This is a genomic window from bacterium (assembly GCA_035307765.1).
Taxonomy (GTDB): Bacteria; Sysuimicrobiota; Sysuimicrobiia; order Sysuimicrobiales; family Segetimicrobiaceae; genus Segetimicrobium.
On the sequence record DATGHU010000005.1, the window covers coordinates 56,480 to 114,150 of the forward strand.

General features: G+C 68.7%; 43 protein-coding genes, 2 tRNA genes and 1 pseudogene (1 of these 46 cut by a window edge). 14 read left to right on the forward strand and 32 right to left on the reverse strand.

From position 1 onward, the window contains the following. Positions 1-425 precede the first annotated feature (425 nt). Together VKV57_00805 and VKV57_00810 are read right to left on the reverse strand one after the other, a co-directional pair. Positions 426-1,667 carry a hypothetical protein gene (locus VKV57_00805; GenBank protein HLW58444.1) on the reverse strand — a complete coding sequence of 414 codons (1,242 nt, stop codon included), beginning with the start codon at positions 1,665-1,667 and terminating at the stop codon, positions 426-428. 479 nt (positions 1,668-2,146) lie between these two features. Then, positions 2,147-2,222: transfer RNA gene (locus VKV57_00810), tRNA-Phe, on the reverse strand. Between the two features lie 166 nt (positions 2,223-2,388). On the opposite strand from VKV57_00810, the gene VKV57_00815 reads away from it, so the two are divergent. Further along, positions 2,389-2,736: a hypothetical protein gene (locus VKV57_00815; GenBank protein ID HLW58445.1), complete on the forward strand. Its 348-nt coding sequence runs from the start codon at positions 2,389-2,391 to the stop codon at positions 2,734-2,736. Positions 2,737-2,815: 79 nt separating this feature from the next. On the opposite strand, the gene VKV57_00820 is transcribed toward VKV57_00815, so the two are convergent. The 3 genes from VKV57_00820 to VKV57_00830 form a co-directional block, all read right to left on the reverse strand. Continuing rightward, positions 2,816-11,311, reverse strand: a complete 8,496-nt coding sequence (locus tag VKV57_00820; GenBank protein ID HLW58446.1) for a glucoamylase family protein — start codon at positions 11,309-11,311, stop codon at positions 2,816-2,818. Between the two features lie 582 nt (positions 11,312-11,893). Further along, the gene (locus VKV57_00825; protein HLW58447.1) at positions 11,894-15,088 is read right to left on the reverse strand and encodes an efflux RND transporter permease subunit; all 3,195 of its coding nucleotides are present in this window, start codon (positions 15,086-15,088) and stop codon (positions 11,894-11,896) included. Next, positions 15,082-16,521: an efflux RND transporter periplasmic adaptor subunit gene (locus tag VKV57_00830; GenBank protein ID HLW58448.1), complete on the reverse strand. Its 1,440-nt coding sequence runs from the start codon at positions 16,519-16,521 to the stop codon at positions 15,082-15,084. The genes VKV57_00825 and VKV57_00830 overlap by 7 nt, the downstream gene beginning before the upstream one ends. A gap of 453 nt (positions 16,522-16,974) precedes the next feature. Here VKV57_00830 and VKV57_00835 point away from each other — a divergent pair, with 453 nt between their 5' ends. Together VKV57_00835 and VKV57_00840 are read left to right on the forward strand one after the other, a co-directional pair. Further along, the gene (locus tag VKV57_00835; protein ID HLW58449.1) at positions 16,975-17,187 is read left to right on the forward strand and encodes a hypothetical protein; all 213 of its coding nucleotides are present in this window, start codon (positions 16,975-16,977) and stop codon (positions 17,185-17,187) included. Positions 17,188-17,324: 137 nt separating this feature from the next. Then, entirely contained in the window at positions 17,325-18,356 is a 1,032-nt protein-coding gene (locus tag VKV57_00840; GenBank protein HLW58450.1) for a murein transglycosylase A, read from the forward strand. 184 nt (positions 18,357-18,540) lie between these two features. Here VKV57_00840 and VKV57_00845 read toward each other — a convergent pair whose 3' ends face one another. The 7 genes from VKV57_00845 to VKV57_00875 all read right to left on the reverse strand — a co-directional run bounded on the left by VKV57_00845 (position 18,541) and on the right by VKV57_00875 (position 25,549). Then, positions 18,541-19,185 (reverse strand): NAD(P)-binding domain-containing protein, encoded by a 645-nt coding sequence (locus VKV57_00845; GenBank protein ID HLW58451.1) that lies wholly within the window; start codon positions 19,183-19,185, stop codon positions 18,541-18,543. Between the two features lie 266 nt (positions 19,186-19,451). Further along, a tRNA-Asp gene (locus VKV57_00850) sits at positions 19,452-19,530 on the reverse strand. Between the two features lie 146 nt (positions 19,531-19,676). Beyond that, positions 19,677-21,254: a diguanylate cyclase gene (locus VKV57_00855; protein HLW58452.1), complete on the reverse strand. Its 1,578-nt coding sequence runs from the start codon at positions 21,252-21,254 to the stop codon at positions 19,677-19,679. Positions 21,255-21,639: 385 nt separating this feature from the next. After that, complete coding sequence (locus tag VKV57_00860) at positions 21,640-23,403, reverse strand: acyl-CoA dehydrogenase family protein (protein HLW58453.1); 1,764 nt, start codon at positions 23,401-23,403, stop codon at positions 21,640-21,642. A gap of 19 nt (positions 23,404-23,422) precedes the next feature. Continuing rightward, entirely contained in the window at positions 23,423-24,304 is an 882-nt protein-coding gene (locus VKV57_00865) for a 3-hydroxyacyl-CoA dehydrogenase family protein (protein HLW58454.1), read from the reverse strand. A 23-nt stretch (positions 24,305-24,327) separates the two neighbouring features. After that, positions 24,328-25,104, reverse strand: a complete 777-nt coding sequence (locus VKV57_00870) for an SDR family oxidoreductase (GenBank protein ID HLW58455.1) — start codon at positions 25,102-25,104, stop codon at positions 24,328-24,330. After that, entirely contained in the window at positions 25,091-25,549 is a 459-nt protein-coding gene (locus VKV57_00875) for a DUF5652 family protein (GenBank protein HLW58456.1), read from the reverse strand. Before VKV57_00875 ends, VKV57_00870 begins: the two co-directional genes overlap by 14 nt. Before the next feature lie 38 nt (positions 25,550-25,587). Here VKV57_00875 and VKV57_00880 point away from each other — a divergent pair, with 38 nt between their 5' ends. Next, the gene (locus tag VKV57_00880) at positions 25,588-26,814 is read left to right on the forward strand and encodes an MFS transporter (protein HLW58457.1); all 1,227 of its coding nucleotides are present in this window, start codon (positions 25,588-25,590) and stop codon (positions 26,812-26,814) included. A 9-nt stretch (positions 26,815-26,823) separates the two neighbouring features. Here VKV57_00880 and larC read toward each other — a convergent pair whose 3' ends face one another. The 5 genes from larC to VKV57_00905 are packed head-to-tail and all read right to left on the reverse strand — an operon-like array spanning position 26,824 to position 31,568. Then, on the reverse strand, positions 26,824-28,056 hold the full coding sequence (larC, locus tag VKV57_00885) for a nickel pincer cofactor biosynthesis protein LarC (protein HLW58458.1): 1,233 nt from the start codon (positions 28,054-28,056) through the stop codon (positions 26,824-26,826). Then, the gene (gene larB / locus VKV57_00890) at positions 28,037-28,852 is read right to left on the reverse strand and encodes a nickel pincer cofactor biosynthesis protein LarB (protein ID HLW58459.1); all 816 of its coding nucleotides are present in this window, start codon (positions 28,850-28,852) and stop codon (positions 28,037-28,039) included. Before larB ends, larC begins: the two co-directional genes overlap by 20 nt. Then, positions 28,849-29,724: an ATP-dependent sacrificial sulfur transferase LarE gene (gene larE / locus VKV57_00895; GenBank protein ID HLW58460.1), complete on the reverse strand. Its 876-nt coding sequence runs from the start codon at positions 29,722-29,724 to the stop codon at positions 28,849-28,851. The genes larB and larE overlap by 4 nt, the downstream gene beginning before the upstream one ends. A gap of 12 nt (positions 29,725-29,736) precedes the next feature. Next, the gene (locus VKV57_00900; protein HLW58461.1) at positions 29,737-31,065 is read right to left on the reverse strand and encodes a hypothetical protein; all 1,329 of its coding nucleotides are present in this window, start codon (positions 31,063-31,065) and stop codon (positions 29,737-29,739) included. 20 nt (positions 31,066-31,085) lie between these two features. After that, a complete protein-coding gene (locus VKV57_00905; protein HLW58462.1) occupies positions 31,086-31,568 on the reverse strand; it encodes an adenosine-specific kinase in 483 nt (160 codons plus the stop codon). Between the two features lie 131 nt (positions 31,569-31,699). Here VKV57_00905 and VKV57_00910 point away from each other — a divergent pair, with 131 nt between their 5' ends. The 3 genes and pseudogenes from VKV57_00910 to VKV57_00920 all read left to right on the forward strand — a co-directional run bounded on the left by VKV57_00910 (position 31,700) and on the right by VKV57_00920 (position 32,802). Then, positions 31,700-32,149 carry a hypothetical protein gene (locus VKV57_00910; GenBank protein HLW58463.1) on the forward strand — a complete coding sequence of 150 codons (450 nt, stop codon included), beginning with the start codon at positions 31,700-31,702 and terminating at the stop codon, positions 32,147-32,149. Positions 32,150-32,161: 12 nt separating this feature from the next. Beyond that, a pseudogene (locus VKV57_00915) lies at positions 32,162-32,392 on the forward strand (thioredoxin family protein). Beyond that, complete coding sequence (locus VKV57_00920) at positions 32,389-32,802, forward strand: OsmC family protein (GenBank protein ID HLW58464.1); 414 nt, start codon at positions 32,389-32,391, stop codon at positions 32,800-32,802. The pseudogene VKV57_00915 and the gene VKV57_00920 overlap by 4 nt, the downstream one beginning before the upstream one ends. A 43-nt stretch (positions 32,803-32,845) precedes the next feature. Here VKV57_00920 and VKV57_00925 read toward each other — a convergent pair whose 3' ends face one another. From VKV57_00925 to VKV57_00935, 3 genes are read right to left on the reverse strand one after another with little or no spacing between them, the layout of a single operon-like run. Continuing rightward, positions 32,846-33,907 (reverse strand): PilT/PilU family type 4a pilus ATPase, encoded by a 1,062-nt coding sequence (locus VKV57_00925; GenBank protein ID HLW58465.1) that lies wholly within the window; start codon positions 33,905-33,907, stop codon positions 32,846-32,848. 3 nt (positions 33,908-33,910) lie between these two features. Continuing rightward, complete coding sequence (locus tag VKV57_00930) at positions 33,911-35,005, reverse strand: type IV pilus twitching motility protein PilT (protein HLW58466.1); 1,095 nt, start codon at positions 35,003-35,005, stop codon at positions 33,911-33,913. After that, a complete protein-coding gene (locus VKV57_00935) occupies positions 35,005-36,573 on the reverse strand; it encodes a hypothetical protein (protein ID HLW58467.1) in 1,569 nt (522 codons plus the stop codon). The genes VKV57_00930 and VKV57_00935 overlap by 1 nt, the downstream gene beginning before the upstream one ends. A 362-nt stretch (positions 36,574-36,935) precedes the next feature. Between VKV57_00935 and VKV57_00940 the strand changes: the two genes are divergently transcribed. Then, positions 36,936-38,021, forward strand: coding sequence for a tagatose 1,6-diphosphate aldolase (locus VKV57_00940; protein ID HLW58468.1), 1,086 nt, complete (start codon positions 36,936-36,938; stop codon positions 38,019-38,021). Here the strand turns inward: VKV57_00940 and VKV57_00945 are convergent. The 5 genes from VKV57_00945 to VKV57_00965 form a co-directional block, all read right to left on the reverse strand. Continuing rightward, positions 37,960-38,586 (reverse strand): nucleotidyltransferase family protein, encoded by a 627-nt coding sequence (locus tag VKV57_00945; protein HLW58469.1) that lies wholly within the window; start codon positions 38,584-38,586, stop codon positions 37,960-37,962. The two genes, VKV57_00940 and VKV57_00945, sit on opposite strands and share 62 nt — an antisense overlap. Before the next feature lie 3 nt (positions 38,587-38,589). Further along, entirely contained in the window at positions 38,590-39,723 is a 1,134-nt protein-coding gene (locus tag VKV57_00950) for an XdhC/CoxI family protein (protein ID HLW58470.1), read from the reverse strand. Then, positions 39,720-41,012, reverse strand: coding sequence for a VWA domain-containing protein (locus VKV57_00955; protein ID HLW58471.1), 1,293 nt, complete (start codon positions 41,010-41,012; stop codon positions 39,720-39,722). Before VKV57_00955 ends, VKV57_00950 begins: the two co-directional genes overlap by 4 nt. Continuing rightward, positions 40,954-41,931: a MoxR family ATPase gene (locus VKV57_00960; GenBank protein HLW58472.1), complete on the reverse strand. Its 978-nt coding sequence runs from the start codon at positions 41,929-41,931 to the stop codon at positions 40,954-40,956. The genes VKV57_00955 and VKV57_00960 overlap by 59 nt, the downstream gene beginning before the upstream one ends. A gap of 68 nt (positions 41,932-41,999) precedes the next feature. Continuing rightward, complete coding sequence (locus tag VKV57_00965) at positions 42,000-42,353, reverse strand: GIY-YIG nuclease family protein (protein HLW58473.1); 354 nt, start codon at positions 42,351-42,353, stop codon at positions 42,000-42,002. A 95-nt stretch (positions 42,354-42,448) separates the two neighbouring features. On the opposite strand from VKV57_00965, the gene cutA reads away from it, so the two are divergent. The 5 genes from cutA to VKV57_00990 all read left to right on the forward strand — a co-directional run bounded on the left by cutA (position 42,449) and on the right by VKV57_00990 (position 47,779). Further along, positions 42,449-44,782 carry an aerobic carbon-monoxide dehydrogenase large subunit gene (gene cutA, locus VKV57_00970; protein HLW58474.1) on the forward strand — a complete coding sequence of 778 codons (2,334 nt, stop codon included), beginning with the start codon at positions 42,449-42,451 and terminating at the stop codon, positions 44,780-44,782. Next, complete coding sequence (locus tag VKV57_00975) at positions 44,779-45,222, forward strand: carbon monoxide dehydrogenase subunit G (protein ID HLW58475.1); 444 nt, start codon at positions 44,779-44,781, stop codon at positions 45,220-45,222. The genes cutA and VKV57_00975 overlap by 4 nt, the downstream gene beginning before the upstream one ends. Next, on the forward strand, positions 45,219-46,091 hold the full coding sequence (locus VKV57_00980; protein HLW58476.1) for a xanthine dehydrogenase family protein subunit M: 873 nt from the start codon (positions 45,219-45,221) through the stop codon (positions 46,089-46,091). Before VKV57_00975 ends, VKV57_00980 begins: the two co-directional genes overlap by 4 nt. After that, entirely contained in the window at positions 46,092-46,721 is a 630-nt protein-coding gene (locus VKV57_00985; protein ID HLW58477.1) for a (2Fe-2S)-binding protein, read from the forward strand. Positions 46,722-46,816: 95 nt separating this feature from the next. Further along, positions 46,817-47,779: a DUF2877 domain-containing protein gene (locus VKV57_00990; protein HLW58478.1), complete on the forward strand. Its 963-nt coding sequence runs from the start codon at positions 46,817-46,819 to the stop codon at positions 47,777-47,779. Between the two features lie 49 nt (positions 47,780-47,828). On the opposite strand, the gene VKV57_00995 is transcribed toward VKV57_00990, so the two are convergent. The 6 genes from VKV57_00995 to VKV57_01020 all read right to left on the reverse strand — a co-directional run bounded on the left by VKV57_00995 (position 47,829) and on the right by VKV57_01020 (position 55,522). Beyond that, complete coding sequence (locus tag VKV57_00995; GenBank protein ID HLW58479.1) at positions 47,829-49,595, reverse strand: acetyl-CoA carboxylase carboxyltransferase subunit alpha/beta; 1,767 nt, start codon at positions 49,593-49,595, stop codon at positions 47,829-47,831. Between the two features lies 1 nt (position 49,596). Beyond that, entirely contained in the window at positions 49,597-50,778 is a 1,182-nt protein-coding gene (locus VKV57_01000; GenBank protein ID HLW58480.1) for a CaiB/BaiF CoA-transferase family protein, read from the reverse strand. Between the two features lie 56 nt (positions 50,779-50,834). Further along, a complete protein-coding gene (locus VKV57_01005) occupies positions 50,835-51,659 on the reverse strand; it encodes a cyclase family protein (GenBank protein ID HLW58481.1) in 825 nt (274 codons plus the stop codon). 88 nt (positions 51,660-51,747) lie between these two features. Next, positions 51,748-53,571, reverse strand: coding sequence for an acyl-CoA synthetase FdrA (gene fdrA, locus VKV57_01010; GenBank protein ID HLW58482.1), 1,824 nt, complete (start codon positions 53,569-53,571; stop codon positions 51,748-51,750). A gap of 38 nt (positions 53,572-53,609) precedes the next feature. Continuing rightward, complete coding sequence (locus tag VKV57_01015) at positions 53,610-54,749, reverse strand: hypothetical protein (protein HLW58483.1); 1,140 nt, start codon at positions 54,747-54,749, stop codon at positions 53,610-53,612. Between the two features lie 362 nt (positions 54,750-55,111). Next, positions 55,112-55,522: a cupin domain-containing protein gene (locus tag VKV57_01020; GenBank protein ID HLW58484.1), complete on the reverse strand. Its 411-nt coding sequence runs from the start codon at positions 55,520-55,522 to the stop codon at positions 55,112-55,114. Positions 55,523-55,824: 302 nt separating this feature from the next. On the opposite strand from VKV57_01020, the gene VKV57_01025 reads away from it, so the two are divergent. Then, positions 55,825-56,268: a VOC family protein gene (locus VKV57_01025; GenBank protein HLW58485.1), complete on the forward strand. Its 444-nt coding sequence runs from the start codon at positions 55,825-55,827 to the stop codon at positions 56,266-56,268. A 54-nt stretch (positions 56,269-56,322) separates the two neighbouring features. Here the strand turns inward: VKV57_01025 and VKV57_01030 are convergent, their stop codons facing one another. After that, on the reverse strand, positions 56,323-57,671 hold the 3' portion of the coding sequence (locus VKV57_01030; GenBank protein ID HLW58486.1) for an ATP-binding protein. 94 nt of this gene lie beyond the right edge of the window; 1,349 of the gene's 1,443 nt are visible here — the last part of the coding sequence; the start codon falls outside the window, past its right edge; it ends in the stop codon at positions 56,323-56,325.

Genomic DNA, 57,671 nt, shown 5'->3' on the forward strand with positions numbered 1-57,671 from the left:
CCCCCGATGCGCCCACGACTCGGGCCCCAAAGTCCCCTTACAATCCACACCGCCCGACGACGCTTCACCCTCGCGGGGCGTTTACGTGGCTCGAGCGGGACTACCGCAGACGGCGATTCGCTGGCAGTTCGACCGCCCGATAGTAGTACCCGCACCCCCTCTTCCGCTCGCGATGATCAACTGCAATCGATCCCGCTTCTTGAACCCCCGATGTCGACCGACTCCTCCGGGGGGCCGGGACTCAACAGCGGCAGGTTTATTGATCCCGCTGCTCGATCAGGCGCGGGACACGGCCCTGATGAACGCCGTATCGGCGGGCGATGTCCCCGCGACCGTGAAGGGAACCAGAGCCAACTCCTCCTCCTCGAGTATTCGCGCCACGCACATCGCACCATCGGCATTCGGACGAAGGCAGGGTCCCTCCGTCACGGCGGCCCGACGGTGAAGAGCACTGGGTAGTTCGCTCCCCCTTCGCTCATCGTGGATATGCGCAGATGCCCGTTCGCCGTTGGGGGCAGGTGGACCGTCGTCACCGTCCGGGGGGGGCCAGGCCCCACCGACGGAATATCGAGCAGGGCCCCGTTCACCAGCAGGGTCGCGCCTGCCAATCCGCTGTTGGCATGGATGGCCAGTGCCACGGTGGTAGGGTGCGCGGTTGGGTTGGTCAGTTGAACGTCAAACGTGTAAATCACGCCGTAATTCCCATGCAGCGGCTCCCCGCTCACCTCGTCCCGCAGGAGGTCTTCGTTCGCACCCACCCACATCATTGGTTCCGGGCCGCCGACCGCGTACGAGAAGCTCCGGGCGACGACGGGGGGCCCGACCACTCCTCGTTGATGCTGTGTATCGAGCGGCAGGATCCGGCTGAACACCGGAGGCTCCCCCCTCCGTGGGAATTGGGCGGCCAGCTGCACTTCCACCCCCGAGCCCTCAAGCACCGCGATCTGCGCGAGACCGCTGGCCACATCGTTGGGAGGCACGCGGGTGGCCAGCAGCGGGATGATCCCGTTCGGCGGGAGTTGGAGGAACACCCCGGCCCGCGCCCAGTACTGCTCCAGGAATCCCCTGGCCGCCGTGTGCCCGGCCCGAAGCTCGTCGGGGTGCGGCCCCCCCGTCGCGCCCACGATCAAGAGCCGCACGGGCGAGGGGGTAGGATTGACGAGGGTGAGGATCAGCCACATGTTGCGATCGGTTCTGCCATTTTGATGGTGGTACAGGATGCGAGCGGTCTGCGAGGCACCGAGGGTTCCGGCATCTAAGATGCCGTCGTCGCTAACGGTCTCCGGACTATCGCTCACCAGCAGTCGCTGCGCATCCCGCCCAACCGCCGGCGTGTTCGTGAGCGTCACCGGGACGACCCAAATGAGGGGGGCTCCTTCGGAGGTGGTGATGTCGAGCTTCGTCAGGACCGTAACAGACCGTCCCGGGGAAAGCGGACTCAGAACCGGCTGCGTGCCGGCCAACACAATCTCCGCATCCTCGAGCTGCGGGAACGCGATGTGAGCGGCCATTTCAATGGCCAGACGGAGCGTGTGGACAGGCGTCGGGGCCCCGGCCACCTCGACGTGAAATGGCGAACTGAGCCGAACCACCGCACCACGACTGTGCGCCAGGGGATAAAAAACGGAGATGAGGACGGCGGCCACAACCGCCAGGAGGGGAAGCACCCCCCCAACTTGGCGTCGGCAGTTGATGTGAGTGTGGTCTTGCCTGACCAATACCCCCATACCCTCTTACGGCATCCGATGCGATGTGTTCTTCGACTCTCGGCTCCTTTCCTACCGCAAAAGAGTGAAGAGGCTCCGCGATACCGGCGTCACTCGAACACCTCAGCCCAGGTCGCCACGCGTTTCAGAGCCGGGCGACGCAGGCACTGATTGCCATGCTCGCCGCTTCGCCGAAAACAGCCTCCTGAAAAGAGGATGGCATGCGCCGAGGGGGAGAATGGCGCCGGTCGCGGGCGCTTGTCGGAAATCGAGACGGCTGGGAGCGGTGGTCACCGAACGCCGGCGTCCGCGACGTCGGCCCGGCGCCTTGCGCCGCCAACGCCTTCGGACGGGGGTGAGTCACGATCCCTTCTATGAGGCACCCGTGGGTTAGCTCGCTTCGTGGTTCTGGCAACATCAACGCAAACCCATGATACGTATGGTGCCGGGGGACGGAGTTGAACCGCCGACACGGGGATTTTCAGTCCCCTGCTCTACCACCTGAGCTACCCCGGCGCCGAGAACCGGTTTGAGTATAGCCGACGGTCCCGCCCGCGAGCAAGGGCACGTGCCGGCCCAGTAGAAGCCGTGTGAGGCGATTCACAGCGTGCGCGGTCCCCCCCCGCTATGCTGGGCCGTGGAAAGCCCAGAGCTTTTACGCATACGGGAGGAGGTCGCGGTGGTGAATCTTCCGACGCAGCAACCAATCGGGGAGCACCTTGATGAGGGGAGAACGACACGGGTGACCTTCGCCCACACCCTGCGCATTGAGACCGGCGACGAGGGGACCGACGGCACCGCAGCACACGAGGCCCCGGACGCCGAATCGATGCTGTGGCAATGGTCGCTGAAACAACGGGACGACGGGAAACCGTCTGCGGAGACCCTGAGCCGGTTCGATCGAGTATGGGAGGCGTTTGTGGCGGGCGAGACGCGCCCCCGTGTGGATGCCCAGCCGGAGAGGAAACGCAGAACAAAAGCGCGGCCGTCATACCCGATGTCGATCTTGCCCGGGAGCATCGACCGCTAAGCCGATCGATCGGAAACACCATCTGGCGAGGGGCTGCGCGTGATTACGATCGTCCACTCGTCGCTCCGCGACGGCATGCTCAGGCTAGTGGGGCGGTCTTAGGCGTCTGTGGCGTGAGGGCGTCCCTTGGATTCCCCATCACGGCGTGGACCACGTGAAGCCGCTCATCGTCCATAAGCTGAATAGCGGATGGGTCGACGGCGTTGCCGTCAAGGGTCGCCTCCGCGATCCCGCGACATTGCCGACCCGCGTTCACCACGGTAATCTGGTAGCGGCTACGACCGATGTGCCAGGTGATCGAGTAGCCTGGCCAGGAAGCCGGAATACACGGGTCGAGCGCGAACGTGGAACCGTGGCGCGTGAGCCCTAGGATACTCTCGAGGCCCAGGCGATACAACCATCCGGCGGATCCCGTATACCACGTCCACCCTCCCCGGCCCATGTGAAGGGGATGGGCATAGACGTCCGCCGCGACCACGTAGGGCTCCACTTTGTATCGCTCTACGTCTTGCCGGGACCGCGCATGGTTGATGGGGTTCAGCATGTGAAAGAGCTCAACCGCTTCGTCCCCGTTCCCGAGCTTCGCGATCGCCATGGCGGTCCAGACGGCGGCATGCGTGTACTGGCCCCCGTTCTCCCGGATGCCCGGCACGTAGCTCTTGATGTAGCCCGGGTCGAGCGCTGACTTGTCGAACGGTGGAGTCAAAAGCAGAATGACGCGCGCCGGCCGGTTGATGAGCAGGGTGCGCACGGCGTCCATCGCACGCTCGGCGTGCTGAGCCGGAGCCGCGCCGGACAGGACCGCCCAGGACTGGGCGATCGCGTCGATCTTGCACTCGTCGCTTTGTGCCGATCCCAGGGGCGTTCCGTCGTCGAAGTAGCCCCGCAGGTACCAGTTACCGTCCCAGGCGAGTTCGAGGACCTGCGCCAGCCGGGCGGCTTCGCTTTGATACCTGGCGGCCCTGACGTTATCGGTGCGCGCTTCACACAGTGGCGCGAAACGGCTCAGGACCGCGTACAGGAACCAGCCCAGCCACGTACTCTCGCCCTTCCCCAGATGCCCGACGCGATTCATTCCATCGTTCCAGTCGCCGGAACCGATCAGCGGCAGTCCGTGCGCGCCGGCCGTGAGCGCACGATCGATCGCCCGCACACAGTGCTCATACAGTGTCCCATTCTCGGTGGATACCCGCGGGCTCTCGTAGGCCTCGAGTTGCCCCGACGCAAGGGCCGGCGCCTCCAGGAACGGCGCCGGGGCATCAAGCACGGCCTGATCTCCGCTGGTCTCCACATAGTGCGCGACCGCATAGGGGAGCCAGAGAAGATCATCCGAGCATCGGGTCCGCACGCCGACGCCGGTCTCCTGGTGCCACCAGTGTTGAACGTCCCCTTCGGTAAACTGCCGACTGGCCGCCCGGAGCAGGTGGTCCCGGGTAAGATCGGGGCGCACGAAGGTCAGCGCCATCACGTCCTGGAGCTGATCGCGGAACCCATACGCGCCTCCCGGCTGGTAGTATCCCGAGCGGGCCCACACCCGCGAGCTCAGATCCTGGTACAGGAGCCAGCTGTTCATGATCAGGTCGAATGAATCATCGGGCGTGTGCACCTGCACGGTGCCGAGCACCTCGTCCCACCGTGTCCGCACGGCCTCGGCGACGGCCTCGGCGGCCGCCACGGTACCGTGGCGCCGCATCAGCTCATCCGCTTCAGACCGGTCCTTCCCCTGTCCCAGCAGGATGAGGAGGCGTCGTGTCTCCCCCGGTTGCAGCTCGATGCGCGTGTGAAGCGCGGCGCATGGATCCAGACCAGCGCCGCACCGTCCGGATAAATGGCCTCGGCCGAGCGCGGCAGGCCGCGTTAACGAACCGTTGCGGCCCAGGAACTCCAGCCGGTCGCCACAGGCCGAGGTGAGTTCTTCACTCACCATGGCAAAGCCGACGCGGCCGCCGAACGCCTGGTTGTAGGAATTGCGTGCCAGGATCGCGTGCAACTCGAGATCGACCTCGGTCACGACGTGGAGGTGGTCGCCGGCCCGCGGGGGCCCGAGGGCCCATTCGTTGTAGGCGAAGATGTCGAGGCTCAACGGTCGATCGGTATGGTTCGTGAGCGTGAGCAGCGAGAACTTCACCGGATCGTCGGGATGCACAAAGACGTGGAGTTCCTGGGCCACACCGGGCATCACGTGAGAAAACCGGGTCATCCCAGCGGAGTGCCGCACCATCCACCGGCCGCTGCCGCCGCTGCGGCGCATCGGCCCAGGCGTGGCGGCCCATGCTTCGCCCGTGTCGGCGTCGCGCAGGAAGATGGCTTCCGCGGTCGGATCGATGATCGGATCGTTCGGAAAGGGGGTCAGCCGGTGCTCCCGGCTGTTCTCGGCCCAACTGCACGATCCCCCCGAGGCCGTCACGATGGTGCCGAACCCCGGATTCGCGAGCACGTTGGCCCAAGGCATCGGCGTCTCCCGGTCACCGTCGAGCACCACCACGTACTCGCGACCCTTGTCGGCGAAGCCGCCCAGCCCGTTACCGAACATGAGCGACGGCGCCTCCGGAACCGGGGGGACGATTTCCCCGGCTCTCGATCCGGCGGTGCGGCGGGGAACGAAGGCGGCCGGCCACTGTGGCTCGGGCGCCGGCACGTCAAGTTGGCTCGCGAGGTCGCCGCGGTCGCCGCTGAGGACCGCGCGCGCCGCGGCGGCGAGGAGCAGGCAGCCGGCCTCCCCCAGGACATCCCCGCGCAGCAGGAAAACGCCGCCGGGACGGCCCTTCCACCCCGCCCACGATCCACTTTCCAGGAGCGTCTCAAGCTGCTTGTGGACTTCATCGCGGTAGCCGATCGGGTGGTCGTTGAGGATCACCACGTCGGCGCTCAGCCCCTTCAGGCGCCAGACCTCTTGGGCCTTCAGGACGCTCTGCACCAATGGGAGCGCGTTCTCGTCTAACACGCGCACGAGCAGGATGGGAAGATCGCCGGAGATGCCGTACCGCCACAGCTCGGGTTGCCCCAGCGCGTTGCGCGCCAGGACCTCCGGCTCCGCCCGCAACGAGGCATTTGTGTAGAGGACGCGCGAGGCCAGCCGCATGAACTGCTGGAACTCTTCGGGAGTGAGAGCCAGGTGGCGGAGTTCGATGCGAGCGTGGGTGAAAGCGAGGGCGAAAGCGCGCGCGGCGGTCGCGGGATCATGATAGCGCTCCGCGAGCGTGACCGCCGCCCCCCGATCCGGCGCCATCCCGGTCGAGAACGCAAGGCGGATGAACCCTCCCGCGGCCAAACGGACGCGCAGTCGCAGGCTGGCTATGGGATCGAGCACGGCGCCCGTCGCGCCGGAAAGAGGTCGGCCATCGAGGGCGATGGGATCGTCAGGCCCGTGCCCGCGCCCCAGGAACGCGGCCCGATCAGTCTCCCACTCGACCGGGCCCTGCATCTCCCCTTCGACGGCGAGAACGTGCACGGCCCAGGCGCCGGGTTCGCCGGTGAGATGAGGCCGCTTCCCGCACAGCAGCGCCGCGCTAGCCGGGAGAAACGCCGTCTCCAGGTAGAGTTTGCCGATGCCGGCATGGGCCAGGTCTTCCGCGGGGGACGTCAGCGCGAGCTCAACATAGCTCGTCACCTCGATTACTCGCAGCCGGTCACTGGTGTTGGTCACCGAAAGTCGACGCACTTCGACGTCGTCTTCGAAAGAGGTCGTGATCTCGAGTTGCGTGTCGAGCTCGTCGTCCCGACGGCGGAAAACGGCTTTGTCTGGGAAAAAGGTGACGAGGTATTCTTCCGGTGCCTTGTCCATCGGGTGGAAGGCCGCGGACCAGACCGACCTGCTGTGGACATCGCGCAGGTAGATGAACTGGCTTCCGAGGTCGCGCGTGCGGTCTTCCCGCCATCGCGTCACGGCAAGGCCCCGGCATATCGAGGCGCCGCCCCCCGCGTTCGTGACGACCGCCGTATAGTTGCCGTTCGAGAGAAAGTGCGCCTCAGGATAGGGCGTGTGCGGGGTCCGGAACCGGCGGACTGCGCCCCCGCCCGCCGTCGGCGCGATCGGCGTCGCCTCGGCGGGCCTGGCCTGCACGACGGAGTAATGTCTGGTAAGCCGCTCTTGCAGCAGCAACTCCGTCGCTTGCACCTTTGGATCCGCGTGAAACCACTCTTGCATGGTGGAACGGCGCAGCACGTTGTCCAGGGCGACGAGGGACATCCCCTGATGGTGGGCAAGGAACGCCCTGACAACGACGCCCGCCGCGCGGCCCCCTCTCTTGTCCGTCCGATCGCTCGCCTCGCTGGAACCGGACGTCGAGTAGTCGATGGCATCGTAATAACCAAAGCGTCCCTCCAGACCCTCTCGCGAGAGCCGCTCCATGTTCCGAACGGCCCGTTCCGGGTCTACCAAAGCGGCCAGAAGGGTGGCGTAGGGGGCGATTACCAAGTCATCCGCCAACCCCCGTTTCAATCCCAGCCCGGGTACGCCGAAGGCCTTGTACTGGTAATGCCCCCACCGATCGAGGAAGTTGAACGCCGATTCCGAGATGCCCCAGGGAACCCCGTGGGCCTTCGCATATTCGATCTGGACGCGAACGACGTTCGCGTACGTTTGATCGAGCAGCGTCCCGGGGTACGTCCGCGTGAGGAGGAGTGGCATGAGGTATTCGAACATCGACGCGCTCCACGAAACCAGGGTGGGGCGTCCGCCGGCGCTGACGAGCGCGCGTCCCAGCTGAAACCAGTGGTCCTGCGGAACGTCCCCCTTCGCGATCGCGATGAAGCTCGCCAGCCGCGCCTCCGAGGCGAGAAGATCGTAGAAGGACGGATCGTACCGGCCGGGGCCCTCGGCATCGGGGAGTCGGTATCCGATGGCGAAGAGCTTCCGCGTCGAGTCGAACAGGACCGCAAAGTTCATGGCGTCCACGAGCGATGCGGCCCGGTCGGCCAGTTCCGCGAGTTTCCCGGCGAGGGCCTGATCTCCGCGCTCGGCGATGCCGGGGCCCATGGCCGCGGCGAGCCGGCGAGCCCAGAACAGGACTTCTTCCCGCTCCGGGGACGCGGTGAGTTCCTCTTCGAAACTTGCGATCGCCGTACGGAGCGGGGCGGCTCGATCGGCCAGGCCGATGAGCTTCGCCTCTGGTGCGCCCGTTCCAGCGAGCACACCGCGAACCCCTTCCACGTCGCGCCGCAGCGCCGCGGCGCGATCTTCCGGCGCGGGGTGACCGGCCGTGAAGGCAGCCAGGCTTTCGCGCGTCAGGTCCGCGACGTCACCACACCCCGCACACTGCCTGGCCGGGTCCCAGGGATCGTTCGCCGCCTGACGCAGCCCGTGCGCGAGCGCGATCAGCGCGCCCGCCAGGTTGCCGCTATCTACCGTCGAGACGTAACGCGGCGAAAGCGGTGCGAGGGTCGTCGTATCGTACCAGTTCAGGAGGTGACCTTCGAACCGTTCGAGCGATTCGATCGTCTCGATCGCACGCTCCACCCTCTCAACCAGTTCTCCCGTGGAGATGTGGCCGAGGTCGTGGGCGGCCAGCGTCGAGAGCAGCCCCAGGCCGATGTTGGTCGGTGACGTGCGGTGGGCCAAGAACTCGACCGGCGCTTCCTGGTAATTGTCCGGCGGAAGCCCGTGGTTCTCGGGCCCCATGAACGTCTCGAAGTACCGCCAGGTCTTGCGGGCCATGCGGCGGAGCAGCGCCCGGTCGGCGGGGCCGAGGATACGTCGTCGAGGGGCGACGGGGCGGCTCAACCCATACGCAATCACCGGAGCGGCGAGCCAGACGGCCAGGAAGGGAGCAGCGATAAACACCGCGCCGGGGCGGGTGGTGAGCGTGATCCACAGCAGGAGGACCGCGACAATGGGGCTGACGACCATCTCAAGGAGAAACTGCACGAAGCCGTACCGGCCGACGAGGCGGGCGACTCTCGCCGCCGTTTCCCACTGCAGGAAACCCCCTCCGGTCGAGGCCAGCCGCACCAAGGTGACCGCAATCGCATGCAGGCTTCCGTGGGCCTGGTAGACGAGGAGGGTGATCATCACAAGGAGTTGGGCGATCGCGCCACTGAGGTCTTGCCCGACGTCTCGCAGGAAGACCCCCCAGGGCCGGTGGAATTCTGGTCCGCGGATCAGCCGCACGAGAGCCGGGTAGACGGGGAACGCCATCACCGCAAGCGCCATCAGCGTCCACGCCAGAGGGGCGCCCGGCAGCACGGTCCAGCCCGCGGCCAAGAAGATCACCAGCGACGGCGGAACGAGGCTCCGGCGCAGATTGTCCAAGATCTTCCATCGGCTGATGAGTGGAAGGTCGTTCCGCTCGATCCCGTGTCTCCCGGGGACCCAGGGAAGCAGCCACGGAAGGACCTGCCAGTCCCCCCGGACCCATCGGTGCTGCCGGCGCATGTGCGTCAACACGCTCGAGGGATAGTCATCGACGACTTCCACATCGGAGACAAGGGCAGGACGCGCATAGAGCCCTTCGAAAAGATCGTGCGACAGCAGCGCGTTCTCGGGGACGCGGCCCTCGAGGGCCGCCGTGAACGCGGCCACATCATACAATCCCTTGCCCGTGTACACTCCCTCCGAGAAGAGATCCTGGTAGGTATCCGACACGGCCGTGGTGTAGGGGTCGACACCGGTGTGGCCTGCGTAGACCCGCGAAAAGAGGGAACCGGCGGCACTCCACATCGTCACGCTGACTCGGGGCTGCAGAATGCCGTACCCTCCCGTCACCCGCCTCAACTGGAGGTCGACCCGAGCGCGATGCAGCGGGTGGAGGGCAATCCCAATGAGCTGCCGCGCGGCATCTCGGGGGAGGCGTGTGTCGGCGTCGAGGGTGATGCAATACCGGATCTTCGGCAGCACGGAGAGGTCACCGACCTGGAGACGATAACTCGTATCCGTGGCGCCCAGGAGGAGGCGGTTGAACTCTTCGATCTTCCCCCGCTTGCGTTCCCAGCCCATCCAGCAGTTTTCTCTGGGATTCCACCGCCGGGTGCGATGGAACAGATAGAACCGATTGCCCTGTCCCTGCTCGTAGCGCGCGTTCAGCTCCTCAATGCCCGCACGGGCGGCGGCGAGAATGTGACGGTCCTCCGGCATCTCGGCTGCGGGTGCGTCGATGAAATCGCTGAGAATAGCAAAATGGATGCGGGCGTCGTCATTGCTTAGCGCCTGGACCTCCAGATGCTCGAGGAGGGCGTGGACATGCCCGACACTCGTGAGCAGCGTCGGGATGATCACGACCGTCCGCCCCTCCTCGGGGACCCCTGCTCTCAGGTCGAGTCGAGGGAGACGCTGCGGCGTCACGAGGGTGGAGGCCAGCCACTGGACGAGCGCCGTCGCAAGATCGCTAATTGGGATGAGGACCAGCCCGGCGATCCACGCGTCCCAACGCCATCCGGGGGCCCGGGTCATGGCCAAACCCACACCGAGTGCGGTCAACGCGCCAATGCTCCCCAGGTAGAAGAGCGCCGCGTGCGAAACAATGGATCGGCGTATCCGCTGGGGAAACCCGGGGCGGTAGGCGACATCCGCTTCAAGACTCCGTCGACCTTCCCCGATCAGGTAATGGCCGACGTGTGCCGTCGGATGGCCCCTGGGATCCCGGTCGGCCGCCTCCCTTGCGAGCTCGACGCTCCGCAGCGCGACGCGCATCTGGGCCTCACCCGTGGGCTCGGCAAGTTCTTCAACGGCCCTGCGGTACCGGTTCCGGCTGGCGGAATCCATGTTGGCGTAGATACCGGCAGGGTCGCGCTGAAGGACCTGTTCGATCGCACTCACACGCTCGAAGAACTGGCTCCAGTCCAACGAGGAGCAGAGTCGGAGGCTGGTAATCGCGTTCCCCATCGAGACCTGACTTTCGGCTTGCTCCTGATGCTCGGCGTGTATCACGTCCTCGGCGGTGAGCGTGTCCGCGGTGAGCTTCGCATCAAGGCGGGCGCGCAATTGCGAGACCCGAGGGCCGAATTCACGCACACGTTCCAACAGGCGCACAACGTAGGCCGTGGGAAGCGCATCCGGGAGATCTGGCGGCGGCCCCTCCGCCGGCGCGGCCTCAAGATGGGCGAGATATCGATCGGCGTCCATTCGCCCAGCGCGGCTTGCGAGGATTTCGTCTCCGAGTCTCCGGAGATTCTCGATCAGCGCCACCCTGAGCATCGTCGGCAATGCCCAGAGTTCGCCGATCGTCAGCGGCGCCACGGTCTGGAAAGACGAGACGAACTGGGTGAGTCGTTGCAGATCAAGTCGGCCATCGCTATGGCGGATGAGCTCCACCGCCATTGCGTATACGCGGGCGGACGCGAGCAGTTCCCGGGAAACGATCTTGGGGAGCTCAAGGTAGTAGGATCGCGGCAAACTGACCTGGATCTCCAGAAGCTCGGTCTCGACCATGTGGTAATTATCAAGAAGCCATTCCGCGCCAGGCATGAGAGTTTCAGCACCCCGGACATCTCTAGCCAGCGTGTGATAGGTACGGCGCAGGTTCTGGCCATTGGCATCGAGCCTGGAAAAGAAGCGTTGGGTCGCGGGTCGCGAATTCCGTACCGGTGTGAGGCGGGTGGCCAGCGCCTTGGCCAGCGCATCGAGACCCTCAATGCTCAACAACTCGCCGCGGAAAGGTCCACGATCCGCCATGGAGTCCATGGATCAGTTCGGCAAGGTTCCAAAGGAGGATTGCGATACCAAGGTCAACACATGTCCGCTCCTCTAAACCCGTGAGTCTCCCGGTGCTCCCAATGAGAGCCCTCGAGGACTAGCAGTGGTCCCCACGCACGTTGGTAACACTCACGGGGGCTGGGACACGAGCTCCCAGCGGGTGTCAAGCGATGATGCAGGATGCGATGCCCGTCCGCGAGGGGAAACCCGTGTCAGCAGCACCACCTGCAAACCTTGTTCGATAGGTATTATAACATCCGAGCCGTGGTGTCGTTCACGATCGACGGTCGGACAAAGTCGTTCGCTGCTCGCGAGTCTGGGGCGAGCCAAGAGCACGAGGGAAGATTTGGCGCGCCACCGCGCAGTCGCCTAGGGCGGGAGCACAGAGGAACCTCACCCGGCCCCGCGCTTCGATGCATACGGAGGTTGGATCATCGTCGCGGGGACAGCGTAGGACGATGGCCCTTGGCAATGACCCGCCCCTCTGACGGTGGTCTGCCCGTCCAGGGGGCATAGGCGCGCTGCCGCCTAGCCCCGTTCCACGGGCGGCGCCGAGGTGGCTGGAGCCTCGGGGACCGCCGACGGTCCTTCGGAGCCTCGGCGGCGATTTTTCCCTGCCACCAACACGTAGAGTACAGGAATGAAGAAGATGCCGAACAATGTGGCCACGGCCATGCCGCCGACAACACCGGTGCCGAGGGAGTGGCGAGCGTTGGCGCCCGCTCCTGCGGCGAACACCATCGGGAGCGCGGCGAAGACGAACGCGAGGGACGTCATCAAGATCGGACGAAGCCGCAACCGGGCCCCCGCGATCGCGGCGTCGACCACCGACAGACCTCCGCGATCGTTCTGCTCCTTCGCAAACTCCACGATCAGGATCGCGTTCTTCGCCGCGAGCCCGATGAGCATCACCAGGCCGATCTGCACGTAGACGTCGCCCAGGACATCGCGGAACACAATCCCGCGGACGAGAATGGCGGCAAGCGAGCCAAACGCCGCGAGCGGCACACCGAGCAGCACGCTGAACGGGATGGTCCAGCTTTCGTAGAGCGCCGCGAGCAACAGGAAGACCAGCACAAGCGCGAGCACGAAGATCAGCGACTGCGTGGTCCCAGCCTGTTTCTCCTGATAGGCCAACCCGGTCCATTCGTATCCGTACCCGGCCGGTAGCGCGGTACGGGCTGTCCGCTCCATCACATCGATTGCCCGCGCCGAGCTGGCGCCGAACGGGGCCTGCCCATCCACCTCCGCGGCGTAGTACCCGTTGTAACGGGTGACGATCGCCGGACCGGTGCCGGGCGTGACCGTGACCAACGTGCTGAGCGGCACCATGCCTCCCCCCGAGGCTCGGACGTAGAGCTCACCGATGTTGGCGGAGGTCATGCGAAACGCCGGCTCGGCCTGGATCATCACCTTGTAGACCCGTCCGAAGAGGGTGACGTTGTTGATCTGCAGCCCGCCGAGGAACGCCGAGAGACTCTGGTAGACGCTGTCCACCGGTACCCCCAGCGTGCCGGCCATGTCCCGATTGACGGCCACGTGATATCGTGGCGTCGTCGTGCGGAACCCCGTGGAGAGCGCGGTCACCTCCGGATGGATGCCGGCGACCCCGATGACCTTCCCGGCGACACGCGCCAACGCACTGACGTCGCCGGTGCCATTGCGATCCTCCACCATAAACTGGAAGCCGTTGACATTGCCCTCCCCCGGCAGTGGCGGCAGCGGAAACGCGAACCCGATGGCCTCCGGATAGCGGGAGAACTCAGCGTTGGCCCGTACCAGAAGCGGGAACAGCTGGGTGTTCCGGGACCGGCGCTCGTCCCACGGTTTCAGTGTGACAAACGCCGCAAAGGCGTTGGAGCTGATCGTCCCCCCAGCGAGAAGGTCGTAGCCTCCAACCGTCACGATCGTGTCGATGCCGGGGAGGCCCCGCAGAAATCCCTCCGCCTTACGCTCGACCGCTTCCGTGCGGCTCTGCGTCGCCCCGTCCGGCAGCCGGAAGGCCACGACGAAAAATCCCTGGTCCTCGATCGGCACGAACGTCGACGGGATAAGCCGCAGGATCTCGAAGGTGATCACCGCGATCACCGCGAGGGCGCCGAGCATGAACCAGCGCCAGCGAATACACCGCCTGAGCAGCCGGATGTACACCTCGGTGCCCCGGGTGAAGAACGTGTTGAATCCCGTGAACAGCCAGCCGAGCGGCCCTCGGCCGGCGGTGTGGGGCCGGAGCAGGAGCCCGCAGAGTGCGGGCGTCAGCGTGAGCGCCACCAGCCCCGAGAGCGTCACGCTCGCGGCGAGCGTGAGCGCAAACTGCCGGTACAGCTGCCCGCTGAGACCGCCGATGAACGCGGTGGGGAGGAAGACGGCGTCCAGGACCAGCACGATGGCGATGATGGGACCCTGGACCTGGCGCATCGCCGCCTCCGCCGCCGCGAGCGGTGCGAGTCCTCCATCGATGTGGCGTTCCACCGCTTCGACCACGACGATCGCATCGTCCACGACGAGCCCGATCGCCAGCGTCAAGGCGAACATCGTCATGATGTTCACCGTGAAACCGAGCGCGTTGAAGATCGCGAACGTGCCCACCAGGGAGACTGGAACCGCCAGCATCGGAATGAGCGTGGCCCGAGCCCGGCCGAGAAAAACGGTCACCACCAGCAGCACCAACAGCACCGCCAGGCCGAGGGTCCGGTTGACGTCGCGCAGCGCCGCGGTGATAAAGAGTGTCGTGTCAAAGGCGATGTCCGCGGTGAGGCCGGGCGGAAAGGTCTTGGACAGATCGGCGAGCGCCGCGCGCACTCCCTGAGACGCGGCCAGTGCGTTCGACCCAGGGCTCTGCAGCAGGATGATTATGGCGGCGGGATGACCGTTCCGCGCACCGTCCGTGCTGTAGTCCTGGGCTCCCAGTTCGGTGCGCGCGACGTCGCGCAGCCGGACGACGCTGCCGTCCGCAAGCGTGTGGACGACGATATCGTCGAGCTGGCTCGGGTCCGTCACCTGCCCCTCGGCGGTGACCGTGTATTGGAACTCCGTTCCGGGCAGGGCCGGGCGCTGCCCCAGCGTCCCGGTCGGGGCGACGACGTTCTGCGACGCGATCGCGTTTGAGACATCGCTCGCCGTCAGCCCCAGGGCGGCAAGCCGATCGGGACGGAGCCAGGCGCGCAGCGCGTAGCTCCGCTGCGGGAAGACGAATTGATCGCCGACGCCGGGGACGCGCGTCAGCGGGTCGACCATATGAATCAACGCATAGTTGGTGAGAAACGTCGGGTCGTAGCTGTCCTGCGGTGAGTAAACCGCAATGCCCATCAAGAAGTTCGGTGATGCCTTGCGCACCGCGATGCCGAAGTTGTTGACCGCGGCAGGCAGGTTGGCCGAGGCCTGGCTCACGCGGTTCTGTACCGCCACGGCGTCGATGTCAGGGTCGGTCCCGAGGCGGAAGGTGACGGTCAATGTGTACTGCCCGTTCGATGAACTCTGGGACTGCATGTAGAGCACGTTGGGCGTCCCGTTGACGGCTTCCTCAATCGGCACGGCCACGTTCTGCGCGACTCCCTCCGGGCTCGCACCGATGTACGTGGTGGTCACGGTGACGGTGGGTGGGGCGATGCTTGGGTACTGCTCGCGCGGCAGCGAGCCGTAGGAGAGCGCGCCGACGATGATGATCAGCAGCGAGATCGACATTGCGAAAACCGGGCGGTGAATGAAGAACTGGCTCAGCATGCCCGGACCTCCCACGGGTCAATGCGACCGTTCGGCCCGGGCAACGCCGGCGCCGGTCGGAGCGTCGGCGTCACCTTGATGCCGGGCCGGACCTTCTGGACCCCCTCGACGATCACGCGGTCGCCCGCGCGCAGCCCATTAAGGACGACGAAGAACTGGCCGTACGGCCCGCCGTCCTCGAGTGAACGCACCAAGACACTATTGTCGGGGGCAACGACGAATACCGTCTTGACCCCCTGAACCTCCTGCACCGCCACCTGCGGGACGAGCACGGCGTTGGGCCGGTCCTGCAGTTTGGCCCGCACACGCGCAAACATGCCCGGCCGCAGAAGCCGCTCTGGGTTGGGGAACAGTGCCTGCACGACGATCGTCCCGGTCTGGGGATCCACCGCCCGGTCGAGCGTCCGGAAGGTGCCGGGATGCGCGTAGGTGCTGCCGTCCGCCAGCACCAACTGGAACGACGGCACGCCGAGCGGAGTCGACCCCGTTCTCGCAGCCTCGGCGGAGGTGCGCTTGACGAGGCCGAGGAACGTGACCTCGCTGAGGCGGAACTGAGCGACGATCGGGTCGACCGACGACATCGTGGCGAGCTCCGCGTTGGCGGCAACCAGGTTGCCCTGGTCGACGCTCAACAGACCCACGGTGCCGTCAATCGGCGCCCGCACCAGCGTATAGCGAAGATTGAGTTCGGCCTGCGTGACCGCGGCCTGAACCTGCTGCACGCCCGCGCGCGCCTGCTCGATGCCGATCTGGGTCGAAAGGGCGGTGTTCTTGACCACGGCCTCCTGCGCCGCAACGTTGGCGGCAGCTGCCTGCTCCGCCGCGGTGTCGTTGTCCAGTTGCTGTTGTGCGACCGCCTGTTGCGCCACCAGATAGCGATCGCGTTCCACCTGTTTCTGCGCATTCACCAGAGTCGCCTGGAGGGCCGCCTGCTGTGCCTTGGCCTGGGCGAGTTGTACCTGCTCGAGCGCCTGCCTAAGGTTCGCCTGCGCCGTTGCCAGCTGGGCCCGGGTCGCCTGAAGCGCGGCGGCATAGGGGCGCTGGTCGATGACGAAAAGCAGCTGGCCCCGTTTGACCTCAGCGCCCTCTTTGAACAGCACCTGCTCGAGCGTCCCCCCGATCTGCGCGCGCAGGTCCACGATCTGAACAGCGACCGTTTGCGCCACATTTTCGCTATAGATGGGGACGGTGTGCCGAATCGCTTCGACGACAACGACGGAGGGCGGAGGCGGTGCGGCGGCCCGCGGGTCCTGCCCGCGCCCCCGGGCGGCCGCGCATCCGGCGAGGGCGAGGGCAACCAGGACCAGGGTGCACACAGGGCGCCATCGCTGCCATCCACCCCGCCGACCCTGCGGCGCGGCGGGCGGCCGCACCCCGCCGGTCGGGGGTGACGACATGATCGATCGCTGCGCCGCGCGCATCCAGCTTGCCATAGAATCCACACCTCTTCGTCGACGATGTCCCCGGCGCCGGGCGCGGCCCCATCCGTGGTGCCGGCCGACCGGCGTCTCGCGTCGGACGGCACAAAACACCAGGGTCCGACTAAAGTTTCCACCAGGCGCCTACGGTATCTTCGCCAAACGCCGCGAGGGGGTGACCCATCCGTCCGTAGCCTTCGCGGTGCCCGTCTTCGAGGCCCGCATGTCTTATCCGGAGGCGCACTTTCGATCGGACGGCCGCTATCTCCTGGGCCGGGTGCTTGGTCCCCGACCGCACCGCACGTCGATCTACCCCTCCGGCAGACGATCCGCTTGATCTCTTTCGAATTGCCCGACCGGGTAACCGACCTGGGCATGGTCCGGGTGCCTCTTTCCGGTTCCGAAAGGAGCCGGCGTCTGGCACCCGGGGCGTAGGTCATCAACGCTGACAAAGAGACCCCCGTCACGGTGTCCCCCCTTCGGGATCGCCGTGGGCGCGAGGAATACCAGGTCGGGCGGCAAGAATACCTGTTTGAGATGACTGGGTCGGCCTCGAACCGGATCACGCGCACCGGGGACGGCAAGATCGTCGACGGCGGCCGGGAGAAGTTCGTCAGGACGATCGCCGATATCGGCGGAGAATTCCTCCCCCCCGACCTCCCCACACCGGCCCGGCGATGAATTGGCGCCTCGCGAGCCCCGCCGCAGCTCTTGTGCTGTTCCTCGTTGCCGCGTGCACAAGTGGCCCGCCGCCTCCCCCACATCTCACGCTTACACCCGAGGGGTTCGGCGCGCTGCGGGGGTGGACCGAGGATCGTTTGTCCGATGCGCTTTTCGCGTTCCTCATGTCCTGCGGCCAACTGGCGAAGCTCCGCGACGGCGCCGCCGTCGGCCCGCCTGCCCTGAAATCCACGGCCGCCGATTGGCGCGGCCCCTGCGCCGACGCGGGACAGGTAGTGAGAAACGACGAAGCAGCGCGGCGCTTCTTCGAGGCCGAGTTCAGGCCCTACCTGGCCGGCAACAATGGCTCGAGCGAGGGTCTCTTCACCGGCTATTACGAACCCGAGCTCAGGGGCGCACGCCAGCGCGGCGGGCGCTATCTCACACCCATTCTGAAGCGCCCCCCCGACCTGGTGACGGTGGACCTCGGCCGCTTCCGCCCCGCCTGGCGGGGCGAACGGATTGCCGGCCGCGTCGTCCACGGCACCCTCGAGCCGTACGCGAGCCGGACCGAAATTGAACATGGTGCACTCGATGCGATGCATCTTGCCATTCTTTGGGTTGACGATCCCGTGGATGCCTTCTTCCTTCAAGTTCAAGGTTCGGGACGGGTCCGACTACCGGATGGATCGATCGTGCGTCTAGGCTATGACGGGCAGAACGGGCAGCCCTACATCGCGCTCGGCAAGGTCCTGGTCGATCGTGGCGCGCTCGCCCGGGATGCGGTGTCTCTTCAATCGATCCGCGCCTGGATCGTGAACCATCCCACAGCCGGTGCGGCGTTGATGGATCAGAATCCTTCCTACGTCTTCTTCCGTGAAATGACCGGCGCTGGCCCGGTCGGCTCAGAGGGAATCCCCCTGACGCCCGGGCGCAGCCTCGCCGTCGACGACCGGTTCATTCCTCTGGGCGCGCCCATCTTTCTCGACGCGTCGGATCGAGGTGGGCAGGTACGGCGGTTGCTGGTCGCACAGGACACCGGGGGGGCGATTACCGGACCGGTGCGTGGCGATCTTTTCTGGGGCTTCGGGTCCGAGGCTGAAGCGCGGGCAGGCACCATGCGCGCCCTCGGCCGCTACTACCTGTTATTGCCCAAGAGCATCGCGCCGCCCCCGCTGATTTCCAGGTAAGCGGGCCGCCCTCCTGAGACGAGGGAACAACCTCTCCGCGACGTCGGTGACGATGGGCCGCGCTGCACTTGAGATCACACACGATGATCGTGGCACGCCCGGATCCGTCCGGGGTCCCAACGATGGGTTGCTAAGCGGAGTTGGCCAACTCGCGCTGCTCTGACACGGCCGGTCTCTGCCGCTGTCACCCTCGGGTGAGCAACTTAAACGCATGAACCCAATCATTGCGGAGGAGACCGGGGATACACCAGAGGATACAGAGGGGTTCAATCGCACGAGCGGCTTCGGCCTTACCCATATCGGCCGTCTCCCAACCGAACTGATCGAGAATGCCGGTGACAATGCTCTTCGCCGCATCGTCGTTCCCGCATATGAACATGGTGGGCTTTCCCCCGCTGAATTGTGGGTGGACCATACACGCGTTGCCGACAGAATTGAACGCCTTCACGAACCGGGCGCCGGCAAACTCCCGCTGGAGACGCTCCATCAGTGATTCATTGAGATCGGTGAAGTACTTCAACACCCCGTTCGCGGGCGGCGCATCTGCAATGGGGTTTGTCGCGTCGATTACGACCTTTCCCGCCAGATTGGCCGCGCCTGCGGCGCGCAGGACCTCCGCCGCCGCCGTGCCCTTGACCGCCAGGACGAGGACTTCGGCGGACTTCGCCGTGTCGCCGACGCCGCCTACGCGCGCACGCGGATACTCCTTTGCCCAGTCTGCCAGTTTCGCAGGGACGCGCGTGCCTACCATCACCCCGTGACCACACTTGAGGAACCCGGCAGCCAGGACTTTCGCCACGTCCCCCGACCCTAGAATTCCGACGTCCATGTGCCGCCTTCTCCTTCCCTCAATGTGCTTTTCTACTCGAATTCGCTTTCCTATTCGCTTGACGCCCCACCCCGCGCTCCCGCCTACTCATTGAGCACGGACCAGGCACGCCGTGCCGGTTCGAGGACAGCGGTGATCTCGTTGGGTGGCGTATCGCAGGTGTCCGGTTCATAAAAAAAGCCCCGATCGGTGCCCGGAGGAGATCACCGGCTCTTCGGGCGCATCCCGAACCAGGGGAAGAGCGAGAGCCTGTACTGGGTTTGATCTGGCGGGAGCGACGGGATTTGAACCCGCGGTCTCCTGCGTGACAGGCAGGTGTGTTAAACCAGGCTACACCACGCCCCCCGCGATGGCGGCACTCCCGCCACAAGCAAGTTTACGGTCGCGATCCTACCCTGTCAACTACGCGATCCGGCACGGTAGATCAGCAGCGGCGATGCAGGAACCCGGACGCTCGGGGTGAGGAACTCTGTGGGGACTATCTGTGGGGACTAAGAGATGGGGACCTTGACGCGCCCCGGGGTTGACGGCCCCTGCGCGAGCAGTTCCGAGAGCTTATCGATCAGATCGGTGACGGTTGTGCCGTCCTCGGGAAAGGAGACGACGCCCGCGGAGATCATGAGCCGTTTTACGCTGAGGAGTTGGGCCGCCACGGCATCTTCTTCCAATCTCCGCATCAACCGCTGGAGGATGTCGACGGCGTTGATCTTGGCGACTCTCGGAAGCAATACCGCAAACCGCCCGGCCCCGTCGTGGGCGATCACGTCGACCCGCCGCAGCGAGGTTTGCAACACCTTGATGGCGCGCCGGAGCGCGAAATCTCTGTCGCTCTCCGCGACCGCATCGCTGGAGTAGTCCTCCAACTGAATCTCCGCGATGGAGAAGACGATCAGCAGCCCCGTACATCGTCGGATTTCGTCCGTAACAAGCTTCTGCACCCCACTCCACGGGAAAAGCGAACGGGAAGGATCGGCCCCCCCCATGTGCTGGACTTCCTCGTGCAGCCGAGCGGCCTCCAGGGCCGACACCCCCTGGGCGGCCATTCCGTGAACCCGTCGGAGCACGGACTCGGCAAAGGTCTCCGGGATATCGCCGAGCGCACACAGCCACCCGCGCAGCCCGCCGGCACGAATCAGAGGGACACATGCCAGGACCCGCTCCGGCTGGCCGTCGGTGCTTTGGATCCGATGGATCAACACCTCCCCGCCGACAGCTCCAGCGGGCAGAACGGGCAGCGACAGATCCCCCGGCGCGTGTCCGGCTTCCGCCCAGTCAAACCCTTGGGCGGCGACGAACCGGGGCAACTCATCCTCCCTCGTGACGTAGGCCACCCCTTTGGGCATCCCAACCGTCTCCAGAAAGACGCGGAGGAGAATTTCGATCACCCCCTCCACCCGCAGTTCTCCGGAGAGGTGGCTGGCCAGGTCATTGTAAAACTGCAGTTCCTGAAGCTGCGCCTCCATCTTTTCAGTGGCTTCCCGGAGACGACGATCCAGCAAATCCGTCCACCGGGCCCGTTCCAGCGTCGCCCGGTAATCCTGCACCAGCATGCCGAGGAACAGCGCCAGAAAGAATCCGCCGGCGATGACGGCCCCAAGCCGGAACCCGGTCGTCTCCAGCGCCGTCCCTTCCCCGGCGCGCGTCCACAGCAGGATGATTATCGCGGCCATCGCCAAAGATGCGGCAATGGCCTGGCGCAGGTTGAGCCGGGCCGCCGCCTCGAGAATCGTCAGGTAGTAGAGATAGAGAAATGGGCTGTTCAGGTTCCCCGAGATGATCACCACAAGCGTGACCACCAGAATGTCGAGGGCGATGATGAGATCAACCTTCCGGAAGAGCACGATCCAGCGAGGCCCGACCGCGAGGAGAATCACGTACGCGCCGAGGAGGACCACGATCGGGGTAACCGCTGGGTGGGTCATCGGAATGACCCCGAACCAGAGTGCGGGAATCAGCGTCAGCAGGAGCAATACCCGCGTCAGGCTGATCCACTCTTCGCAGGAGCGGGTGCCCAGGCGCATGAAGAACGCCACCGGCAACGGCGCCTCGGTGATCAGGTCTGCGCTCACAGCTCCTCCAACGCGGGGACCAGCCACCACCGTGGACCCCTCCTCACCGCGGCAAGCCAGGCGCTCCGACCGCGCAACCCCACATTCTGTGTGTGCCCCTTTCGGCATGTGCCCGGACATCGCCGGCGGCGGGGGAGGCGGCGTGTCCTCCCCTCCCCGGGAGCCTCGGGGTGACGGCGCAGTCCCCGGAGGCAGCCGACGGTCCTCCCTCCGTCCGTGCGTCCCGTGGGACGCGGCCACCTCTCGGCTCCGCCGGCGACGGAGGGATATGAAAAACCGCCGGCGGGCGACGGGCCGGGATCGTCGGCAACATCAAGGGGACGCGGCCACAGCTCCGCATCCCCTGATCCGCGAGGCGCGCCCGCCGGACCCCGGCCTTCGCCCTCTACGCGGCCGGCAGCCCAAGTGGGTAGCCGCCGCCCTCTAGGATCCGCTCGGCGATCGCCCGCCGGGCGGCAAGCGTGTTGCGGGGCGGCACGGCGAGAAGGCGGCGAACGCCGATGAGATCGCGCTCCAACTGCGGCCCCTCTTCGACCGCGGAGAGCATCTCGGCGGCGAGCCCCCCGAGTCGGCGGGCCATCGCGTCGACCGCGTAGGCCGCGATCTCCGTCATCAGCGGGCCGCCGTGGGTGCCCGCGCCCGCCGCCGCGCGGAGCACCGCGGATTCGGCGGCGAAGATCTCGATCATCCCGTCGCTGACCAAGGCGAGCACCTCCTGGTGCTCGTCGAGGCTTGGGCCGAGGCGGTCGAAGGCCCGCCCCAAGCCGGCCAGGACGACCGTCTTGGCGCGGGCGAGAAGGTCCCCCCGCTCCTCCTCCGGCGCGCCCGGATCCCGGCCGAGGTGCTCCGCCGCTCGCGCCGCCGCCTCCAACACGGGCAACCGCCCGTTCGCGGCCCGTCGCAGCAGTTGTCCGGCGATCACCAGCCGGTTGATCTCGTTCGTCCCCTCGTACAACCGGTTGATGCGGGCATCGCGGTAGGCGCGGGCGGCGGGGTAGTCTTCGATGAACCCGTAGCCGCCGTAGATCTGCACCATCTCGTCCACGACGAAATCGAGCGCCTCAGAGCCGAAGACCTTGTTGATCGCGCACTCGGGAGCGTACTCGGCGAGCGCGCGGGCGGCCTCCGCCGCGCCGCCATCGCCGGTTAAGTCGATCCCGTCGAGGGCGTGGTCGAGGAGGGCGCCGGTGCGGTACACCATGCTCTCCGCGAGGTAGATGCGAATCGCCATCTCGGCGATCTTCTTTTGGATCAACCCGAACGACGCGATCGGCCGGCCGAACTGCCGCCGCTCGCGGGCGTACGCCACCGCGTCGCGGAGGGCGTGTTTCGCCGCGCCGACGCATCCGGCCCCGAGTTTCAAGCGGCCCACGTTCAGGATGTTGAGCGCCACGACGTGCCCCCGGCCCACCTCGCCAAGGACGTGCTCGGCGCTGACGCGCACGTTGTCGAGGAACAGCGTGGTCGTGGACGACCCGCGGAGGCCCATCTTGTGCTCTTCGGGCCCCACGGTGAAGCCCGAGGTCTCCCGGTCGACGATGAAGCAGGTCACCTTGTTCGGCTCGACCTTGGCATAGAGGATGTAGACGTCGGCGATCGCGCCGTTGGTGATGAACTGCTTGCTCCCGGTCAGCCGGTAGCCGCCGTCCGGGTCCGGCACCGCGGTGGTACGGAGCGAGAGCGCATCCGACCCCGCGGTCGACTCGGTGAGCGCGTACGCCCCGACCAGTTCCGCGGTCACCATCCGGGGCAGGTAGCGCGCGCGCTGGGATCGCGTCCCGAAGAACACGATCGGCAGCATCCCGATTGTCACGTGTGCCCCCACGGTCGACGAGACCGAGCCGCGGGAGATGGTCTCGGCCAGCAGGAGCCCGGTGATCCGATCGAGCCCCACCCCGCCGAACTCCGGCGGCACGTCCGCCGCGAACACCCCAAGCGCGCCGATCTTCCGCAGCACCGACCGCATCAGCGGCAGGTCCTTCTGTTCCAAGCGGGCGTCGAGCGGACCCACCTCCTGCGCCAGGAAGGTCCGAACCGTCCGCGCGATCATGCGGTGCTCTTCGGAGAACCGTTCCGGAGTGAAGACCTCCTCGGCCGACGGTGGCTCAAGCAGCCACCTCGCTCCTTCCGCCCGCCGGGCGATCACCATCGCGCCCCCGCCTCTCCCCTCACGACGATGGAACCGGGGGGTAGACGTACCACCCCTTCCCGGTCTTGCGCCCGTAGTCGCCTCGCTCGTACCGCTCCACGATGCTGCGCGCCGGGCGCTGCGCCGGATCTCCGCTCTCCTCGAACCGCTGCATCCGCACGTTGTAGGCAACGTCGATGCCGTTGTGGTCCATCAGCTCAAACGGCCCCATCGGGTGGCGCAACCCCTTCTTCACCGCCAGATCGATGTCTTCGAACGACGCGATCCCCGCCTCGTAGAGGCGCATCGACTCGTCCATGATCGCGGCGAGGATGCGGTTGACGACGAACCCGGAGATCTCGCGGCGCAGGAGGATCGGCGTGCGGCGCATGCGCCGGGCGAGCGCCATCGCCTCCTCGGCGGTGGCCTCGCTGGTCCGCGGGTGCATCACCACCTCGACTAACTCCATCACCAGCGGCGGATTGAAAAAGTGCATGTTGCAGACCCGGTCCGCCCGCCCCGTCGCATCCGCCAGCAGCGAACTGCGGATCGTGCTCGAGTTCGTCGCCAGGATGGCGTGGGGCGGAGCGATTCGGTCGAGGGTGGCGAACACCTGGCGCTTTTCCGCCAACCGCTCGACCACGGCCTCGATCACAAAATCGGCATCCCGCGCTCCCTCTTCGATGCTGGTGGTCCGCCGGATCCGCCCCAGCGCCTGTTCGGCGTCGCCTTCCGAGAGCCGCCCCCGCTTCACCCACCGGGCCATGTGGGCGTGGTTGCTCGACCGGGCCTTTTCCAGTGCCTCCGCGCTCACGTCGACCACCGCCGTCCCACACCCGGCCAGCGCGCCGAGCATGGCGATCTGATGCCCCATCGTACCGGCGCCCACCACGCAGAGTCGCTGCACCGCATTCCCCCCCATCGCTTCGCTCCTCGGCGGCGTCGTCACCGCGCGGTCTGCCCGCCGTCCACAACCAAGACGTGCCCCGTGACGTAGTCGCTGGCCGGGCTCGCCAGGAACAGCGCCGCCCCCTTCAAGTCGTCTTCGCCCCCCCACCGGCCCATCGGAATCGTGTCGAGGATCGCCTCCCCCCGGTGCTCGATCAGCCACCGGGTCATCTTGCTCGGAAAGAACCCGGGCGCGATCGCGTTCACGGTGATCCGGTGCCGCGCCCACTTCACCGCCAGGTCTCGGGTGAAAGCGATCACCGCCCCCTTGCTCGTGCTGTAGCCGATCGCGTCCAAAACGCCCGCGTCCGCGCCAACCAATCCCGCCACGCTCGCGATGTTGACGATCTTCCCGCCCCGGCCGGCCTCGATCATGGCGCGACCCGCCGCGCGCGCCATGAGGAACACCCCGTCGACGTTGGTCTGCATGACCTTCCGCCAGGCCTCCACCGGCATCTCGAGGATTGAAGCGCCCCAGGTCGCCCCGGCGTTGTTGAACAAGATGTCTACCCGGCCGTATGCCTCGAGGGTGCGCGCGACCGCGGTTTCTACCTCATCGGCGCGACTGACATCACACGCGACGGCCCGCGCCCGGACACCGCGTTCGGTCAGGCGCGCCGCCGCCGCCGCCAGTTCGTCGGCCTTCCGCGCGGTCAGGACGACCGACGCCCCCGCCTCACCCAGCGCGGCCGCCATCTGAAACCCCAGGCCGCGCGATCCGCCGGTGACGATCGCCACCTTCTCCGAGAGGTCGAACAGCTCACGGACGTGCATCGGCGCCTCCGCCCGCGGACGACCCCGACGACGGGCCGCCCCCCCCGATCCGCCATCCCGGCGCGATGGGCGATTCCATGCGCCCGACGACAAAGACGAGATAGACGATCTCGAGAAGTCCCAAGGTGTTCACAACGAGCAGAACCACGAACCATCCGGTCTGCCCCGCGCGCGCCGCCCGCCACAGGGCGAGCCCCTTCCACACGAGCGTCCAGACCACGATCAGCGCGAGGACCCACGGGGGAAGGGCTCTCAGGGGGAACGGCTGCCACAGCGGAACCCCGGGCATTTGCCCCGACTTCTCGGCTCGGACGGCCGTCTCCTCCAGCGGCAGCGCCCCCGTTCCCGCGCCGGCGCCGGGCTGAAGTGAGCGGCGGATCGCGCGTCGAACACCTCTGCCGATGCCCTCCGAGTCCCCTTCTCCTGATGCGACGCTCGACGCCACCGGCGGTGCGCCCCGGTGGCCCCGCGTGCGAGGCTGAGGTGGCCACCCCGTCTCGCCACCCGACGCGGCGCGGGACGGACCTGGCCTGGGTCTCCCTCCTGCACGTCTGGAACGATGGGTTGACCGCGGGGCTCACCGTCCTCCTCCCCTTCATCGCCGCCGATCTCCACCTGGGCTACGCGCGGGCCGGCCTGCTTCGAACGGCCCATATTTTGGCGATGAGCGGGGCGCAGATCCCGCTCGCCGCACTGGCGGGGCGCGCGGGCGAGCGGGCCGTGCTCGGGCTCGGGTTGGCCTGGTTCGGCGGGGCCTGTGCCGCGCTCGGCGCCGCCGCCACCTTCGCGATCGCGCTGGGCTGGGTGGCCGCCGCGGGGATCGGTGCGGGGGCGTACCACCCCATCGCCACCAACAGGATCGCCCGCGTCGCCGACCCCCGCGGACGGGGCCGGGCGGTCGGCGCGCTCAACGTCGCCGGCGACATCGGGAAGTTTTCGCTCCCGGCGGCGGCGGGGATCCTCGCCACCCTGGTGGGGTGGCGGGCGGGCATCGCAAGCCTGGGGGGGCTCGGGGCCGCCGTCGGGCTGGCGTATCTCTGGGCCCACCGGCACCCCGGGGGTGACCCGCAACCGTCGACCGAGGAACCGGACCGCACGAGGGGAGCGTCGACCTGGTGGGGGATCCATCGCCCCCGGGCCTTCGCCGTGATGACGGCGATCGGGGTGATCGACCAGGGGACCCGGTCCGCGGCTCTGACCTTCCTCCCGTTCCTGCTGGTGGCGCGCGGATTTGGGAAGGCCGAAGTCGGCGGCCTCTTCGCGGTCATGACGCTCGGCGGCGCAACGGGGAAGTTCGTCTGCGGCTGGCTGACCGACCTGATCGGCGACCGGCCGGTGATCCTGACCACCGAAGCGGTCACGGCCGCCGGGGTGATCGGCCTGCTCTGGCCGCACGGCGCCGCGGTGTTTGCGGTCTACCTCACCGCCCTCGGCATCGTCCTGAACGGTACCTCATCGGTCCTCTATGCCGGGGTGGCGGCTCTGGTGGATCAGGTGCGGGGACAGCGCGCGTACGGGGTGTTCTATACGATCACGTTTCTGGGCTCTGCGATTGCCCCCGCCGCCTACGGCGTGATCGCCGACCGATCGGGGCTGGCCGCCGTGTTTTGGACGCTGGGACTCGTCACGATAACCATCCTCCCGCTCGCCCTTCTGTTGCCCCGACACGACTTCCCCGCCGCCGCACCGATCGCCCCCGGAGGCGCGTGACCCGGGGGGTCACCGCGGCCGCGCGCGCTCCCCGAGCACGGCGGCCGCACGATGGGCCGCGGCGATCACCCATTTCACGGGGACACCGTGCTGCTGGGCGAGGGCGCGGCACACCTCAAACTCGGGGGTCATCGTCAGCACCCCCGACAGATCCTCGGCGACCTTGACGGCAACGGAACCGAACTCGGTTTCGACCTCGACCCGGCGGCGCCCGACCGAAAACCGGGTCACCTCGTAGACCCTGACCCCCAGCGTGGTCGTCTCGGCGAGGAGAATGCCGTAGAGCGCCCGCACCCGGTCGGGAATCGCGAGCACCCGCAGGAGATGTCCGGGGCGGCCTTTCTTCATCACGGCGGGGATCGTCATCACATCGAGCGCGCCGGCCGCGAGCAACCGCGCTTCGACGTGCGGGAAGAGCTGCGGGTTCATATCGTCGATGGACGTCTCCAGAACCGCGAGCCGCTCGACGCGGGCGTCGGCCGATCCGGCGTCGATCCGCTCCGCCTCGGACGGTATCGATGCGGCTTCCCCCAGCGCCTCCCCCACGAACAGCCGGAGAACGTTGGCCCTCGGCGGATCGGCCTTCCCGGCCCCGACGCCGATGCCCTCCAGCCGCATGGGGGGAAGGGGCCCCCACCCGCTGACGAGGGTCCCCAGCAACACCGCACCGGTGGGCGTGAGCAGTTCGCCCTCGACCTCGCCGGCATACACCGGCATCCCTTCGATCAGCACCGCGGTGGCGGGGGCCGGGACCGGGATGATGCCGTGGTCGGTCCGGACCCACCCGCGGCCGAGATTCACCGGGGAGGCGACGAGACGGTCCAGGGCGAGGGCGCGCACCCCCGCCAAGACCCCCACGACGTCCACCAGGGTGTCCAGGCCTCCCAACTCATGAAGGTGCACCTCGGCGATCGGCGTCGCGTGGACCCCCGCCTCGACCGCGGCCAGCCGTTCCAGCACCCGCGCGGCGTTGGTAGCGAGGGCGCGATCGATCCGGCTCTCGGCGAGCAGTCGGGCCAAAACGGGATAGGGCCGCGAGTGGGGCGGTCCGTCCTCCAGGACCTCGACGCGAGCGGCCGGAACGCCGCGGCGATCGACACGGCTGATCGCGACCCGCACGGAAACGCCGAGGTCGGCGACGACATCGCGCAGCGCGGCCTCGGTCCAGCCGGCGCCCAGCAGCGCGCCGAGCAGCATGTCGCCGCTCGCCCCGCTCGCACAGTCAAGGTAGCCGATGCGCATCGGCGTCGCGGCTCACGGGGTGCCCGCCGTCGGCGGGCTGGGAGGCGCCCGCCGGGGTGGCATTGATGACCGCGGCCAGATACCCGGCACCGTACCCGTTGTCGATGTTGACGACGGCGACCCCCGGCGCGCAGGCGTTGAGCATGGTCAACAACGGTGCCAGCCCGTTGAGGTGGACGCCGTACCCCACGCTGGTGGGAACCCCGATCACCGGGACGCGGGTGAGTCCCGCCACCACCGCGGGGAGCGCGCCGTCCATCCCCGCCACGACGACCAGCGCCCGCGCGCGTTCGAGCAACTCCCGCTGGGCCGCCAATCGGTGAAGGCCGGCCACGCCCACATCGTACGCGCGGATCACCGCCGCTCCCATCGCCTCGGCGGTCCATGCGGCCTCCTCCGCCACCCCGATATCCCCCGTCCCGGCGGTCAGGACCCCGACGCAGCCGGTGGGGTGCCCGGGCGGCGTCCCGACGACGACGAGCGACGCCTCTGGGACGTGGCGGGCGTCCGGGATCGCCTGGAGCACCCGGGCCGCGACCTCCGGAGCGGCTCGGGTCAGCAGGACCGCGGCATCGGTCCGGCGCAGCGCCCGCGTGATGTCGACGATCTGCTCAAACGTTTTGCCGGGGCAGTAAACCGCCTCCGCCGCCCGGCGGCGGAGGGCGCGATGCGTGTCCACCTTCGCGAACCCCAGGTCGGCAAACGGCAGCCAGCGGAGCGCGTCGAGGGCGGCTTCGATGCTCGTGCGTCCCGCGCGCACGTCGCGCAGAAGGCGGCCGAGCGCGTCTTCGTTCACGGGCGCGCCCCCCCCGCCTCCCGCTGCGCCCGCAGCGCCTCCGCGGTCAGGGCGCCCGACCGGAGGCCGCGCGGATCGACCGCGACCTCGCGGAACCCAAGTGCCCGGAGCGCGACCGTCACTTGGGGCGCCAGGGTGAGGAGCCGAGTCATCTCGGTCAGCGGCACCTCGATCCGGGCGACCTCGCCGTGGTGTCGAACCCGAACTTCGGGAAAGCCGAGCCCGTGGAGCACGCGCTCGCCCTCCTCGACCTGGCGAAGGGCCACCAGGGTCACCGGCATCCCGTGCGGCAGGCGGGAGGCGAGGCACGGCGACGCCGGCTTGTCCCAAATCTCCAGCCCCCTCCCGCGGGCGAGCCCGCGGATCTCCTCTTTGGTCAGTCCGGCCTCGACCAGGGGGGCCCGCACCGCGAACTCCGCCGCGGCCCGCATCCCGGGACGGTAGTCCCCGAGGTCGTCCGCGTTGGCCCCGTAGACCACCGCGGCGAAGCCGAGATCTCCGGCCAGGGCGCCGAGACGCGTGAAGAGTGCGTGCTTGCAGAAGTAGCAGCGCTGGACGTCGTTCCGCCGGTAGCGGGGGTCCTCGAACTCGTCCGTCTCGACGATGAGGTGGCGTACCCCGATCGCCGCCGCGATCCGCCGGGCCACCGTGAGCTCGTCGCGGGCGAGCGAGGGGGAGACGGCGGTCGCCCCGACACACCGGTTCCCCAGCACCTCCGCGGCCGCGGCGAGCAGGTACGCGCTGTCCACTCCTCCCGAGAACGCCACGACCACCCCGGCGAAACCGCGCAGCGTCTCGTTCAGCCTCGCGACCTTGACCGCGAGCGGCTCGCGCGTCGGGCCGACGGGCTGGGGTGCCGCGCGCTCGAGCATGCCGGCCTGGCCTTAGACCGTCCGCGCGCCCACGGCCGCAGCCGCGAGCGGGGAGACGAGCGTGCCGTCGGCGCTGAACCCCAGCGCAAACGGCTTCGAGGTGACCTTGGCGTGCGGGGCGAGATCGGGGACGAGGGCGGTTGAGACCGCCACCTCTCCCAAGGCCAGCGTGTTCCGAATGTAGACAAGGCGCTCGGTCCCCGGCGGGGTCGGCCGTTGGGTGGTCAGGAGCGCCGTCCAGATGGCATCCCGATCGGCGACCATGATCACCGGCAGACGCGAGCCCTCTGTGATCGCAGCGGTGATGCCGTTCATGTAGGTGGGCTCGAGATCGATCTTGTCCACTACCCGCCGCACGGTCAGGTCCGCCATCCCAATCCCGGTGGCGTTGCCGTGGGTCTCCTCGGTCAGATCGAGGACCACGATCCGCCTGATCGTGGGGCCGCCGGTGACGTGCGAGAGATACCGACCGGTGATGTTCGGGTCCATGCCGTCGCCGCTGATGTTCTTCCCGATCTCCTGGACAACGAGCACGTCGATGTCCCGCACCGGCAGGCTGGGCATGAGCTCGCGCGCGCGTGCCAGGAGCCCTGGTTCCCGCTCCACGAACGCCTCGCTCGGCACGACGGCGATCTCGACCGGGATATCGTAGGCATCCTCGACCACCGCGACGCCGAACACCAGCGGCGTCTTCTCGCGCACGATCGGCCAGGCCTCGAGCAGCCGCGGACCGAGGTCGTTCGGGCCGGTGGCGTGGATCGACATCGCCCCCCGCTGCTTCCCGGCACCGATGACCGACATTTTGATCAGGCCGCTCTCAATCGGCCCACGGAACAGCGTGTGCGGCTTGACCCGGCCCACGACGACGGCGGCATCTGCGGCGAGGGCGTTCCGATCCCAAAAGACCCCGGACCCATCGCCGAGGCGGCCCAACTCGACGACCTCCATCCCCGAGACGATCGGCGCGCCGATCCGCGCCTCGGTCACCCCGAGCGCGGCGAGAACTTCCACCTGCCCCTCCGCCGTGGCCCCGCCGTGGCTGCCCATCGCCGGAAAGACGAAGGGCGCGGCGCCGTGGCGCTTCAACGCCGCGACCACGGCGGCCGTGATCCGATCGATCTCCGCCACCCCCCGGCTGCCCACGGCGACGGCGACGCGACCGCCCTTCGGGATCCGGCGCACAATCTCCGGAGCATCGATCCGCCGGTGAATCTCGGCGTCCACGTCGCAGCGGCCGGGCGTGGGCCACCGCTGGCTCACCCGCACCATTTCCGGGAGCGGCACTTCGCGCGGCGCACGGATGCCCCCCAAGGTCGTGGGCGCGATCCGATCCTGTGTCATCGCCATCCCTCCACCGTCGTTCACAGTTTGTAGCCGATCTTCCGGAGCAGATCGTGCCGCCAGGCCTTGCCCTCCTCGCCTTCGACCCCCAGCGGCGGCTGGCCGTCCACCACCCCCAGCACGCCCCGCCCATGCCCGGTGGCGGCCACGATCACCTCGACGGGGTTTGCCGTCGCGCAGTAGATCTGGCAGACCTCCGGCACCTGCCGCACGGCGCCCAGGACATTGACGGGGTAGGCGTTCCCCAGCATGATCAGGAAGGTGTGCCCGCACCCCACGGCCGCGGCGTTTCGGGCGGCCAGGTCGACGAGCGCGGAATCGGTCCCGGTCGTGCGAACGAGGCGCGCGCCGCTGGCCTCGCAGAACGCCAGCCCGAACCGGATGCCGGGAACCGCCCCCACCAGGGCCTCGTGCAGGTCCTCGACGGTCTTGATGAAGTGGGACTGGCCAAAGATCAGGTTGAGCCCGTCCGGGTTCTCCAGCGGCACCGCGTGCAGCTCCATGCGCGACCCTCCGACTAGGGTTCTTCCACCGCGGCTTCCCGCACTCCTGGCCCCGCGAGGGCCGCCCTCCGCCCGCGGAGAAGTATCGGGCGTGCCGGCGGACGATCCCCCCGCGGCGCAAGAGGTGGTCGATGCACCTGCTCAACGATCGGGACGCCGAGACGGTACGGGCCCGGCTGGCCGCCCTCGCCCAGCCCGTCCGGCTCGTCTACTTCACCGAGGGCACCTCGGGACTGATCATCCCGGGTCGGGAGTGCCGGTACTGCGCCGAGACCCTCCGGCTGCTGGAGGACGTCGCCGGCTGTTCGGCGCAGGTCACCCTCGAGGTCCACGACCGCCTGACCGACCCCGAACCCTTCGGACGCTACCGGATCGACCGGGTCCCCGGACTGGTCGTGCTGGGGGCGCAGGACTTCGGGATTCGCTACTACGGGCTCCCCGCGGGGTACGAGCTCGGGACCCTGCTGGGCATCATCGTGGATGTGGGACGCGGGGGCGCGGACCTCAGCGCGGACGCCCGGGGCGCCCTGGCCCAGCTTGCCGGTGACGTTCACCTTCAGGTGTACGTCACCCCGACCTGACCGCACTGCCCGCGTGCAGCCAGGCTGGCTGCGGCTCTGGCGATTGAAAGCCCGCGCGTGCGGGCGGACATCATCGAGGCGGCGGAGTTCCCCGATCTCGTCGAGCGGTACGCGGTGCGCGGCGTCCCGAAGACGATCTTGAACGACCGGCTCTTCATTGACGGCGCGGTTCCCGAGTCCGACCTCGTCGCCGCGGTCGGACAAGCGGGCGGCGATGGCGCCGGTGCGGAGGGAACGACATGAACGCCACGGTGCGCTGGACGTCGGGAATGGGATTCAGCGGGCTGGGGGCGGCGGGAGTCTCCATCGCCATGGACGCCCACCCGGAGCACGGGGGCCGGGACACCGGTCCGTCGCCGATGGAAACCGTGCTCCTGGCGCTGGGAGGATGCACCGGCATGGACGTGGTCAGCATCTTGCAGAAGATGCGGGCGCCGCTTTCGGGTCTCGAGATCCGGATCGTTGCCGAGCGGGCGGACGCTCACCCCAAGGTCTTCACGCGGATCGCGCTGGAGTACGTCTTCTCCGGTAAGGATCTCACCCCGGAGCAGGTGACCCGCGCCGTGGAACTCAGCCAGACCCGCTACTGCTCGGTTTCGGCGATGCTGCAGAAGGTGACGGAATTCACCTACACCTGGCGAATCGACGCCTGAGCTCCCCGCGCGGAAGGTCGGCGGCACTGCCGGGCGTGGGAGGCTACACCATCCCCCGCAGCCGCAGGCGCACGTCGTTGGGACTGTCCGCGTACTGCATCCCGGTGTCCGTATCGATCGCCCCACTCTGGATGAGCTGGTAGACGGCCTGATCGAAGGTCTGCATCCCGTCCTGGTTCCCCGCCTGCATCGCCGTGCGGATCCCGGCGATGTTGCCCTTCTTCAACAGGTCGCGGATGTGGGGGGACGCCAGCATGAGCTCGACGGCGAGCACCAGCCCCTCCCCGCCCCTCCGCGGGACCAGCCGCTGGGAGATCACCCCGAGCATGTTCAGCGACAGCTGCAGCTGGACGTTGCCGTGGGCTTCCTGGGGGAAGAAGTGCAGGATGCGCTCGATCGTCTGGCTGGCGTTGGTCGAGTGCAGGGTGCTGAGGACGAGGTGGCCGGTCTCGGCGAAGTGGACCGCCGCGGTCGCGCTTTCCACGTCCCGCATCTCCCCGATCAGGATGACGTCGGGGGTCTGGCGGAGGGCGTCGCGCAGCGCCGTGTTGAAGGAATCGCAGTCCGTTCCGACCTCGCGCTGGCTCACCAGGCTCTGGTGGTCGGCGTGTACGAATTCGATCGGGTCCTCGATCGTCACGATGTGCCCGGGCGCGTGGCGATTGCGATAATCGATCATCGCGGCCAGGGTTGTGGACTTGCCCGACCCGGTGGGGCCGGTGACCAGGACCAGCCCGCGGGGGGCCATCGACAGGTCCGCGATCGCCCGGGGGATCCCCAGTTCCTCGAACGTCGGGATCTCGCTCTTGATCCGGCGGATGACGATGGCCGGGGAGGACCGCTGCATGTAGATGTTCACCCGGTACCGGCCCAGCGCCGGGGTGAAGTAGGCGAGGTTCACCTGCTGCCGTTCATCGAACTCCCGCTGGTGTCGCGGCTGCATCATCTGCCGCGCCAGCTCGTCGACCGCCGCGGAGGTGAGCGGGGCCGTCCCCAGCGGGGCGAGCTGGCCGGCGATCCGCAGCGTCGGCGGGGCGTCGGTCTTCACGTACAGGTCCGACGCCTCCCGGCTCGACATGTGGATGAGCAGATCGTTGATGTCCATGGGTCAGCGGTTCGTCCGCATCCCGGCGAACTCCCCGCGTCCTCCACCGGAGGCGTCCTGACCGAACGCCTGCTTTTCGACGGCGCGCCGGAGCGCCTCGTCGTTGCTGATCTTTTGGGTCTTGACGAGGGCCTTGAGGGCCTGATCGAGCGACTGCATGCCCTCGCGCGCGCCGGTCTGGATCGCCGACGGGATCTGGTGGACCTTGTTCTCCCGGATCAGGTTGCGGATCGCCGGGGTGGCCACCATGATCTCCATCGCCGCCACCCGGCTCTTGCCGTCGATCGACGGCACCAGGCTCTGCGCCACGACGCCCAGCAGGGCATCGGCCAGCTGGACGCGGATCTGCTCCTGCTGATGCGGCGGGAAGACGTCGACGACACGGCTGATCGTCTGCGGGGCGTTGTTGGTGTGCAGGGTCGAGAGCACCAAGTGGCCGGTTTCCGCCGCCGTCAGCGCCTGCGCGATCGTCTCGAGGTCCCGCATCTCGCCGACGAGGATGATGTCCGGGTCCTCGCGCAGCGCGCTGCGCAGCGCGGCGGCGAAGGACATCGTGTGCGGGCCGACCTCGCGCTGGTTCACGTTGCACTTCTTGTGCTGGTGGATGAACTCGATCGGGTCTTCGATCGTGATGATGTGGTCCTCGCGGTTGTCGTTCATGTGATCGACCATCGCGGCGAGCGTGGTCGACTTTCCCGACCCGGTGGGGCCCGTCACCAGGACCAGCCCGCGATCTTTCATCGCGAGGTCCTTCAGGATCGGCGGCATCCCCAGATCGTCGAGCGACTTGATCTTGGATGGGATCAGGCGCAGGACGATGCCTTCCCCCAGCCGCTGCAGGAACGCGTTGACGCGGAACCGCCCTACCCCGGTCAGCTCCAGCGAGAAGTCCAGGTCGTGGGTCGCTTCGTACCGCGCCTTTTGCTCGTCGGTGAGGAGATCGTAGAGCATGTTGTGGATGTCTTCTCGGGTGAGGACCGACTTATCCAGCCGGGTGAGCTTGCCGTGCAAGCGCAGCGTGGGCGGAGAGCCGACCGTCAGGTGCAGGTCGGAGGCGTTCTGCTCCTTGGTCTGAACGAGAAGATCGGTGATGTCCATTACGCTCCCTCCACCACTCGGGATAGCTCCTCCAAGGAGGTCAACCCGTCCTCGACCAGCGCCTGGCCCTGCGTCCGCATGAATGCGCCCACCACCTGGCCGACGTGGGCGAAGATCGCGTCACGCGGACCCGCGCGGAGCTGCAGCCGGTCGCCCGGGCTGACGTGCCAGGCCTCGGTGAGGACGCGGTACCCCCGAAACCCGGTGAAGCTGCACGCGGCGCATCCCCGGGGGGTGAACGTGAGCCGCCCGTCGCCGGCGCCCGACCCGCGGAGCCGCTCCTTGCACTCCGGACAGAGCAACCGGATCGGCCGGGCGGCGAGGACGGCGCGCAGGGTGGATGCGGTCACCGCCCCCCCGACCGCCTCGAGGGCCTGGCCGAGCAGCCCGACCACATCGTCCTGGGGGTGTCCGATCACGAGGTGACGGACGCGGGACCATTCCAGCGCGCTGACCAGGGTCGGTGCCCGCGAGGCATCGTCGATCGCAATCAGGTCCGCGCCCGTGCCGCATGCCCCGTGGAGCAGGGGCACCGCCTCCTGCGGCGATCCGACCACCACCTGGCTGACCGCGGAATCCCGGTAGATCGGCAGGGTCTCCAGCGACCAGATCTTGCCCTCGGAGGCCCCCGGCAAGATCGCCCGAATCAAGGTCATCCGCACGAATGGGTCCGCACAGCCGATGAGCAGCGCACCGTGGGGGCCGTGCAGGCTCCGGCGGAGGGCCTGCGTCGTCTGTCCGTCCACCCCCAGGGGCACCAGGTCCGGCGCGCCCGTGCGGTAGGGGTAGAGGGCCACCGTCGCCGCGGGTCCCACCGTCGTGGCGAGGACGGAGACCACCGCGTGGGCTTCGACCTCGCCCACCCGGACGGTTGCGGCCGCTTGGGAGGTCGACGCCTGCCCGAGGCCGGCGAGGTCCCGCAACTGTCGGATCACCCCGGCGTGGAGCTCCTCCGGGTGCCCGGCGCGGTCGACCAGGACGCCCTGCAGCCGGTACCGCACCCGCGGCTGTCCTTCGATCGTCGGATCGAAGTAGATCTCGGTCGCCGCCTGCTGCAGCGCCTGCGCGAGGTGGAACTGGAGGTACTGCGCCTCCGCCGCGCGGACATGACGCCTCGGCGATCCGTTTCCGCGGGTGTTCAGGTTGCGCAGCATCTCCTCGATGTTGGAGGCGAGCGCGACCGCCCGGTTGACCTGCAGTCCGGTCTGCCCCGCGACCTCGTCGACGGTGAGCTGGTCGGTCGGGTCCGCCATCGCCAGCGTCACCTGCTGGCCGAATTTGTGAATCGGCATCACGTGGCGCTCACGCAGGAACTCTTCCGGCAGGAGCCGGACCACCTCGTCATCGATGATATCGCCGCTCAAGAAGATGTACGGGTACATAAGCTGGTTGCTCAGCGCCCAGGCGACATCGTCCTCGGTCGCCGATCCCTGCTCAACCAGGACTTGCCCGAGCCGCTTCCCGGTCTGGCCCTGAGCCGCGATGGCCTTGGTCAATTGCTCCTGGGTGATCAGCGACGTCGCCAGCAGAATCTCCCCGAGCTTTCCCGGCTTCCCTGGAGTCGACACTGTCGATCCCCCCCAACATGCTTCCGTCCCCGTCCGACAGACGACAGCGGGTCGAGGCGCTCGGGCTCCACCGCCACCAGGGGCGAGGGCCGGTACGCACCGAGACCTCGGATCCCGGCCGGCGTGGCCGAGACTGCGTCATCTTTGTATGTCCTCCGCGGGGTCGTCGCAATCGGCTACGCTCTACTAATGCCCAAGAGAAATGTCCGATCGGACACCAAGTTTGCCGCCGGACAAACACCGGCGGGCCGCCGGGCTCACCGCGGCCGCGGACGGCGATGGGAAGAGACCCACCCTCCGCCTCCGAAGCGTTGGCGCGGGGCGGGCGCGACCGGATATACTCAACCCTGAGGTCGCCACCGATGATGCTGAGCAGCGGGAAGCTGACGAACCTGATGCGCCTCGCCGACGCGTCGGGGCGGTTGAAGATGCTCGCCGTCGACCAGCGGGACTCCATGCGCGCCCCGCTCGCCGCCGCCACACGACGCCGGCCGGAAGACATCACCTATGATGAACTGGCGGCGACCAAGACCCTCGTCGCCGAAGTCCTGTCGTCCCACTCGACGGCGATCCTGCTGGACCCCATCTACGGGCTGCCCCGGGGGATCACCGCGGTGGGTGGCTCCGCCGCCCTGCTCGTGGCCGTCGAGGACTCCCCCCCCGCCCTGCTCGGCCCGAGTCGGGAGCGGAAGATGGCGCTGATCGACGGGTGGTCCGTGGCCCAGGCAAAGCGGGCGGGGGCGAACGCGGTGAAGTTACTCGTCTACGACACGCCGGAGGCCTCCGCCGAGGTGCGCGCCCACCACCGCGACCTGGTGCGCAGGGTCGGCGAGGAGTGCGTATTGCACGATCTGCCGTTCCTGCTCGAGGTGGTCGCCTACCCGATCGAGGAACCGGGCGAGGACACCCCGGAGTTTGCCCTCAAACGCCCCCGCCACACGATCGCGGCCGCCCGGGAGTTCTCGGACCCGGCCTATCATGTGGACCTGCTGAAGCTCCCATTCCCCGGCGACCTCAAGTACACGCGGCAGTTCCGCGACGCGGTGTTCGACCCCCGAGAACGTCCGGCCGTGTACACCCTCGACGACATCCGGGGCTTCTGCCGTGACCTCGATGCGGCGGCGGGGCGTCCTTGGGTCATCTTGAGCGGCGGAGTCGGGATTCGCGAGTTCCTCGCGAACCTGGATCTTGCGGTCGATGCCGGAGCCAGCGGCTTCTTGTGCGGACGCGCGATCTGGCAGGACGTGCTTCCCCTCCACCCGGATCGACAGGCGATGCGGGCTTTTCTCGCCTCGACGGCCTCTCACAACTTCGACCGCGCCAACGCCGTGGCCGAGCGGGCGCGCCCGTGGTTCGACCACCCGCACTTCGGCGGGTGGGGGCAGATCAGGCTCCAGGGCGGCGGCGCCGACTGGTACCGGCGGTACGGGGCTCCACCGCCGCTTTGAGTCGGGCAAAATCCTCGGGGGTATCGAGGTCCACGGCCGCCGCCTCCGGCAACGGCACCTCCGCCACCAGGTCGGGATGCTGCCGGATGAGCCGCCGCCCGCCCGCGTCCCCCTGGAGACCCCTCGCCTCCGGGAAAAGCGCGCGCCCGATCAGCGTGGGGGCACCGGCCACCCCGCCGTACCGCGAGGCGACGAGCGGCTTTCCCGTGCGGCGGTGGACGTCGATCAGCGCATCGATCACGGCGGCGTCGATTCGGGGTTGGTCCCCCAGCAGCACGACCGCCGCCTCACATTCAGGGGGCAGTGCCGCGATCCCCGCCCCAAGCGAGGTCCCCATTCCCTCGCGGTAGCGGTCGTTGACGACGAGATGGACGCCGGGGTCGCGGACCGCCGCCGCAACGTCATCCGCCCGAGCGCCCAGGACGACGATGATCTGCTGACACGCCGACGCGCGGGCCTGCTCGATGACGTGGCGGAGCAGGATGCGGCCCGAGAACGTCAGGAGCGGCTTGGGCGTCCCCATGCGCCGCGACTCGCCGGCGGCGAGGATGACGGCGGCGATCATCGCTCAGGACGCCGGCGCGTGAATCGGCCCGACCCGATCACGGAGCGAGGCCGTCGCCCGACCGTTGCGGACCGCCAGGATCTCCGCCAGAATGCTGAGCGCGATCTCCTCGGGAGAGTCGGCACCGGTGTCCACCCCGACGGGTCCGTACACCCGCGAGCGCCGGGCGCCGTCGAGGACCACCCCATCCTTCCGCAGTTCGGCGAGCAGTTTGTCCGTCCGCGCGCGGGGGCCGAGGAGGCCGATGTACCGCGCGGGGGTCTCCACCAGGCACCGGAGGATCTCGAGATCGTGGAGAAAATTGTGGGTCATGACGACGACGAAGGTGTGGCGGTCGATCCGCGCGGCCTTGGCCACGTCTCGATCCTGGACCAGGAAAACCTCATCGGCTCCGGGGAACCGTGCCTTTGTCGCATACGCCGGCCGGCTGTCGGCGACCATGACCCACCATCCCTGCGCGTGCGCCAGGCTCACGAGCGGCAGCGCGTCGTGACCGGCGCCGCAGACGAGCAGGGGGAGGGGCGGCGCGACCACGTCGATGAACAGCTCCCCGAGCCCGCCGGGAAGTTCGAGGGGCACCGTCGCCGCCGTCCCGGCCGCGATCCGGTCGCGGGCGGCGGCCGCCGCCAACGCGTCGGTCACCGCATCGCCGAGCGAGCCCTCGACCGTTCCATCCTCCCCCACGAAGAGCCGCGCGCCGACGGGGACCCGGCCGTCGGGAGACGGGGAGGCAATCACCGTGGCGAGCGCCGCAAACCGGCGGGCGTCGATGCACCCCTGGAGCAGCGCCCCGTAGTCCGGCACAGCCTGGGGCCGCACCGCCTCCACGAACACGTCAATCGCCCCGTTGCAGCCGAGCCCGAGCCCCCAGACCGCGTCGTCGTCCGCGGTCAGGTCATAGGTCAGCATGCGCGGGCGCCCGGTGTCCAGGACCTCGCGCGCGGCCTCGGCCACATCGCCCTCCAGGCAGCCGCCGCTGATTGAGCCGAGCGTCGTCCCGTCCTGCCGGATCAGGAGGCGCGCACCGGCGCGGCGGTAGGTTGAGCCCTTCACGCGCACGATCGTGGCCAGCGCCGCCGACTCCCCCCGCGCCCGCAGGCCGGCGAGGGCGCCCAGAATCTCTCGGATCTCCTTCATGGTCGGTCTCCTCGTTTGCGACTCGTCCTCCGCACCCGGCGCACCCCGGCCCGCGGGCTGTGGAGGTACCGCTCCAACTCCCGCAGACCGTTCAGGTTGTGCGCGGAGGCGAAGACATCGACGTAGGGCAGGGCCGCGCTCATCCCCTGGGTGACGGGCTCGTACCCCGGGCTGCCCAGAAGGGGGTTGAGCCAGATCACCCGTCCGGCGCGGCCGTGGAGATCACGCATCGCCGCCTCGAGCACCTCGAGATCCCCGGTGTCCCATCCATCGCTGCAGATGACCACGATCGTCCGGGCGTCCACGAGCCGCCGGCCGTACGCGTCGTTAAAGTGCTTGAGGCTGGCGCCGATCTTGGTCCCCCCCGACCAATCGGGAACGCGCTGCGAGGCCTCCCGAAGCGCTTCGTGGATGTCGTGATGCCCGAGCACATCGGTCACCCGGGTGAGGGACGTGCTGAACAGAAACGACTCGACGTGGCTGAGGGCTCCCTGGAGCGCGTAGACGAACTGGACTAGGAATCGGCTGTAGATGTCCATCGAGCCGCTGACATCGCAGAGCAGCACCAGTTTGGCCTTTCGAATCTTGCGCCGCCGCCAGACCAGCTCGAAGACGTCCCCGCCGGTACGGAGGCTGCGGCGCATCGTCCGCCTCAGGTCGACGAAGGACCCCCGCCGGGCCGCTCGGGTGCGGCGGGAGAGGCGGGTGGCGATGAGGCGGGCGATGACGATGATCAGGTCGGTGATCGCCCGAAGCTCGTCGGCGCTGAACGCGCTGAAGTCCTTCCGGCTGCGCCCTTCGGCGGGACTGTAGGCGGGGACCTCCCGCTCGTCCTCCGCCTCGCCGCGCTCGTCCCATTCGGTGACCACCACGTCGCTGCCCCGCTCGTTTCCCGCCTCGCCCGGACCGGCGGGGTCGTCGTCCGCTTCGTCCTGGGGGGCCGGACCACCGGCCAGCGCGGGGCCCTGCCAGAAGCGCACGAACTCCTCATCAAACACCGGGAGATCGTCCGTGTGCGAGCAGAACACCGTCCGCAGCGAGAGGCGCACCGCGTCGCGATCGGCGAGATCGATCTCCGTCAGGGCGCGCAGGGCATCGCTGACCTCCGCCGGCCCGACCAGGAGCCCCCGGCGCCTCAGCCGCCGGCCAAACGCGGTGACGTTCCCGGCGAGGTCTCCCGGGCGCGTCCAGGCCGGCCTGCCCGGCGCCGCGGCGCCCCCCGCCGGCGTCTCAGCGCCCCTTGGGGAGTTGGGCGGCCAGCGAGGCGATCCGCTCGGAGTTCCAGCCATCGCCGCTCTGCCCCACCGCGTCGATGTGCTCCAGGATCGGTCCCAGGTACTGCGTGCGCACACGGGTCAGGTCCTCTTGGTCTTTGCAGAGGCACCCGAGGGTCTCCTCGACCGCCGCCGGATCGAGGTGGTCACGGTGAAGCGCCAGCAGCGCCGCGCTCCAATCGAGCGTCTCGGCGATCCCCGGCACTTTGTCGAGGTTGACCCCGCGCACCATCTGCATGAATGCGCCGATCTGCCGGGCCAGGCGATCGTTGATCCCCGGCACCTTGCGGTGAATGATGGAGAGTTCTTTCTCGAACGTCGGATAATCGATCCACAGGTACAGACAGCGACGGCGCAGCGCGTCGCTGAGATCCCGGGTGCGGTTGCTGGTGAGGACGACGTAGGGGACGTGCCTCGCCTGGATCGTCCCGATCTCGGGGATGCTCACCTGGAAATCCGAGAGCACCTCGAGCAGGAATGCCTCAAACTCCTCGTCCGCCCGGTCGATCTCGTCGATCAGAAGCACCGGCGCCTGGTCGGCGGTGATCGCCTGGAGGAGCGGGCGCTTGAGCATGAACGACTCGCTGAAGATCATCTGCTCTTTCTCCGCCACCGGCAGGTCGGAGCTTTCCTCGAGTTTGATCCGGAGCATCTGCCGCTGGTAGTTCCATTCGTAGAGGGCCGTGTGCACGTCCAGCCCCTCGTAACACTGCAGCCGGATCAGCTGGGTGTCGACGGCGCGCGCCATGACCTTGGCGATCTCGGTCTTTCCCACCCCGGCGGCGCCCTCGATCAGCAACGGCTTATGGAGCACGACGCTGAGGTGGATCGACAGCGCCACATCGCGCTCGGCGATATACCCCTGCTGCCGCAGCGTTTCCATGATCTGGGCAATCCCGCCGAAGGCCTCCGGCGCACGCGATGCTGATCCCATCTCGGTACCCGCTCCTCCCAAGGAACCTGCGTCTCGATGCGGCGTCCGTGCCCGACGGCACCATCCGATCACCGCAACCGATTTATTCTAGCATACCTGTTGCGGCCGGAGGGCCAGCGGCGACGGGGCACGCGGCGCGCGCGCAGCGCCGACGCGGCGGCGAGCGCGCCGCCCAATGCGAGATCGTGCTTGCGCGCGTGCGAGAGCCGCTTCAGCAGGCGCTCGAGGGCGAGCCCCGCGCGCCGGGTCGGGCATCGCCAGAGCGCGGCAAACACCTGGGGGCCCCGTCCCCGCGTGTAGCGCGAGGCGCGCCCCCCGCGGTGCGCGGCGAGGCGGCGCACGGGGTCCACGGTATACCCGGCGTAGTAGCTGCCGTCGGCGCACCGCAGCAGGTAGGCGTAGTGCGTCCGCGCCCGCTCCATCGCCTGGAGGGATTCGCGTGCGGGGCACGCATCCCCGCCGGGACGCCGATGAGGATAGGAGTTGGTCGGGACCCTATCGAAGGAACAACTCCCCTATGAGCACACGCTACGCGGGCGCGCGCGTCCCGCGCAACGAGGATCCGGCGCTCCTGCGCGGCCGCGGCCTGTTCGTCGACGACCTCGCCCTGCCGAACCTCGCCCACGCCGCGGTGCTGCGTAGTCCGCACGCACACGCCCGCATCGTACGGATCGATGCCGGCCGCGCCCGACGCGCCCCGGGGGTGGCCGCGGTCCTGACGCACGCCGACCTGGGCGAGTTCGGCGGCCCCCTGCCGATGCTCATCCCCCACCCCACCCTCATCCACCCGAAGACCCAACAACCCCTCGCCTCCAGCGTCGTCCGGCACGTCGGAGAGCCGGTGGCGTTGGTCGTCGCCGAGAGCCGGTACGCGGCCGAAGACGCGTCGGACCTGATCGAGGTCGAATACGCGCCGCTGCCCGCCGCGGTCGACCTCACCGCGGCCGCGGCTCCGGGGGCGCCGCTCGTCCACGCGAACACCGGGACCAACGTCTGCGCACACTACACGCAGCGGGTGGGGGATGTCGAGCACGCGATGGCCCTTGCTCCGCATCGGTTTCGGGAGCGGCTGGTCGTCGATCGCGGGACGGCCTCGCCGATAGAGACCCGAGGGGTCGTCGCCTCGTGGGACCCGCGCACGCAGCGGCTCGAGATCTGGGACAGCACGCAGGCGCCCATTCCGATCCGCAACGGGCTCGCGGCGATGTTCCACCTCCCTCAGCCCAGCGTCCGGGTCGTCGCCCCCGACGTCGGCGGGGGGTTCGGACCCAAGGTGATGATGTTCTACCCCGAGGAGATCCTGGTGCCGCTGGCGGCGATGCGGCTGGGGCGGCCCGTGAAGTGGATCGAGGACCGGCGGGAGCACTTCGTCGCGACCAACCAGGAGCGCGAGCAGATTCACGACGCGGAGATCGGCCTGGACGAGACCGGCCGGATCCTCGCCCTCCGCACCGTCTTCCTCTATGATGCCGGCGCCTACTGTCCCTACGGCCTGATCGTGCCGATCGTCGCCAGCACCACCCTCCCCGGCCCCTACCGTCTTCCGAACTATCACGCCGAGTTCAACGCGGTCTTCACCAACAAGACCACCGTGAGCCCGTACCGGGGCGCCGGGCGGCCCCACGGCGTCTTCGTGATGGAGCGGTTGTTGGACCGCGCCGCGTGCGAGCTCGGGATCGACCGCACCGAGATCCGCCGGCGCAACCTCATCCAGCCCGACGAGTTTCCCTACGCGGTGGGCCTGATCTATCAGGACAACGCACCGGTCGAATACGACAGCGGGAACTACCCCCGCTGCCTCGAGCACGCGACGGAGATGATCGGATACGCGGGGTGGGCCGACCAGCAGGCGGCCTACCGTGCGGCCGGACGCTGCGTGGGGCTCGGGGTGGCGTGCTACGTCGAGGGCACCGGCATCGGTCCCTACGAGGGCTGCCGGGTGACCGTGGACCCCTCGGGAAAGGTGTTCGTCTCGACCGGGGTGGGCACGCAGGGGCAGGGGCACATGACCTCGTTCGCCCAGCTCGTCGCCGATCAGCTCGGGGTGACGCCGCGCGATGTCGTCGTGCGGACCGGTGACACCGACGGGTTCCGGTGGGGGACCGGCACCTTCGCCAGCCGCGCTGCGGTCGTCGCCGGCACCGCGGCCTCCCTCGCCGCCCAGGCGGTCCGCGAGAAGACCCAACTTGTGGCCGCGACGCTGCTGGAGGCACGTCCGAAGGAGATTGACCTCGCGGAGGGCAAGGTCTTCGTGCGGGGGGTCCCCGCCCGCGCGCTGTCCCTCGGCGAGGTGGCCGCGGCGGCCAACCCCTTGCGATTCGCAATGCCCGCGGAGTGGGAGGGACCCGGCCTTGAGGCCACCCGCTACTTCGCGCCCCCGCGGGGGACGTTCAGCAACGGGGTGCACGCCTGCATCGTGGAGGTCGATCCGGAGACCGGGATGGTATCCCTCCTGCGGTACGTCGTCGTCCACGACTGCGGCCGCCTGATCAACCCGATGATCGTCGAGGGGCAGATCCACGGCGGGGTCGCCCAGGGCATCGGCGGCGCGTACTGGGAGAAGCTGGCGTACGACGCGCAGGGACAGCCGCTGGCCACGACGTTCATGGACTACCTGCTGCCCACGGCGGTGGAGGTCCCCCCGATCGAGGTCGGGCACGAAGAGACCCCCACCCCGCTCAACCCCCTCGGGGTGAAGGGAGCCGGGGAGGCCGGGGTGATCCCCGTGGGGGCGGCGATTGCGCAGGCGGTAGAGGACGCGCTGCGTCCGTTTGACATTCACATCACCGAGATGCCGCTCAGCCCCAACCGGGTGCGGCAGCTCGTGGCGAAAGCCCGGAGGACCCCATGAAGATCGACGGCACCAACACGCTCCCCGCATCGGTCGACACGGTGTGGAAGACGATCAATGACCCTGAGGCCCTCCGGCGGTGCACGCCGGGGCTCAAAGAGCTCAAGGCGATCAGCCCCGACAACTACGCGGCCACGCTGCAGATCGGGATCGCGGCCGTGAAGGGGACCTACGCCGGGACCCTCCGCATCACGGACAAGCAGGCCCCGACCCACTATCGGATCATCCTCGAGGGAACCGGGGGGGCCGGCTTCATGAAGGGCGAGGGCACCGTGGATCTCGAACCGCAGGGGGACGGGACGCTGCTGAAGTGGGTCGGCGACATCCAGATCGGCGGCCTGATCGCGGGCGTGGGGCAGCGGATGCTGGGAGGCATCGGGAAGATGCTGATCGGACAGTTCTTCAAGTGCCTGGAGGAGTCCCTGGGGAGCGGGTCGTGAAGCCGGCCGCGTTCGAGTATCACACCCCCCGCACGGTCGACGAAGCGGTGGCGCTCCTCGCCCGATACGGCGAGGAGGGAAAGGTGCTCGCCGGCGGGCAGAGCCTGGTCCCCCTGATGAACATGCGCCTGGCCCGCCCGGCGAACATCATCGACATCAACCGGATCGATGCGCTGGCGTATCTCCGCCGTGAGCGCGGCGTGCTGCGGCTGGGCGCGCTCACCCGCCAGCGGGCGGCCGAGCGGTCCCCGATCATCGCGCAGCACTGTCCGATTCTCCGGGACGCGCTGCGCCTGGTGGGCCACGCGCAGATCCGAAACCGCGGGACCGTGGGCGGGAGCATCGCGCATGCGGATCCGGCCGGGGAGCTTACCGCGATCCTCCTGGCGTTGGATGGAGAGGTCACCGTGCGCGGCCCCAAGCGCACCCGGGTCATCGCGGCCGCGGACCTCTTCGTCACGTATCTCACGACCTCGCTCGACCCGCACGAGTTGCTGATCGAAGTTCGGTTTCCCCTCCCGCCCGAGGGGGCCGGATGGTCCTGGATGGAGATCGCACGTCGGCACGGCGACTTCGCCCTCGCGGGCGTCGGCGTGGTGCTGGCGGTGCGACGGGGGCGGATCGCCGAGGCCCGGATCGGGCTCACGGGGGTGGGCCCAACCCCGGTGCGGGCCGCCCAGGCCGAGCGGGGACTCGTCGGCCAGCCCCCCTCCACCGCGCTGTGGGCCGAAGCGGCGGAGGCGGTGCGCGGCGCCGTCGAACCGGACGGCGATATCCACGCTTCGGCGGAATATCGAAAGCACGTCGCCGGCGTGCTGACCCTCCGGGCGCTGCAGGAAGCGTACGAGCGCGCCCGCAAGGTGGCGTGAATGCGGCGCCGGGAGATCACCCTCCGGGTCAACGGGACGACCTTCACCGCATCCGCGGAGCCGCGGAAGACGCTCGCCGATTTCATCCGCGAGGACTGCGGGCTCACGGGGACGCACCTCGGGTGCGAGCACGGAGTGTGCGGCGCCTGCACGATCCTCATGAACGGCCAGACCGTGCGGTCGTGCCTCATGTTCGCGGTGCAGGCGGAAGGGGCCGAACTGATGACGGTCGAGGGGCTGGCGGACGGGGACCGCCTGCACGCGATCCAACAGGCGTATTGGGATCACCACGCCCTGCAGTGCGGGTTCTGCACGCCGGGGTTCCTGATGACGACGGTGGAGTTTCTCCAGGACCACCCGCAGCCGACCGAGCGGGAGATCCGCGAGGGACTGGCGGGCAACCTCTGCCGGTGCACGGGGTATCAAAACATCGTCAAGGCGGTCGCGGCCGCCTCGCAGATGGTCGCCGCAGATCCGCACTGGGTGCCGCGCTGGGCTTCGCCCGAACCTCCGACCGCGGCGCGCGCATCCGCGGGGAACGGCGGGACCCCGACGTCGAGGAAACGCACCACCCGGTCCAAACCCGTCAAGCCCTCGCGATCCCCACGACGACGCCGGCCGAAGCGCTGAGGGGCTCCGCCCCTCCGCCGGGCTGACCGCCGGCCCGGTGCCCACCGACCCGGCCCCGCGGTGAGCGGCGGCCGGACCCAACAGGGAGATCCTGGATGGCAGAGAAAGATACCCCCGTGGCCACGGTGAACCGAGCAATGACCAGCCGCGTTGAGGCCCTCTCGATGAGTTGGCGGGTTGGTCGGGCGTTTCGCCAGGAAGGATGGGACGGCGAGATCCTCGCGGTCCACCCGCACAGCTGCTACCTGATGGACGAGGACGGGGCGATCTACGCGATCGTCCAGGAAAGCCTCGGCAACGGCCCGCTCAACCTCGTCATCCCCGCCGCCGCCGGGCACGCCTTCCAACATCTGTCGGTCGGCGAAACGGCACGGTCCAACGGCGACACGCTCCTGCTCAGCGACAGCCTCGACGTCGGGCTTGCCACCGCACAGCTCTGGGACCCGAAGCCGTACCCGGCGCTCGGCGCGGACCCGCAGCGGCTCCGCCAGGCGGTGTCGACGCTGTTGCAGGCGGTGACGGCGGCGCCCCCGGAGAAGAGCCTGGCGCTGCTGCTCCCCTATCTTCAGGAGGAGGAATTGCCCGCCCCGCTCCTCAAGGTCACCCACTTCCCGCGGAGCCACGCGCTGATGGGCGGGCTCGCGGAGTCGTTGGCGGTCCGCAACCGGCGGGGGCTCAAGGTCGTGACCTCGTCGATGGCGGGGCTGGGGCCGGGATTGACGCCGTCCGGGGACGACTTCATCGCCGGGGTGCTCCTGGCGCTCGCGCTGGCGCAGGACGACCGGCCGGACGCGGAGCTCAAAGAGATCGGCGGCATGCTGCTGGAGACGGCGGCCCCCCGCACCCACGAGATCAGCGCCGCGTACCTTAAGGCGGCGCATGCGGGCGAGGCCGGCGATCGATGGCACCGGCTGCTGGGGGCGCTTGCTTCCGGGGATCCGCCCGCGATCGTCGAGGCCGCCCGTGTGGTGATGGAGACCGGTGAAACGTCCGGAGCCGATATGCTGTCGGGATTCATCACCGCGATGCAAGCGATCCACGCCGCGCCGAGCGCCTAAACCCGCCGGCCCCCGCGCCCGGTGAGGGTGCGGAGCGGCCGCCTCGCGTTTACGAGTCGTCCCCCCCTCCGCCGTGCGTCCCCCGCCCCGGCCCCTCCGCCCAGGGGAGCCGTCGACTGAGAACGTCGAGCGCCTCCTGCATCTCCCGCCGCACGATCTCGCGCCAGTAGACGCCGACGCGTCCGATGTGCCGGTACTTCGCATAGCGGCGGGACAGTAGCCGGGAGAGCGGAATCCGGCGGAGATCCCGCAGCGCCGCCAGCAGGTGCTGCCGGAGGATGGCGGCGGCCCCCGGAGGGTCGAGGTGTGCCCCGCCCTCGGGTTCCGGCACGATGGCGTCGATGACGCCGAGGCGCAGGAGGTCGCGAGCGGTGAGCTTGAGCGCCTCGGAGAGGGCCTCCGCCTTCTTCGCGTCCCGGTAGAGGATCGCCGCGGCGCCTTCGGGAGCGATGACCGAGTAGATCGCGTGCTCGAGCATGAGCACCCGGTCCGCGACCCCGAGCGCCAGCGCTCCCCCGCTCCCGCCTTCCCCGGTGATGACCGAGACGATCGGGGTCCGCAGGCGGGACATCGTCGCCAGGTTGCGCGCGAGTGTCTGGGCGATCCCGCGCCGCTCCGATTCATAGCTCGGGTTCGCGCCGCGGGTGTCGATGAGCGTCACCACGGGGAGTTGGAACTTCGCGCCGAGCACCATCAACCTCAGCGCCTTCCGGTAGCCCTCCGGGTCGGCCATGGCCTGCCCCTCACCCTCGGTCTGCCCCGGGAGGTACTGGCGCTGGTGTCCGACGATCACCACCGTCTCGCCGTCAAGTTCCGCGAGCCCGCCGACGATCGCCGGATCGTCCCCGCCCTGCCGATCCCCGTGCAGTTCCACAAACCGCGTCGTCATCGCGGCGATGTAGTCCCGGGTCTGCGGCCGGCCGCGGTGGCGCGCCAGCCTGACCTGCTCCCAGGCGGCCAGACCACCGACCGCGGGAGACGCCGGCAGGACCCCCACCGGGTCGCGGCTGCCGCCCCCCCGGCTGAGGTGCCCGACGAGATACGCCACGGTCTCGCGCAGCCGCTCGCGGGGGACGATGAGGTCGACCATTCCCGCGCGCATGACCGTCTCGGCGCGGTGGGAGTCCGGAGGCAGCGGCGTTCCGGTGGTCTGCTCGATCACGCGCGGTCCCACGAACCCGATCTGAGCCCCCGGCTCGGCGATGAGCACGTCGCCGAGTGAGGCAAAGCTCGCGGTCACCCCGCCGAAGGTCGGGTCGGTGAGGATGGAGAGAAACGCCAGGCCCTCGCTGTCGTGCCTGGCCGCGGCCGCGGAGACTTTGGCCATCTGCATGAGCGAGAGCATCCCCTCCTGCATGCGCGCCCCGCCGCTCGCCGCCACGCTGACCAGCGGGATCCGGCGGCGGGTGGCGTGCTCGAAAGCGTTGGCCACTTTCTCCCCCACCACGGACCCCATCGTCCCGCCGAGGAACCCGAAATCGAACACGACCAGGACGATTCGGCGACCGTCGACCCGACAGATCCCGCTGGTCACCGCCTCCCGCAGCCCGGTCGCCCGGCGGGCCTCGACCAATCGGTCCCGGTAGGGCCGGCGGTCCATGAACTGGAGGGGATCCACGGAAATGAGGTTCCGGTCGACTTCTTTGAACGTCCCCGGATCCGCCAGCATGGCGATCCGGGCCGGCGACGGCATCGACAGGTACCGGCCGCAGCCGGCGCAGACGTAGTGCCGCGGCCCCAGCGCGGCGGCGGGGTGCTCGAGCCCGCAGCTGGGACACGCCACCTGGGGCGGAGTCGCGCGGGGCCGCCGGAACATCCTAGATCACTCGGTCGCGGCGGAGCGCGGCGATCTCCTGATCAGGGCATCCCACCTCCCGCAGGATCGCCTCCGAGTGCTCCCCCAATTGCGGCGGCGGAGAGACCACCGCGCCGGGGGTCTCGGACAATTTCACGGGGATCCCGTTCACCCGGATCCGGCCGGCCCGCGGGTGCGGCAGCTCGACCACCATCTCCCGATGCCGTACCTGCGGGTCTTCCATCACCTCGTGCATCCGGTAGATCGGGCCCGCCGGGACGCCTCCCCCCAGGAGGCGCTCCACCCATTCCGCGGTGCTGCGCCGGGCGAACACCGGCAGGAGCACCGCGAGGAGCTCCTCGCGGTGCCGCACGCGGTCGGCGTTGGTGGCGAAGCGGGGGTCGGCGGCGATCGGGAGCTCCACCGCGTCGCAAAAGCGCTGCCACAGCCCCTCGCTGCCGACCGCGACGTTCACGAACCCGTCGCGGGTGGGGAACGGCTGGTAGGGGACGAGGTTGAGGTGGGCCGAACCGACGCGCCTCGGATCCTCACCGGTGGCGAAGTAATTGGCGGCCATGTAGGTCATCCACGCCACCTGCCCGTCGAGCATCGCGGCGTCGATCCACTGCCCCGCCCCGGTGCGCTCGCGGACCCGGAGCCCGGCCAGGATCCCGTACGCCGCGAACATCCCGGCACAGATGTCGGCCACGGCGACGCCGACCCGCATCGGAGCGCCATCGGGCTCCCCCGTGATCCCCATGATTCCACCCATGCCCTGGACGATGAGGTCGTAGGCGGCGCGCTCACGATACGGTCCGGTCTGGCCGAACCCGGAGATCGAGCAGTAGACGAGCCGAGGCACGAGGTCGTGGACGGCGGCGTACCCCATGCCCAGGCGGTCCATCGTCCCCGGGCGGAAGTTCTCGACCAAGACGTCCGCCCGCCGGAGGAGGCGGAGGAGCAGGTCTCGTCCCCGCTGATCCTTGAGGTTCAAGGTGAGACTCTGCTTGTTCCGATTGATGCTGAGGAAGTACGCGCTCTCGCCTTCGTAGAACGGCGGCCCCCAGCCCCGCGTGTCGTCGCCAGCGTCCGGGGTCTCGACCTTGATCACGCGCGCGCCGAGATCGGCAAGCATCATCGTGCAGTAGGGCCCCGCCAAGGCGCGGGTCAGGTCCACCACGGTCAGGTCGTCGAGCGGTCGCACGGTCCCTCCTCTGGGTCGTTCCGCCCCATCCGCCGGGGCGATCCGGGATCGGCCGGCTACTTCTGGACGAAAGCGAAACACCGGCAGAACGCCGCTTCGCCGCCTTTAAAGCGGAACGGGAAGGCGCCGAACCACACCCGCATGTTCAAGACCTCGTCGATCATCCCGCCGACATTCTCGACGTGGAACACCCCCCTGGGAAACAGGTAGGTATGGGTAGCCTGATACGCTTTGGGCCAGGGGAACGCCTTGTCGATCGGCATCCCGATCTTCTGCTCGACCTCTGGCACGAGGTCAGGGCGCGCCCGGCGCACGTTGGTATTAAATGGATGATCCGTCGAGATGGCGTCGACGGCCAGCCAGCGGATCTTCCGAGCAAGGACCCAGTCGCAGAACTCCTGTTGCGGACCGGGGTGCTTGAGGAATGCCCGGGGCAGGTTGGCCTTTTCCCGGTTGCGGACCTTGTACCAGTCCTCGTTGTAGTAGTGGTGGTAGCCGGTGTGAATCACCAAGATATCCCCGCGCTGGATCCGGGTCTTGTACTTGCGCTCCCACAACTCGAAGTGCTTCGGCCCATAGATGTCGTAGTCCCCCACGCCAAACTGCGCGAGGTCGACCACACACGCCGGACCGAACAGCTCGGCGAGCGGGATGCCCGCCACGTCGGGACCCGGGTCGTTGAAGTGGAGCGGTGAGTCGAGGTGCGTGGCGATGTGGTTTGTGCTGCTGATCAGTTGCGCGTTGACGCCCTCGAACGCCATCTTCTTGACCCACTTCACCGTTGGCCCTTCGTAGAAGGCGAACGGCGGAGAGTCCACGCTGAAGTTCTGAGAGAGATCGAGCACGCGAAACCGGCTCATGTCCACTGGCTTGACCGCCATATCCCACCCCTCCGCATGATTATTTCACCGCATCGGCCCCTGGTGCGTCGGACGCCGGCAGCCGCCCCCCCGGCCGATCGATGAGGACTCACTCCAGCTTGGCCAGCAGGTCCAGCATCCTCCGATCCCCTTCCGCCGGCGGGCGCCAGTCCAGATCAATCACCGACACGCCCTGTGCGCGGAGGCTCTCGGCGAAGAGCGGCAGCCCGACGTTCACGACCCGAGGCGCTCCGTCGAGGAGCCCGACCCCCGTGGTGGACCGCTCGGGCCCGGGGGGCCCGGCCGGCGCAGCAGGACCCACCCCGCCGTGATCTTCGCTCCGCGGAGCGGCGGGCACGCTCCAGGCCGCCCCGAGCGCCCGCCTCCCCGCATCGCCGGCGAGAATGGCCCCCGCCAGCGCCGCTGCGCGCGCGTTGCTCTCTTCAACCAGCACCCCGGCGGCTTCGAGGCGGGCGACCTGTCGCGTTCGGTTCTGGGGATCCTCGTCCGTCCCGCAGACGCTGGCGACCACGACCAGCCCCCGTCCCGCCGTCCCGGCCAGACGGCCGGCCGCCTCGATCACGGGGGCCAGGGTCGCGGCCGGATCCGCGTGCACGCCCTCGCCCAAGACGACGTCGAGCAGGATGACGCCCGTCTGGGGGTCGGCCGCCTCCTGCATCAGGCGCCCGGCGCGCAGCGTCGGGTCGAGCATCGGGTGCAGGCGCCCGACCGTGAACTCGTCCGCGCCGAGGTCGAGTACGGTGTGCGCTCGGCTCCGTCCGTGAGAGGCCAGCGGTTGCCCGCCGCCGCCCGACACGTTGGTGTGGAGGGGACGGAGCACGGAGTGGAGCAGTCCCACCGCCTCCGCCCCGAGCGTCCCGCCGCTGTAGAGGGCGCGCAGGTAGCGCTGCGAGGGTGCCAGTCTGGCTCGGGCCGCATCCGCGCGTGGTACGGCGGAGCTCCACCAGACCGCCGGTTCATCAAGACCCCGAACGGTCCCCCCGGCCAGCCGCACGGCGATTGCGCCCGCCTGCTCGAGCGTCGCCACGGGGTACAGCACCCCCGGGGCGTGCGCGGGGGGGGACCCGACGAACGCGATCACCGCCGGCTTCCCGATCGCAGCGGCGTGCGCCAGGAGCCGCGCGGCGACCGCCGGATCGGGCGGCTTGGAGACCACGACGATCACCGTGGTGGCGGGGTCGCGGCCGAGGAGCGTGAGACCGTCGAGCATCCCAACCCCCCCCACCGACGCACTCAGGTCCCGCCCGCCGGCGCCGAGCGCGTGCGAGATTCCGCCGCCCAACCGGTGCACGAGGCTCGCCACCTCCTGCAGTCCGGTCCCCGCGGCGGCGGCGAGGCCGATCGACCCCCGCCGCACGCGGTTCGCGAATCCGAGCGCCGCACCGCCGATCATCGCCGTGCCGCAGTCCGGTCCCATGCACAGCCGGCCCCGGCGCCGGCCGGCCTGCTTCAGCCGGACCTCCTCGGCGATCGGGACGTTGTCGCTGAACAGCATCACGTGCAGCCCGACCTCCAGAGCCTCGCGCGCCGCCGACCCGGCAAACCGGCCCGGCACGGAGATGAGCGCAAGGTTGGCCCCCGGCAGCAGCCGCACCGCACCGGCCGCGGTCCTGGGGCGGTAGGCCCGGGCGGCACCATCGCCGGGCGGGGGGCGGAGCAGCGCGTCCAAGGACGCCAGCGCGGCCTCGACCTGCTCCAGCGCCTCCCCGCGCACGACGGCGACGAGGTCGTCGACCGTGGCGCCGACTCCGGGGTCGAGTCCGGCCTGGCGCAGAAGATCCAGATTCGCCTCGGTACCCATCACCACCCCGGCCTCGGCGATCCCGGGGAGACCGCGCAGCGCCTGCTGCGCCCGCATCAGGGTGACGGAGTCGACGTACGCGCTCCGCCGCAGGGTACTTCGGATGATCATCGGACTCACCGACCGATCGGCCCGTTCCACCGCCGGCCTTAGGCCCGCGGGTCGAACTCCAGCACGCTCAACCCCCGGTACCGATCGATCGCGTACACGGTGCCGCGCGTGTCGACAAATACGTCGTTGGTCTGGGGGACCGGCCGGTCTCGGGCGGCCGGAGGGACATACACCCCCACCTCCTTCGGCTGATAGGGGTTGGAAATGTCGACGGCCCGGATGCCGCCGCTGAACCACGCGAGGAAGACGACGTTGTCCGCGCGGATGTGTTCCCACGGCTGATGCGCGCCAAATCGGTGCCCGGGAACCACCAGCCCGGCCGGATCCGCGTGATAGGTGGCGACGGGAACCGGCCGCGCCTCGTGCGTGATGTCCAACACCCACATAAACGCCGGCGGGTCCTCCAGCACGTCGTCGGTGACGTCCTCGTCCGTCACCACGGCAAACCGGCGGCCCCGGATCGCATGGGGCACGGGCAGAAAGGTGTGGGTGGGCGAGGTGTAGGGCGGATTCCAGGCCGCTCCCCCCACCGTCCGCGGCTGCCGGGGATCGGAGATGTCGACGATCACGGCGCCCATGCGGCCGCACGCTGCGTAGGCCCGCTCCCCCCGCGCCAGCGCCAGGTGCACCCAGTAGTGCTCGCCCGAAGGGGGGGTACCCGCATCCGCGGCGCGCTGTCCGGGCAGCCACCACTGTCCGACGAGCGAAGGGCGGCGGGGGTCGGCGAGGTCCAGGATGGCGAGGATGTTCGAGCGGAACCCCTCCCATTCGGTCGACACGAACGCGTGGGTCCCCTGGAGGTCGAATCGGTGCACACCGCGCGCGTGGGTCCGGAAAAACGCGATCTCCCGCGGGCGACTCCGGTCGGCGATGTCGAACAACTTGAGCCCAACCGCGGGCGCGCGCCGGACGTCGCCCGGCGGAAAGCGCTCATAGTTCACCAGCATGACGTCGCCGATGACGCGCACCTTATGCGAATGGATGTCGCCCGGAACGGGCACCTCGGCGACCAGGCGCGGAGAAGTGGGATCCGCCACGTCGATGATGCTCGTGCCGTACGGCGGGGCCATGTGAGCGATGTACGCGTACCGCCCCTCCACCACGACCTGGCCACCGCCGGGCAGATCCAGGTACCCGATCCGTGTGAACCCCGCGCCCGCTTCCGTGGATCTCGCCATCAGGCTGCTCGCTCCTCTCGTCCGCCATGATTCCGGCCCGGGCCGCCGGAACGCCGCTGCGGGGTCAAGGATTCGCCCCGGCACGTCCCGCGCAGGCGTGTGACCTCAGCGACGCGGCGGGATCGAAGATCCAGAATTGAGGGACGCGCGAAGGGTCAGGACCACGGTGTCTTCGACTACCCCCCGACGATCTCCACCTTCTGACGTATTCGTTCTCGATCGTGTTTCCCCATCCATTCAGCCGCCGCGACGACGAGTCGCGGCCGCCGATCGATCCCCCACGATACGTCGAGCCCCGGAGATGGGCCGTATATCCGTCGATATGCCTTCGGAGGAGTAGGCGCGGTCGGAGCGGCCGATCGCTACCGGGGGGGCGCCGCCCAGGGCTTCTCCACGAACACCGTCCCGGCTTCGTCCTTGCTCGGGCAGTCGCCGTAGGTGAAAATCAGCTCGGCCGTCTCGGTTTCGCTCAGGTTCTCCAAGCCATGGATGACACCGGGTGGAACGAACACAAACTGGTTCTCGGTCACGGTGTACTCGGTGCGCTCTGCGCCCATGTACAGCTTCAACTTCCCTTTCCGGATAAAAAACGACGCTTCGCACGAATGGTAGTGGGCCTGATTGCGGCCCCTCGGGGGAATCGTCGTCCGTCCCATCGTGACGGTGGTCGAGTGGACGCTGTGTTTGTCGATCCCAAAGGCGATGACGAGGGGCGGTTCGTAGCCCACATCCTTGTGCATGTGCTCCGAATCGACGATGGCGAACTTCGCCATGGTGAACACCTCCCTCCCTCGAGGCGGGGTGTTGCCTCGGCACCCACGTTTTGTATGCCCGGCGAATTTATCCTGCCCCCTTCCCCACGAATCGCTTCGCGTCGCACGCCCCGGTGGCCCCCCACGACCCGCAGGGGTGGGCGGATCCGCTTCCGGGATGCCGGCCGGCGCGCCCGGTCTGCTACAATCGGACGTATGATGGTTCTCTCTGCGCCACCTATGCACAGGAGGACCGCGGACGCGTCCAACGTCGTGATCACCTGCCCGGGTCACCGGCGGGGTAAATCCCGGAGGGATGGGTGATGGGGGAGGTGCCCGATTCCGCCTGGTCGGACGTCCCCGGGGTGATCCGGATTCACCACGTGGGTATTGTGGTGCGGGACGCAGAGGAGGCCGCGGAGACCTACGCGCGTGCGCTCGGCCTCGAACCGATCGTCCTCGAGGACTATCGAGAGGTGGCGCGCGTGGCGTTCCTCCGCGCGGGCGAAACACTCCTGGAGTTGATTCAACCCGTGACCGAGGGGACGCTTTGGTCCGACGCCCTCCGCGATCGCGGCGAGGGGGTCCACCACCTCGCCCTCGAGGTGATCGACCTGCGGACGGCGATGACGGCGCTGGAGGCTTCCGGCGTCGGAACCCTCGCCTCTCGCCCGCAGCGGGCGCCGGGGGATACCCTCAGCATCTACCTGGACCCCGCCGCCACGGGCGGAACGCTGATTGAATTGGTGCAGCAGATTCGCGCCTGAGCCATCCCCGGCGAGCGCTCCGCCGGACGAGCGCGGGCGGCCGGGCCGACCGGACTAACGGGGGCGCCGCTGCCGCGTCCGTGAGCGGGTGCCTTCGGGCCGGCGAGTCGGCGCCCGCCGACCGTCCGTCCGCGCCAGGGCGATTTCCCCACGAAGCGAGTCCACAAACTGCCGCGCGGTCCGACAGGAGTGGCCGTTGTGCCACTGCGACCACAGCAGCGCGCGGTGCCGGACTTCCTCCGCCGGCAGGCGCACGCCGCACCGGGCAGCCAGCACCTCGGCGATCCTCAGGTAGCGGTCCTGATCCGGAATGAGAAACGGCACGTGGATCCCGAACCGATCCGCCAGCGAGAGCTTCTCCTGGACGGTTTCGTCACTGTGCACGTCGTCGTCGACCGCGGGCCTCTGGCGGTCGCTGAACCACTCCCGCACCAGGCGCCGGCGGTTACTGGTTGCGTACAGCACCACGTTCTCTGGACGAACCTCCACGCTCCCCTCCAGGGCCGCCTTGAGCGCCTTGTACTGCGTCTCGTGCTCTTCGAACGACAGATCGTCGACGAACAAGACGAACCGTTCCCGTCGGCCGCGGAGCGGAGCGATGATCTGCGGGTAGTCGCCGAGATCCTCCTTGGCCACTTCGATCAGGCGGAGGCCCCGGCCGTGAAACTCGGTGAGCAGCGCCTTCACCGTGGAGGACTTGCCCGTGCCTCGATCCCCATAGAGGAGGACGTTGTTGGCGGGGAGCCCCGCGACAAACTGGCGGGTGTTGGTCACCACCGGCTGACGCTCCATCGCATAGCCGACAAGGTCGTCGAGGGAAACGGGATCCGGGGCGGCGATGCCTTCGAGCCGACCCCCGCCCGAATGGAGCCAGCGAAAGGCGCGGTACCGGCCAAAGAGTCCGACGCCGTGTGCCTCAAAATACCCCGCGAGATCCCGGACCAGTCCCCTCCAGTCCTTGGCCCCGGCGATGCGCCGCATCATCCGATGCTGCGCCGACCGATGCTCGGATCCGGCAAGCGGCCGGAACCGCTTCCACGCCACTCGCGGGATCCCGCTGAGGCGGGCCACCGCGCCGGCGATCGACGTGCCGTCTAAAGCGTGGCATCGTTGAAGCGACGCGAGGTCCGCCCGGGTCTGTGCGATGAGCGCCGGCCCGATGGCCGACACGCCGACGCGCTCCGCCTTGTGGCTGAAGGGGTTCTCATCGGTCAGGAGGCGCCGCAGCAGATGGGACTGCCAAGCGTCTCCGACGGGCGGCTCGCTGGCGAGCTCAACCTCCGCCGCAAGGAGCGTAAACAGCCGTCCGTAGGCAGCGACCACGCGGGCGGGATCCGGCGATGGGACGGCGAGCAACTCCATGAGCTCGAGCCAGAGGCGCCCGGCCGTATCATCGAGTACGC

Excerpts from the sequence above, each read along its gene's own strand:
- VKV57_00955 (HLW58471.1), bottom strand. The coding sequence starts at position 41,012 with ATGGCTGGAACTCCGAGCGGATCGCCTCGCTGGCCGCCCAACTCCCCA.
- VKV57_01005 (HLW58481.1), bottom strand. The coding sequence starts at position 51,659 with ATGGCGGTCAAGCCAGTGGACATGAGCCGGTTTCGCGTGCTCGATCTC.
- VKV57_00985 (HLW58477.1), top strand. The coding sequence starts at position 46,092 with ATGCGGCGCCGGGAGATCACCCTCCGGGTCAACGGGACGACCTTCACC.
- fdrA (HLW58482.1), bottom strand. The coding sequence starts at position 53,571 with ATGATCATCCGAAGTACCCTGCGGCGGAGCGCGTACGTCGACTCCGTC.
- VKV57_00870 (HLW58455.1), bottom strand. The coding sequence starts at position 25,104 with ATGCACGTCCGTGAGCTGTTCGACCTCTCGGAGAAGGTGGCGATCGTC.
- VKV57_00910 (HLW58463.1), top strand. The coding sequence starts at position 31,700 with ATGCACCTGCTCAACGATCGGGACGCCGAGACGGTACGGGCCCGGCTG.
- VKV57_00845 (HLW58451.1), bottom strand. The coding sequence starts at position 19,185 with ATGGACGTCGGAATTCTAGGGTCGGGGGACGTGGCGAAAGTCCTGGCT.
- VKV57_00995 (HLW58479.1), bottom strand. The coding sequence starts at position 49,595 with ATGTTCCGGCGGCCCCGCGCGACTCCGCCCCAGGTGGCGTGTCCCAGC.
- larE (HLW58460.1), bottom strand. The coding sequence starts at position 29,724 with ATGCTCGAGCGCGCGGCACCCCAGCCCGTCGGCCCGACGCGCGAGCCG.
- VKV57_00920 (HLW58464.1), top strand. The coding sequence starts at position 32,389 with ATGAACGCCACGGTGCGCTGGACGTCGGGAATGGGATTCAGCGGGCTG.
- cutA (HLW58474.1), top strand. The coding sequence starts at position 42,449 with ATGAGCACACGCTACGCGGGCGCGCGCGTCCCGCGCAACGAGGATCCG.
- VKV57_01020 (HLW58484.1), bottom strand. The coding sequence starts at position 55,522 with ATGGCGAAGTTCGCCATCGTCGATTCGGAGCACATGCACAAGGATGTG.
- VKV57_00960 (HLW58472.1), bottom strand. The coding sequence starts at position 41,931 with ATGGGATCAGCATCGCGTGCGCCGGAGGCCTTCGGCGGGATTGCCCAG.
- VKV57_00825 (HLW58447.1), bottom strand. The coding sequence starts at position 15,088 with ATGCTGAGCCAGTTCTTCATTCACCGCCCGGTTTTCGCAATGTCGATC.
- VKV57_00930 (HLW58466.1), bottom strand. The coding sequence starts at position 35,005 with ATGGACATCACCGATCTTCTCGTTCAGACCAAGGAGCAGAACGCCTCC.
- VKV57_00990 (HLW58478.1), top strand. The coding sequence starts at position 46,817 with ATGGCAGAGAAAGATACCCCCGTGGCCACGGTGAACCGAGCAATGACC.
- VKV57_01025 (HLW58485.1), top strand. The coding sequence starts at position 55,825 with ATGGGGGAGGTGCCCGATTCCGCCTGGTCGGACGTCCCCGGGGTGATC.
- VKV57_01015 (HLW58483.1), bottom strand. The coding sequence starts at position 54,749 with ATGGCGAGATCCACGGAAGCGGGCGCGGGGTTCACACGGATCGGGTAC.
- VKV57_00860 (HLW58453.1), bottom strand. The coding sequence starts at position 23,403 with ATGGTGATCGCCCGGCGGGCGGAAGGAGCGAGGTGGCTGCTTGAGCCA.
- VKV57_00950 (HLW58470.1), bottom strand. The coding sequence starts at position 39,723 with ATGAAGGAGATCCGAGAGATTCTGGGCGCCCTCGCCGGCCTGCGGGCG.
- VKV57_00975 (HLW58475.1), top strand. The coding sequence starts at position 44,779 with ATGAAGATCGACGGCACCAACACGCTCCCCGCATCGGTCGACACGGTG.
- VKV57_00925 (HLW58465.1), bottom strand. The coding sequence starts at position 33,907 with ATGGACATCAACGATCTGCTCATCCACATGTCGAGCCGGGAGGCGTCG.
- VKV57_00940 (HLW58468.1), top strand. The coding sequence starts at position 36,936 with ATGATGCTGAGCAGCGGGAAGCTGACGAACCTGATGCGCCTCGCCGAC.
- VKV57_00905 (HLW58462.1), bottom strand. The coding sequence starts at position 31,568 with ATGGAGCTGCACGCGGTGCCGCTGGAGAACCCGGACGGGCTCAACCTG.
- VKV57_00900 (HLW58461.1), bottom strand. The coding sequence starts at position 31,065 with ATGACACAGGATCGGATCGCGCCCACGACCTTGGGGGGCATCCGTGCG.
- VKV57_00830 (HLW58448.1), bottom strand. The coding sequence starts at position 16,521 with ATGGCAAGCTGGATGCGCGCGGCGCAGCGATCGATCATGTCGTCACCC.
- VKV57_00965 (HLW58473.1), bottom strand. The coding sequence starts at position 42,353 with ATGGAGCGGGCGCGGACGCACTACGCCTACCTGCTGCGGTGCGCCGAC.
- larC (HLW58458.1), bottom strand. The coding sequence starts at position 28,056 with ATGCGCATCGGCTACCTTGACTGTGCGAGCGGGGCGAGCGGCGACATG.
- VKV57_00865 (HLW58454.1), bottom strand. The coding sequence starts at position 24,304 with ATGGGGGGGAATGCGGTGCAGCGACTCTGCGTGGTGGGCGCCGGTACG.
- VKV57_00945 (HLW58469.1), bottom strand. The coding sequence starts at position 38,586 with ATGATCGCCGCCGTCATCCTCGCCGCCGGCGAGTCGCGGCGCATGGGG.